Annotated in this window: 43 protein-coding genes and 1 pseudogene; 20 read left to right on the top strand and 24 right to left on the bottom strand. The window is 62.6% G+C overall.

Features of this window, described 5'->3' with window-relative positions; translation table 11 throughout:
• Window positions 1-73: 73 nt before the first annotated feature.
• From AWB75_RS30525 to AWB75_RS30500, 6 genes and pseudogenes are all read right to left on the bottom strand, one after another.
• Window positions 74-517, bottom strand: a pseudogene (locus tag AWB75_RS30525) (TCP-1/cpn60 chaperonin family protein); the annotation flags it as partial.
• Window positions 518-624: 107 nt separating this feature from the next.
• Window positions 625-942, bottom strand: coding sequence for a co-chaperone GroES (locus AWB75_RS30520; protein ID WP_061127749.1), 318 nt, complete (start codon window positions 940-942; stop codon window positions 625-627).
• A gap of 1272 nt (window positions 943-2214) precedes the next feature.
• Window positions 2215-2898: a type 1 glutamine amidotransferase domain-containing protein gene (locus tag AWB75_RS30515; protein ID WP_061127739.1), complete on the bottom strand. Its 684-nt coding sequence runs from the start codon at window positions 2896-2898 to the stop codon at window positions 2215-2217.
• Window positions 2899-3767: 869 nt separating this feature from the next.
• Window positions 3768-4070: a putative quinol monooxygenase gene (locus tag AWB75_RS30510; protein ID WP_061127738.1), complete on the bottom strand. Its 303-nt coding sequence runs from the start codon at window positions 4068-4070 to the stop codon at window positions 3768-3770.
• A 278-nt stretch (window positions 4071-4348) separates the two neighbouring features.
• A complete protein-coding gene (locus AWB75_RS30505; protein WP_327220133.1) occupies window positions 4349-4810 on the bottom strand; it encodes a host attachment protein in 462 nt (153 codons plus the stop codon).
• Window positions 4794-6008, bottom strand: coding sequence for an alkene reductase (locus AWB75_RS30500; protein ID WP_061127737.1), 1215 nt, complete (start codon window positions 6006-6008; stop codon window positions 4794-4796). Before AWB75_RS30500 ends, AWB75_RS30505 begins: the two co-directional genes overlap by 17 nt.
• 343 nt (window positions 6009-6351) lie before the next feature.
• Between AWB75_RS30500 and AWB75_RS30495 the strand changes: the two genes are divergently transcribed.
• Together AWB75_RS30495 and AWB75_RS30490 are read left to right on the top strand one after the other, a co-directional pair.
• Window positions 6352-7587, top strand: a complete 1236-nt coding sequence (locus AWB75_RS30495) for an NAD(P)/FAD-dependent oxidoreductase (RefSeq protein ID WP_087087017.1) — start codon at window positions 6352-6354, stop codon at window positions 7585-7587.
• Window positions 7588-7640: 53 nt separating this feature from the next.
• Window positions 7641-7913, top strand: a complete 273-nt coding sequence (locus AWB75_RS30490; protein WP_087087015.1) for a UBP-type zinc finger domain-containing protein — start codon at window positions 7641-7643, stop codon at window positions 7911-7913.
• A gap of 48 nt (window positions 7914-7961) precedes the next feature.
• On the opposite strand, the gene AWB75_RS30485 is transcribed toward AWB75_RS30490, so the two are convergent.
• From AWB75_RS30485 to AWB75_RS30450, 8 genes are all read right to left on the bottom strand, one after another.
• Complete coding sequence (locus AWB75_RS30485; RefSeq protein ID WP_061127735.1) at window positions 7962-10799, bottom strand: ATP-dependent Clp protease ATP-binding subunit; 2838 nt, start codon at window positions 10797-10799, stop codon at window positions 7962-7964.
• A 140-nt stretch (window positions 10800-10939) separates the two neighbouring features.
• On the bottom strand, window positions 10940-11539 hold the full coding sequence (locus AWB75_RS30480; RefSeq protein ID WP_061127734.1) for an Hsp20/alpha crystallin family protein: 600 nt from the start codon (window positions 11537-11539) through the stop codon (window positions 10940-10942).
• A gap of 81 nt (window positions 11540-11620) precedes the next feature.
• Window positions 11621-12043, bottom strand: coding sequence for a PRC-barrel domain-containing protein (locus AWB75_RS30475; protein WP_087039040.1), 423 nt, complete (start codon window positions 12041-12043; stop codon window positions 11621-11623).
• A gap of 52 nt (window positions 12044-12095) precedes the next feature.
• Window positions 12096-12671 (bottom strand): HdeD family acid-resistance protein, encoded by a 576-nt coding sequence (locus AWB75_RS30470; RefSeq protein WP_061127733.1) that lies wholly within the window; start codon window positions 12669-12671, stop codon window positions 12096-12098.
• Window positions 12672-12852: 181 nt separating this feature from the next.
• Window positions 12853-13689 carry a helix-turn-helix transcriptional regulator gene (locus AWB75_RS30465; RefSeq protein ID WP_061127732.1) on the bottom strand — a complete coding sequence of 279 codons (837 nt, stop codon included), beginning with the start codon at window positions 13687-13689 and terminating at the stop codon, window positions 12853-12855.
• Between the two features lie 157 nt (window positions 13690-13846).
• Window positions 13847-14362 carry a phosphate-starvation-inducible PsiE family protein gene (locus tag AWB75_RS30460; protein ID WP_061127731.1) on the bottom strand — a complete coding sequence of 172 codons (516 nt, stop codon included), beginning with the start codon at window positions 14360-14362 and terminating at the stop codon, window positions 13847-13849.
• 343 nt (window positions 14363-14705) lie between these two features.
• Entirely contained in the window at window positions 14706-16145 is a 1440-nt protein-coding gene (locus AWB75_RS30455) for an aldehyde dehydrogenase family protein (RefSeq protein ID WP_061127730.1), read from the bottom strand.
• Window positions 16142-17080, bottom strand: coding sequence for a LysR family transcriptional regulator (locus AWB75_RS30450; protein WP_061127729.1), 939 nt, complete (start codon window positions 17078-17080; stop codon window positions 16142-16144). The genes AWB75_RS30455 and AWB75_RS30450 overlap by 4 nt, the downstream gene beginning before the upstream one ends.
• 297 nt (window positions 17081-17377) lie before the next feature.
• Between AWB75_RS30450 and AWB75_RS30445 the strand changes: the two genes are divergently transcribed.
• The 10 genes from AWB75_RS30445 (at window position 17378) to AWB75_RS30400 (ending at window position 30257) form a co-directional block, all read left to right on the top strand.
• A complete protein-coding gene (locus AWB75_RS30445) occupies window positions 17378-18880 on the top strand; it encodes a UbiD family decarboxylase (RefSeq protein WP_061127746.1) in 1503 nt (500 codons plus the stop codon).
• Window positions 18873-19490 carry a UbiX family flavin prenyltransferase gene (locus tag AWB75_RS30440; RefSeq protein WP_061127728.1) on the top strand — a complete coding sequence of 206 codons (618 nt, stop codon included), beginning with the start codon at window positions 18873-18875 and terminating at the stop codon, window positions 19488-19490. The genes AWB75_RS30445 and AWB75_RS30440 overlap by 8 nt, the downstream gene beginning before the upstream one ends.
• 4 nt (window positions 19491-19494) lie before the next feature.
• Window positions 19495-22536: a xanthine dehydrogenase family protein molybdopterin-binding subunit gene (locus AWB75_RS30435; RefSeq protein ID WP_061127744.1), complete on the top strand. Its 3042-nt coding sequence runs from the start codon at window positions 19495-19497 to the stop codon at window positions 22534-22536.
• Complete coding sequence (locus tag AWB75_RS30430; RefSeq protein WP_061127727.1) at window positions 22533-23354, top strand: FAD binding domain-containing protein; 822 nt, start codon at window positions 22533-22535, stop codon at window positions 23352-23354. Before AWB75_RS30435 ends, AWB75_RS30430 begins: the two co-directional genes overlap by 4 nt.
• On the top strand, window positions 23351-23887 hold the full coding sequence (locus AWB75_RS30425) for a (2Fe-2S)-binding protein (RefSeq protein WP_061127745.1): 537 nt from the start codon (window positions 23351-23353) through the stop codon (window positions 23885-23887). The genes AWB75_RS30430 and AWB75_RS30425 overlap by 4 nt, the downstream gene beginning before the upstream one ends.
• Window positions 23880-25451 (top strand): AMP-binding protein, encoded by a 1572-nt coding sequence (locus tag AWB75_RS30420; protein WP_061127726.1) that lies wholly within the window; start codon window positions 23880-23882, stop codon window positions 25449-25451. Before AWB75_RS30425 ends, AWB75_RS30420 begins: the two co-directional genes overlap by 8 nt.
• 6 nt (window positions 25452-25457) lie before the next feature.
• Window positions 25458-26264 (top strand): enoyl-CoA hydratase/isomerase family protein, encoded by an 807-nt coding sequence (locus tag AWB75_RS30415; RefSeq protein ID WP_061127725.1) that lies wholly within the window; start codon window positions 25458-25460, stop codon window positions 26262-26264.
• Window positions 26265-26293: 29 nt separating this feature from the next.
• Window positions 26294-28021, top strand: coding sequence for a GMC family oxidoreductase (locus AWB75_RS30410; RefSeq protein ID WP_061127724.1), 1728 nt, complete (start codon window positions 26294-26296; stop codon window positions 28019-28021).
• 95 nt (window positions 28022-28116) lie between these two features.
• Window positions 28117-29493: an MFS transporter gene (locus AWB75_RS30405; RefSeq protein WP_061127743.1), complete on the top strand. Its 1377-nt coding sequence runs from the start codon at window positions 28117-28119 to the stop codon at window positions 29491-29493.
• A 62-nt stretch (window positions 29494-29555) separates the two neighbouring features.
• Entirely contained in the window at window positions 29556-30257 is a 702-nt protein-coding gene (locus AWB75_RS30400) for a sterol desaturase family protein (protein ID WP_061127723.1), read from the top strand.
• Here AWB75_RS30400 and AWB75_RS30395 read toward each other — a convergent pair.
• From AWB75_RS30395 to AWB75_RS30375, 5 genes are all read right to left on the bottom strand, one after another.
• Complete coding sequence (locus AWB75_RS30395; protein ID WP_061127722.1) at window positions 30254-31174, bottom strand: LysR family transcriptional regulator; 921 nt, start codon at window positions 31172-31174, stop codon at window positions 30254-30256. The genes AWB75_RS30400 and AWB75_RS30395 overlap by 4 nt on opposite strands.
• Before the next feature lie 457 nt (window positions 31175-31631).
• A complete protein-coding gene (locus AWB75_RS30390; RefSeq protein ID WP_061127721.1) occupies window positions 31632-32561 on the bottom strand; it encodes a D-2-hydroxyacid dehydrogenase in 930 nt (309 codons plus the stop codon).
• A gap of 18 nt (window positions 32562-32579) precedes the next feature.
• On the bottom strand, window positions 32580-33290 hold the full coding sequence (locus AWB75_RS30385; protein ID WP_061127720.1) for a GntR family transcriptional regulator: 711 nt from the start codon (window positions 33288-33290) through the stop codon (window positions 32580-32582).
• A gap of 33 nt (window positions 33291-33323) precedes the next feature.
• On the bottom strand, window positions 33324-35237 hold the full coding sequence (locus tag AWB75_RS30380) for a TRAP transporter large permease (protein WP_061127719.1): 1914 nt from the start codon (window positions 35235-35237) through the stop codon (window positions 33324-33326).
• A 35-nt stretch (window positions 35238-35272) separates the two neighbouring features.
• Window positions 35273-36301, bottom strand: a complete 1029-nt coding sequence (locus tag AWB75_RS30375) for a TRAP transporter substrate-binding protein (RefSeq protein WP_061127718.1) — start codon at window positions 36299-36301, stop codon at window positions 35273-35275.
• 242 nt (window positions 36302-36543) lie between these two features.
• Between AWB75_RS30375 and AWB75_RS30370 the strand changes: the two genes are divergently transcribed.
• From AWB75_RS30370 to AWB75_RS30335, 8 genes are read left to right on the top strand one after another with little or no spacing between them, the layout of a single operon-like run.
• On the top strand, window positions 36544-38025 hold the full coding sequence (locus AWB75_RS30370; protein ID WP_061127717.1) for an NAD-dependent succinate-semialdehyde dehydrogenase: 1482 nt from the start codon (window positions 36544-36546) through the stop codon (window positions 38023-38025).
• A 12-nt stretch (window positions 38026-38037) separates the two neighbouring features.
• Window positions 38038-38862: an HpcH/HpaI aldolase family protein gene (locus AWB75_RS30365; RefSeq protein WP_061127742.1), complete on the top strand. Its 825-nt coding sequence runs from the start codon at window positions 38038-38040 to the stop codon at window positions 38860-38862.
• A gap of 20 nt (window positions 38863-38882) precedes the next feature.
• On the top strand, window positions 38883-40064 hold the full coding sequence (locus AWB75_RS30360) for an acyl-CoA dehydrogenase family protein (RefSeq protein WP_061127716.1): 1182 nt from the start codon (window positions 38883-38885) through the stop codon (window positions 40062-40064).
• 12 nt (window positions 40065-40076) lie between these two features.
• Window positions 40077-41855, top strand: coding sequence for an FAD-dependent oxidoreductase (locus AWB75_RS30355; protein ID WP_061127715.1), 1779 nt, complete (start codon window positions 40077-40079; stop codon window positions 41853-41855).
• Window positions 41848-43071, top strand: coding sequence for a CaiB/BaiF CoA transferase family protein (locus AWB75_RS30350; RefSeq protein ID WP_061127714.1), 1224 nt, complete (start codon window positions 41848-41850; stop codon window positions 43069-43071). Before AWB75_RS30355 ends, AWB75_RS30350 begins: the two co-directional genes overlap by 8 nt.
• Window positions 43068-44708: a GMC family oxidoreductase gene (locus AWB75_RS30345; protein ID WP_061127713.1), complete on the top strand. Its 1641-nt coding sequence runs from the start codon at window positions 43068-43070 to the stop codon at window positions 44706-44708. The genes AWB75_RS30350 and AWB75_RS30345 overlap by 4 nt, the downstream gene beginning before the upstream one ends.
• On the top strand, window positions 44705-45454 hold the full coding sequence (locus AWB75_RS30340) for an electron transfer flavoprotein subunit beta/FixA family protein (RefSeq protein ID WP_061127712.1): 750 nt from the start codon (window positions 44705-44707) through the stop codon (window positions 45452-45454). The genes AWB75_RS30345 and AWB75_RS30340 overlap by 4 nt, the downstream gene beginning before the upstream one ends.
• A 31-nt stretch (window positions 45455-45485) precedes the next feature.
• Window positions 45486-46424, top strand: a complete 939-nt coding sequence (locus AWB75_RS30335) for an electron transfer flavoprotein subunit alpha/FixB family protein (protein WP_061127741.1) — start codon at window positions 45486-45488, stop codon at window positions 46422-46424.
• Window positions 46425-46636: 212 nt separating this feature from the next.
• On the opposite strand, the gene AWB75_RS30330 is transcribed toward AWB75_RS30335, so the two are convergent.
• From AWB75_RS30330 to AWB75_RS30310, 5 genes are all read right to left on the bottom strand, one after another.
• Window positions 46637-46990 (bottom strand): DUF883 family protein, encoded by a 354-nt coding sequence (locus AWB75_RS30330; RefSeq protein WP_061127711.1) that lies wholly within the window; start codon window positions 46988-46990, stop codon window positions 46637-46639.
• An 85-nt stretch (window positions 46991-47075) separates the two neighbouring features.
• Window positions 47076-47936, bottom strand: a complete 861-nt coding sequence (locus tag AWB75_RS30325) for a YsnF/AvaK domain-containing protein (protein ID WP_061127710.1) — start codon at window positions 47934-47936, stop codon at window positions 47076-47078.
• A 93-nt stretch (window positions 47937-48029) separates the two neighbouring features.
• A complete protein-coding gene (locus tag AWB75_RS30320) occupies window positions 48030-48476 on the bottom strand; it encodes a YsnF/AvaK domain-containing protein (RefSeq protein ID WP_061127709.1) in 447 nt (148 codons plus the stop codon).
• Between the two features lie 59 nt (window positions 48477-48535).
• Window positions 48536-49249 (bottom strand): hypothetical protein, encoded by a 714-nt coding sequence (locus AWB75_RS30315; protein ID WP_061127708.1) that lies wholly within the window; start codon window positions 49247-49249, stop codon window positions 48536-48538.
• Between the two features lie 1045 nt (window positions 49250-50294).
• The coding region (locus AWB75_RS30310; RefSeq protein WP_327220120.1) for an alkaline phosphatase family protein at window positions 50295-50897 on the bottom strand (603 nt) is incomplete at its 5' end.

Genomic DNA, 50897 nt, shown 5'->3' with positions numbered 1-50897 from the left:
CTTGCGGTGGCGCCATTACGCCGCCCATCAGGTGGCGCCTTTACGCCGCCCTCAGAATGGCTCCATAGTGCCGCCCCGTGACAGCAATCTCACGGTTTGTCGAAATCGGCTTCGACAGCGTGCGCAGGTCGTCGAGTAAGGCCGCGACGGCCTTGTCGATGCCGCGCTTGAGATCCATCGGATTCATACCCGTGGCGACATGCTTCATGCCTTCCTGAACGATCGCTTGTGCGAGAACGGTAGCGGTTGTGGTGCCATCGCCGGCCACGTCCGCCGTCTTCGAAGCGACCTGTTTAACGATCTGCGCGCCCATGTTCTCGAACCGGTCCTTAAGCTCGATCTCCTTGGCGACTGACACCCCATCCTTCGTAATGACCGGCGCGCCGAAGCTGCGGTCGATCAGTACATTTCGGCCTTTGGGCCCAAGGGTAACCTTCACGGCATCGGCCTGCATATTGACGCCCTTGACGATGCGGGCACGGGCGGTGTCGTGGAATTCGAGCTCTTTTGCGCTCATGTTATTGCTCCGGAGTTCGTCGTTGACCAGCGGGTCGCGATTGACCGATGCATTGACTGGTCGCACTACCGGCGTCACCAGTCGAGTGTCGGGGACCCGATTTAAGTTCAGGCAGCCTTGCGCGCTGAACCGGCGTCGGTCTCGAGAACGCCCATGACGTCCTCCTCGCGCATGACGAGCAACTCCTCGCCATCGACCTTGACGGTCTGGCCCGCGTATTTGCCGAATAGAACCTGGTCACCGACCTGTAGCTGGAGCGGGCGCAGCGCGCCGTCCTGCAGCAGCCGGCCGCTGCCGACTGCGACGACTTCGCCTCGTTCTGGTTTTTCTGTCGCTGAATCGGGAATTACGATGCCCGAAGCTGTCGTCCGTTGCGTTTCGATTCGCTTGACGATAACCCGGTCGTAGAGGGGACGAATATGCATTTCCATCTCCTGAGCGATTAAAGGATCACCAAAGGGAATCCGGCTGCACGACTGCGACACGCTAAGTGCCACCGTGCAGCCGAGCCAAGCCTGGCGAAAAGCGAAATAAGGGTGGGCGTTTTTCGATTTAAGGGGTGGCGAAAGCTCGATTTGTAACTGCTTGTATCAGAGCGGCAGCAGAATACGATGCACTCGGCCGAACCGATAAACCGTGCGCCCCCCGGTGGTCTCGCCGGCGAGAATATAGGCGCTGCAGGACACGGGGGCCGGCGTCGGCCATCAGCCCCCAATGTGTTGTCCGCTTCGTTGAGCCCGCGCCACAAGCCGGACTGCACAGGTCGAAAAAACCAGCGGAGATAGCATCGGCGCGCAGCGAGTTGCATTAAGCTTTCGCGCCCGCTCTCGTCATAGTCTCGCGGTGCCCTGTTGCTCGCGTCTGCCTCGTAGAAACCGAACGCCTGCCGGCAGGCGAGCGCCTCTGCCGCGCTTGCGCACATGACGTTGCAACTGCGCTGCTCGACACGCTCCACGTCTCACGCGCCGAGTTGCCAGGCTGCGTCAAGCACCAGCAAATCCACCGTCTCGAAGCTGCGCCATTGAAGAGAACGTGGAATCGAAGCAGAGCGCTGCTGATGAAAAACCTCTGCGCCGCAGGGTGAGTATGGCCCGTACTGGGGTCGCCGCAACGAGGGCCACCACTTCGTTCAGGCTCTCACTGCGGAACAGTTCGACCGCGAGTTTAATAGCGAAAAAGCGACAGTGAGCACGAGTGTCATATCGAACAGGGTCGCATAACGGGCACCTCGTCGACGGCGGACTGAAGGGGCACGCTCTGCCATTTGTCGGGAAGATTCCTGTCCATCAAAATCTCCTGGTGCTTGACCCGTGACCGATCGGAGCAGAACTGTCAGATCCTTCCTTCCACAGAGACCGTTTCCAGCACTGCGGCCAGAATCATTGCTTCGACGTTTCGTGGTATAGGTTGAACGCGTCTGGTCGATATACGGCGTCGCCTCAGACAGGGAGATCAGCCAGCTGACACGGACAGCAACAGAAAGCCCCATGACGTGATCAAACGAGCGCCGTTCGCGTTCCCGTCAGGCAGCGACGTTGGTTCGTGAAAAGATTCCCGGCGTGATCGAAGGGAAGTGCGGGGTGCGCGCTGCTGCAAGTTCGGGCACATGTATCACGTCGCTCGATTGGTTTCGGGGTTCGGTTCTGCTGGCCCCGGTCGCCTTTGCCATGACTCATTCCTTCAACTCGAGCGTCGTATCAGGCCATGCTCAGCCTCGAGAGCAGCGCTTTTGCCGCTGCTTCCGACGAGGCGGGATTCTGGCCAGTAATCAGGCTTTCCGCGACGACCACGTAGGATTGCCAATCCGGCCCCTTCGAATACTTGCCTCCATTCTTCTTCAACATGTCCTCGACGAGGAAAGGCACCACTTCCGTAAGTCCGACCGCCGCTTCTTCTGAATTGGCAAAGCCGGTTACGGGTTTATCTCGCACGATCGGAGAGCCATCGGGCGCCTTTGCATGACGGAGCACACCGGGAGCATGGCAAACCGCGGCGACCGGCTTTCCCGCTGCATACATGGTTTCGATCAATGTGATCGACTGCGGATCTTCTGCCAGATCCCATAGCGGTCCGTGTCCGCCCGGATAGAACAAGGCGTCATAGTCCGCGGCGGAGACAGTCGAGAGCTTCGCTGTGTTTGCCAGTGCCGCTTGCACTTCGTCATCCTTCTTGAAGCGCCGGGTCGCTTCGGTTTGCGAATCCGGATCGTCGCTCTTGGGGTCGAGAGGCGGCTGCCCGCCGTTTGGCGAAGCGAGTGTCATCTCGACGCCTGCGTCCTTGAACGCGTAATAAGGCGCGGCAAACTCCTCGAGCCAGAATCCGGTTTTCCGGCCCGTATCGCCGAGCTGGTCGTGTGAAGTGAGTATCACCAGGATTTTCATGACAACCTCGCGAGTCCGTTAATTCACGTTGCAACGAGCCGAAGAGCGGTGTCATCAACATAAGTCGCTCTGGCCGTATAGGCGCCCATCAAGAGCGCCGAGGGTGCCTCCGGTCTGGTGCTGTGTCCTTTCCCGCCCCTCGGCCACGATGTCCGGATCCCACTTCAGTTCGTACTCTACATCTTGTTTAATGTCGTCGTCGGTTCTCATCGCTGTTGCTCGTCGGTTGTGAATGGACTAACGCACGCGCAGGCTACGCCCTGCACCGCACGCATTCGTCCGCGGTAGGGCCACGGTAGGGCGCGCGCGGCAGATTTTCTTCCCTGCACCTGTTCGGTTTTTGCGCAATGCTGCTGTACGTTCACATCGGAAGCCGCGCAGCGGGAGCGCAGAGATCCGACAAATCTTTGCAAGAATGAAGAAGTGAAACCGGCAAGAGCCTACTCTTGATGTCATCGTCATCGCGTCAACGGCCCCGTCAACATCCGAAGGTACGCGCCGGGCGGGATATGCACGGTTGGCTGGCACGTCGAATCGACACCCCGACAATTATGCGAACCATACGGTGTGGACGTCGATCACACCGACGCGCAGTTCGACATTGGAGAGTGCTCACGCTTAAACTTCCGAAGACTAATATGACCGCACCTGAAGGCCGGAGAATCGAAATTCAGTCGTTGCGCGAACTGAGCGTCGGCCGACCGCGCTGTAGCGGACGCTTCCTCACTGGATGCGCTCCCCGGCGCAACAAGGTCGTTGAGAACACATGTGCATGCGGGACAGGCGGCGGGCAAGGTCTATTTCGGCTCGTGAGCTTCGGAGGCAGAGCAACGGACTCCTAATCCATTGTCACCGGTTCGAGTCCGTGGCTACGACGGCAGCTTCGCCGCGAGTACATCGATGTTCATAATTTCTGGCGAGTTAGCAAAGAGATCCGGGGCCCTCGCCATCAGCGCTTCGGCTACTTTGCCCGACAGGTGCGCCTGGCGTCCGGCGTCGTCGGGGAACGCGTCGAAGATGCCGTACACCGATGGCGCGATTTTCAGCCCGAACCACGCGATCGTCGCGGGCTCCTGCTCGACGAGCGGCAATCCGCCCATGAGGAAGCTTTCGACTTCCTGCTCCTTGCCCGGCTTCGCTTCAAGCCGGACGAACAGCGCTGTCTTGACCATGTCTGCCTCTGTGTTGATGCCGCTTACGGGTATCGACGGAAACTGCCTTTCGATCTCTTCACGCATGCGTGGCGCACGCCCTAGCCAGCTTACTCTTTTGAGCGCAAGAAGTTCCGCTAGAGTCTCCTTCGGTCGACTGCGCCAATCCGAAGAAAGTCGCGCCCGCTGCTCAGTGTTCGCGGCTACATGTTCGGTTGACTATTGCGTTTCGTCGGCCCGACCTGTCAAGGCGCGGCGGTTGACACAGTGGATGTGGCCCACGACCGGGCAGGTCGCCTTCAATGCCTTCTCAGGTGTGCTTGAATTTCGCGCGTGTCGAGGGCCGAGAGATCCTCGTTGATCTCCTCGAAAATCATCTGACGTGTCTGCTCGCTCAGACGCTCGCGAAGGAGGCCGAGAAATTTCGGCTCCACGGCAAATCGCAATCGCTGATACTGGTGATGGAGCCGTCCCTGTTCGACGCGGTCGGCGACGGTCTTCGCGAATTTTTCGCGTTCCTTCTCGCTCAGCGCCGTCCCACCAGGGGCGACATTGACGAGGTCCTCGATTTCCCGCAAGTCTAGTTTAAGTCCCGAGGTCTCGAAGATTCGAGCACGGCTGCCGTCGGCGACGACAACCCAGGTAGTGTCAGCCATGGTGCGCCTCTCAGCGTGATCGGTCGCCGGCCCGGCGGCCATCGCAAGTCGTCGCATGACGACGGCGGGCTTGCCGGTCAGCGACAGTCTATCTCCAGCGTCCATCGGTGACGGGCCGTGGGGCTTCCCCGCGCTCCTGCGCGAGCGACGGATAGTCGGTATATCCGCGTTCGCCGCCCCCGTAGAACGTCGACGGATCCGGCGAATTGAGCGGAGCGTGCGACCGCAAGCGCTCCGGCAGGTCGGGATTTGCGATGAACAAACGTCCGAACGCGATCAGGTCCGCGTTGCCGTCCTCGAGCCATCTTTCCGCGCTGCCTCCGTCGAACCCGCCGGCGACCATCAGCACACCACGATAAGTACGACGTATCATCTGGCTCATGCGTTTCGCGCGCTCGATGAAAGCCACATCCTCACCGGTCGCCGCCAGCATGGGATTGACGATGTGCAAATAAGCCAGCCCGTATCGATTGAGCTTTTCGATGACGTAAGAATAGGTCGCTTCGGGGTCGTCGTCATGCATGTCGTTGAAGATGCCAAGAGGAGAGAGCCGCACGCCGACCTTTTCCGGCCCCCACACTTCGCAAACCGTCTCGACCACCTCGAATAGCAGCTTGGCCCGACGCTCCCTCGATCCGCCGTATTCGTCCGTGCGGCGGTTCGTGCCGGACAAAAGGAACTGGTCGAGGAGATATCCGTTGGCGCTATGTACTTCGACGCCGTCCATACCGGCAGCCTTTGCGTTGCGCGCACCCCTGAAGTATTGGCGCACGAGATACGGCATCTCTTCGACCTGTAGCGCGCGAGGCTTGACGCATGGCGCGACGACACCTTCGCCCCGCTCGTTCTCAATGAATGCCTCTGCTTTCGGCTGAACAGCAGAGGGCGCAACTGGCAGCATTTCATCGGGCTGCAACGAGGGGTGTGATATGCGTCCTACGTGCCACAACTGCATGAACATCAACCCGCCCGCCTCGTGCACGGCGTCCGCCACGAGCCGCCAGCCTTCGACCTGCTCGCGACTATGGATGCCAGGTGTCCATGCATAGCCCTGTCCTTGCATGGACACCTGCGTCGCCTCGCTGATGATGAGCGCGGCCGCAGCGCGTTGCGTGTAATAGCAGGCGTTGAGCTGCGACGGTATGTTGCCTGGTCGGTTCGCGCGCGAACGAGTCAGCGGCGCCATTACGACACGATGACGAAGGTTGTACGGCCCCACCTTTACGGGTTCGAATAGCTTGTGTGGGGAAATTTGCTCGTCGTGCTGCCGGGCTTCTCCGGGTGCGATTTCCGTATCAGGCATATTTGCTCCTTGTGTTTTTGACTCGGCCCGAAAACTGCTGCCAAAGACGCATCGAAGCGTCGGCGTCAAATCACATCGACAGGATCGCCGCTCTACCGGCAGTCTAGCCATGACCTTGGACGCCCTTCTTTCCGGTTTCTGCTCAGATGTGTCACGATCCTGCGGTCATGGATGCGCCGGCAGAAAGCCAACAAAATCCGGCAGAATCGCGAAAGACACCCCCCTGCGATGTCTCTAAAGTGTTCGGGATATGGTCTATCGCTGTTATCGAGCGCGTACTGCTAGCTCGTGAAGGGCATGAAACGAACAAAACTCCGGGATGGCCTCAAAGGCGGACAAGTTCATGGTCAGGATCTATGGACGCATGCGCAGCGCTAACGGCTACGCGATACGCGACTTCCTGCATCGCTGCGACATACCATTCGAATGGATCGAACTGGGCAGCGATAAGGAAGCGGAGGATCTCGCGCACGTGCAGCATCTTTCCGACTCCCGCTTGCCGGTCTGCGTCTTCCACGACGGAACCCGGCTCGAATGTCCCACCGTCCGGCAAATCACCGAGAAGCTCGGCTGGTTTGCCAGTCCATCCAGGGAGGCCTACGATCTTGCGATTTACGGCGCGGGACCGGCGGGGCTGAGCGCGGCCGTATACGGAGCGTCGGAAGGGCTGCATACCGTACTGGTGGAACGTTGGGCACTGGGCGGTCAGGCAGGCAGCAGTTCGAAAATCGAGAACTATCTGGGTTTCCCGCACGGCGTGTCCGGCGCCGAGCTGGCAGAACGGGCGCGCGACCAGGCCATCAAGTTCGGCGCGGAAATCTTGATCGCGCGCGCCGGCGTGCGCGCGGAGTTTCCGCCCGGCCAGGGCATCGTGTACCTGGAGGACGGCACACGCATTACGGCGCGCACGTCGATTTGCGCGACCGGTGTGGCGTATCGCACGCTCGGCCTGGAAGGTGAGGCGCGCTTTCTCGGCGCTGGCCTTTACTACGGCGCCGGCACGAGCGAAGCAGCGCTGATCCATGGCGAAGACGTCTATGTGGTGGGCGGCGGCAATTCGGCGGGACAAGCCGCTATGCACTTTTCGCAATCCGCCAATCGCGTCTATATGCTCGTGCGTGACACCTCGCTCAAGAACACGTTGTCCCACTACTTGGTGGATCGCATCACGGCGGCGCCGAACATTGAAGTTCGGACCAGCACCGAAGTTACCGCGCTCGCAGGCAGTGACACGTTGCAAGAAATTACGCTGACCGATGTGCGCACGGGACGGCAAATCCCGGTAAAGACGAATTGGCTATTCGTCTGCATTGGCGGCGTGCCCCAGACCGAATGGGCGCAGGAGGTTGGCGTTGTCCGAGATGAAGCCGGTTATCTAGTGACCGGTCCCGACTTGCAGGAATATCGGTCGAGTCTGAAATGGCCGCTCGAGCGCGCGCCGCTACATTTGGAGACCTGTGTGCCTGGCGTATTCGCCGCGGGCGACGTGCGTCACGGGTCGATCAAGCGTGTCGCGTCGGCAGTCGGCGAAGGGGCGATGGCTGTCGCGCTGGTGCATCGCTATTTGAATAGCGCGTGAGCGTCAGCGCAACCTTGATTCGCACGCCGCGCGCCTGTCCGAGGAGTACGATCATGACCCCTGGTTGCACGCATCTAGGCGAGGCCCGCATCCTCCACACGCCCATTAATTACTGCGAGGACTGCATCAAGCTTCGCCAGCCGTGGGTACATTTGCGGCTTTGTCTTTCGTGCGGACACGTCGGCTGTTGCGATTCGTCGCCCAACCGGCACGCAAGCAAGCATTTTCACGCGACCGGCCATCCGCTGGTGCGCTCAATCGAACCTGGCGAAACTTGGATCTGGTGCTATCGCGACGAGATTGTCGTAGGTGAAGTTGAATCGTGAACGAGACGCCGCCCTTGCGGGCGGCGTCTCGTTCACGCAATGCCGGACTCACGTATGCGCTGGTTCTTGCTTCGCCCCTTCGATCGTCGCCGCTTCTGCGGGTGCTGAGCCCTTCTGCACGAGCACAGAGTGCGAACCCGAGTCGTAGGTCATTGTGACCTTGTCGCCGTCGCGAACATCCCCCCGCAGCAACGCATCCGCGAGTTGCGATTCCACTTCCGCCCGGATCTTGCGCTTGAGCATGCGTGCGCCAAACTCGGGGTCATAGCCGATCTCCGCGAGATGATTCCGCAGCGAATTGTCGAATGTCAACTCAATGTTCTGCCCGGCCGCAGTGCGTTGCACGCGTGCGAGTTGCAGGTCCACGATTCTACGGATCTGCTCCTTGCCGAGCGCATGGAACACGACGACCTCATCGACCCGGTTCAGGAACTCGGGCCTGAAGTGATGCCGCAGTACTTCCATCAAACGGTCGCGCAGCGCGGGGTAGTCGAGCTGCTTCTTGTCGGATCGCACGTTGTCCTGGATCATCTGCGAACCAATATTGCTCGTCGCGATAATGATCGTGTTCGTGAAATCGACGAGACGGCCTTTGCCGTCGGTGAGGCGGCCTTCGTCGAAGAGTTGCAACAGGATGTTGTGCACCTCCGAATGCGCCTTTTCGATCTCGTCGAGCAGCACGACGCTATAGGGGCGGCGTCGCACGCGCTCGGTCAACTGCCCGCCTTCCTCATAGCCGACATAGCCCGGAGGCGCGCCCACCAGCCGCGCTACGGTATGTCGCTCGGAGTACTCGCTCATGTCGATGCGCACGAGCGCGTTCTCGTCGCCGAACACCGTTGCGGCGAGCGCTTTGGCGAGCTCGGTCTTGCCCACGCCAGTCGGTCCGAGGAAAAGGAAGCTCGCGGTCGGTTTGCCGCCTTCGGTAAGACCGGCGCGCGAGAGTCGGACCGCCTTCGCGACGGCGCTGACGGCCTCGTCCTGACCGATCACACGTTCCTTCAGGCGATCTTCGAGACGCAGGAGCTTCTCGCGGTCCTCGGCGGTGAGTTCGGACACCGGCACGCCGGTGAGCGACGCCACGATCTGCGCGATGTCCTCCGCTGTGACCTCTTGCGAACTGGTGCCGCGTTCCTTCTTCCACGCTTCGGTCGCATCGTTTAGCCGCTTCTGTTCGGAGACGAGCTTGTCTTCGAGTTCCTTTGCCTTGTCGAACTGCTTGGCGGCGCTTGCCGCGTCCTGTTCCTGACGTGTGCGGCGGATGGTCGCCTCGATGTCATGCAGCTGCCCCGGCCGGGAATTCGACGAGATGCGCACGCGAGCGGCCGCCTGGTCGAGCAGGTCGATGGCCTTGTCCGGCAGGAAGCGCGCTGCGATATACCGGTCCGACAGTTTCGCAGCGGCAGCGATCGCCTCCTCGGTGATCTTCACCTTGTGATGCGCTTCAAGGCGATCTCGCAGTCCGCGCAGGATTTCGATCGTCTCCGCGACGCTTGGCTCGGGCACGTTCACCGGCTGGAAGCGCCGTTCGAGCGCCGAGTCTTTCTCGATGTACTTCTGGTATTCGTTGAGCGTCGTCGCACCCACGAGATGCAATTCGCCGCGCGCGAGCGCCGGCTTGAAGATGTTGCCGATATCGAGTCCGCCTTCGCCGCCGCCCTGGCCAGCACCGACGATCGTATGCAATTCATCGATGAAGATGATCAGCCGGTCCTGGTTCTCGACGATCTCGTCGAGAACCTGCTTCACGCGCTCTTCGAACTCGCCGCGATACTTTGCCCCCGCCACCACGCTGTTGATATTCAACTCGACGACGCGCTTGCCACGCAGTACCTCTGGTACCTGGTCCTGGGCGATGCGCTGCGCGAGTCCTTCGACGATCGCCGTCTTGCCGACGCCCGGTTCGCCGATCAGCACCGGGTTGTTCTTGCGCCGACGCGCAAGGACTTCGATCGTCGTTTCGATTTCCTTGTCGCGGCCGATCACCGGATCGAGCTTGCCGCGCCGGGCGAGATCGCTGAGATCGCGCGCGTACTTGTCGAGCGTCGGCGTGGTGGAGCGGCCCTCGACGGTGCCTTCCTCGGCGCCCTTGCCGACGACCTTGACCGTCCTCTGCCTAAGCGCATGCGACGATAGCCCGTACTTGCGCAGCAGCTCACCCGCGAAGCCGTCTTCCTCTTCCACGAGCCCGATCAGGATATGCTCCGGTCCGACGTAGCTGTGACCCAGTTCTCGTGACGCGGTCAGCGCGTTTTCAAGCGCACTCTTCGCGCGCGGTGATACGCCGATGCGTTCTTCGTCGGTCTTCTGCCCGCGCTTGCCGCGTGGTGCGTTCTGATCGATGTTCTTCTTGATCTCCTCGGGATCGAGCTTGAATTCGCGCAGAATCTCCTGCACCACGTTGTTGTCGGCGAGAGCGAGCAGCAGGTGCTCGGTATCCACTTCGGACTTGCCGAACTCGACCGCCATTTGCGCGGCCGCCTGCAGGCGGTCCAGGCCGCTTTCGCTCAAGAACGTCTGCAGGTCGACGGCTTCGCGCGCACGGCGATGCCGGCGCGGCCGTCCGCCTGCGTGTCCGCCCGCTGACTCACCCATTTGCCCGCTATCGGCGTCTGTACCTTGATCGGCGCCGCCGGATTGTGCGGGCGAGCCTCCGATGCGTGACCGGCTACCGCGGCCGCTTTCCATCTGCGGCCACATATCGTCAAACAAACTGTCGAACAGCCCGCCGTGAAAGAGGGACTCGAGCGGCGACAGACGGCGCTGATTGCGCGCCATGAACTCCATGTAATGCTCATCGCACAGCATCAGCTGACGACGCTGACCGTTTTCCGTGATCGTGATCTGCGAAGTTGCCGGTTTGCCGCAAACGCTGCAAGTAGGCATGATGTTCTCCGTAGGGTAGGCAGGGGATGGTCCTTCTGGTTTCGCGCGCACAGCGCCCCATCTTTGACGGCTTCGGGCGGCGTATCGCCGAACGCCATGGAAGCTGCCGAGCTGTCCGATGCAGCCGTGTGCGCACCGCGCTATTTGATCTCGAGGCGCCGCTTCGCCGCGGGTTCATTTGCCGCTTTGGGCAACCGCACGGTGAGGACGCCATTCTCGAAGTTCGCCTCGGCGCGTTCGAGATCGACGCCGGAGGGCAGCGGTATGGCGCGCTGAAACTGTCCGAACGCCCGCTCCACCCGGTAGCAGCCTTTCTCGTCGCTCTTCGATTCGATGCGCTTCTCGCCGGTCAGCACCAGCATGTCCTCAATGACTTCCAGCTCCACGTCCTCGCGCGATAGTCCTGGCAATTCGGCCACGATGCGAAGCGCGTCGCCGTCGTCGATAACGTCGAGGCGCGGCTGAAAGCGGCTGGGACTGAAGTCGCCGAACCAGTTGCCAAGCGGTCCCATCCCGCCGAACGGATCGCGTATGAGGTCGGTAAGAAGATGCAGCGGATCGGGCAGCGGCCAACGCGCCGCATCGATCGATACTGGCCATGCGGACGCGGCCGCATCCGAGGTCGACGGCGCGGCGGTTTGCTGTGAGGGCGGGGCGTTCAGCTTCGCGCCCGCGCCCTTATCCTCGGGGCTCTTGCGCAGGAAGCGAAAGGGGTTCCACTTATCGAGGTCCAATAGCATCGCTATGCTCCTTGTTCCGATGAGCCGTCGGAGAGCGGCCCGAATCTTCAATGACTGCCGCCTTGGCGCTCGCGGCCAATGTCAACTCTTGGCATATTCGAACTCCGGCAGTTTCTTGAGCGCATCCTTGTTGGCGCCGACCAGTATTGCCTTCGGCGCGATCTGCTTGAACTGCTGAATGGGAATGGCGACACGGTGCGCCGCGACCCCGAGAAAGCCGCCGACGTCGATAATTGCGGCCGAAAGCGAGCCATCGGGCGCGACAATCAGGTCGTCGACGCGGCCGATCTTTTCGTTCTTGTCGTTGTAGACATCGGTGTGAATCATCTTGGATGCGCGCCAGCCTCTTGCGACTACTTGCTCTTCGGTGACGGTCACCCCGAGCGTCGCCTTGCCGGCGATGGGCGCATCCTGCGCGGTCGCGCCGCTGGCGGCAAAGCCACATGCGGACAGCGCGAGGATGAATGACGACAGCCTTGCGGCCGATGCGAGGTTAGTCTTCATGGCGTTCTCCAAATGCGCAACGGACTACGTGGACGCCGGGCGCGGGATGCGCTCATGAGTGCAGCGGCGTGTTTTGCTGTTCGCGAAGGACGGCGCTGCGCCAATTCCGTGCGCCGAGGCCAAGGACGAACAGAAGCGCACCGGTGATGATCGCGTAGGTGCCGATCATCCAGACGAGGGCAAGCGCTCCAGCACCCGGGAAGGCCAGCACGAAGACGCCAAACAGAACCGACAGGCTACCGATGAACAGCAGCAGCCACTGCGTGCGGCCGCGCCTTCTCAGCCGAACCCAGGCGACGAGGTCGAGCGCTCCGGTGACGATGGCGTTCGCGCCCATCACGGTGATCAGCACGAGCGCCGTGACGCCGGGCGCCGCGAGGGCGATCAGGCCCGAAACGATCATGCATAGCCCAAGCAGCAAGGGGAGCCACCAGTCGGTGCGGATCGAACGATGTCGTATCGCTGCGCTGACTGCGGCGACGCCTCCGATGAGTGCATACGCCGCGAACATCGCGACCAAAAGCAGCAGCGTGAGACCAGGCCAGCAGAGCGCGAGGAGGCCGAACAGGATTCCCGCGGCGCCACGCAGCGCGAGCATCCACCATGCGCGACCGAGCAGTTCGTCCATCGTTTGGGCTCCTCAGGCGGATCGCCGATATCCGGTTGACACGGCAGCGCGTGCAATTTCTATTTGATCAAGCCTACGTCCGCGCGGCGCGCGCTTCTTTCGAGTTCCTGCCCAAAGGTGTCGGATTTCTGCGTTCGTTGGTTGCATCACCGATTCAGTCGGAAAGGCCTCACGCCGGTTCCTAGGGACGGTAATGCGCGATGCGGAAAGCGCGGGGCGTACACCCCACATATCGATGGAATACTGCGGTGAAATGCTGCTGCGTTTGGAAGCCGACGCATGCTGCGATATTGATCAGCGAGAGGCTCCCTTCCGAAAGCATCGACTGAGCTAATCTCAACCTTTCGGTTGTCAGGTAGAAGTGCGGCGGATGCCCTGTCGCGTTCTTAAAAGCCCGCGCGAAATGCGACGGGCTCATGTGCAGGAGCGCGGCGAGGTCATCGATCTGGATATTGTCCGCGATGTGCTCGTGTATGAAATGTTCCACGACGCTTAGCTTTGACTGTGTGAGGCTCGTACTCGCGTCGCGCGTATCAGCCGTGAGTCCATACCGGTGCATGAGATGAAGTGCAAATACGTCGGCGAACGCGGCGATGCATCTAATGTCCGGGCTACTGCTGGCATGCAACGCGATAAGCGTGTCGCCCGCTTCGCGCAGGAAAGGATCCCACGCCTTGAACCAGCAAGGGATCTCGCAAGCCGTGGTGCCGAACGCGTTTCGAGCGGTTTCTCTCAGCCGGGCCCAATGGAGCGCGACGACGAGGCCGCACGGATCGTCGTCATTGACGAGCTTGACACGAGCCCAGGCCGGCACGATCGCAATAAACGGCGCGCTGACGCTTAGATGCTGATAGGGGCGCGCGCTGCTGCGAACAGTGTTCGCGTGCGCGGTGGTCCGGTCCGCCGGGATGATACACAGGATCCACTGCGCCGAATTCGGGGCGCAGTCCGCGCGCGACGCACCGATTCCGTGGCAGCTAAGGCGGTGCAACTGCGGGGAGCGCTGTAGTTGCTCCATTGCGCGCGTCCTCTGGCGGGAGGCCTCGAAGCGCCAAAGGTTGAATAGTAGTCCAGTTTACGTCGATGCCAGCTTGTTTCGGTATATGCATGCCTTCCGTACTCCGGCAGGCAAAACTTGCTGGTATTCGATGATGCGGGAGAGAGAAATAGGTAAATCAATCGCGCGTTTCGCGATCCCACACGGCGCGCTCTGCTATCGCCGCATCGACGGGATCGTCGCGTTGCCGCATTAGCCAGTAGACGCTGCCGAGCGCGATCAGCGCGGCCGCGAGTGCGGCAATGCGAGCCGGGTCCGTGGCTGGATCAAGGATGATGAACTTGCGTGCTATCGCGAGCATCGCCACGAGGATCACTGTCTTGACCTGCACGATGTGGTCGCGTCTCAACATGACGCGGGTGATCGAATGCTTGAATTCCATCGCGATCAACAGCGTCATCACCATCCCGAAAACCGCTTGAAAGATCGCATGATCCAGCGGATTGAGCGCCCCCGACAGCGATAGCGCCACGACCGCCCGAATCAACTGCCACAGCGATACGACGATGATCACCGAGATCACGACGCTCAGGATATGGGCGATGATCTGCTCGAAGCGCTCGTAGAAGCTCAGCACGCGCCATTGCAGCCGAAATTCGTTGAGCTTCACGCGAAATTGCGTTGGTTTGCTCATGGATCGGTTCGCAGGAAGACTCGGGCAGGGGGGCACGCCGATCATGGCGGGATGCGCGGTTACGGCGGCAACGAAAGCCGTAGCCGGCTCCGTGATGTTGAGCCATGTGTGCGGACTTTTCTTTCGTCTTCGTGCTGATTCTTTTCTCTAATCTGCTTGCTGAGCACAGACTCGACGCGGTCTCCAGCGCCGCGCGCCGCATGAGCCCCATTCTCGCCAGCGGCGCCCGACTCGCAGGCCCCGCGCATGATGAAACCCTTGCTCGGCGAAAAAAGGTCGCATCGATATCCGCGCGAACAGGACTTCGAGATCCACGCTGTCCATTGACTCGCCGCCCTGCCATTCACCGCAACGGCGCGATACCTTCCGCAACGCCGGCCGGCATGCAGATGTGCTTGATTTCCGTGAAGTCGGCGAGGGCATCGTAGCCGTGCAGGCGGCCGAGACCGCTTTGCCGGTAGCCACCGGTTTCCGCTTCGGCAAAGAGCTTGTTGTGATCGTTGATCCACACCGTGCCATTGCGCAGCGCGCGCGCGATGCGAAACGCGCGGGCGCCGTCGTTGGTCCACACGCTCGCGGAGAGGCCAAATACGGTGTCGTTGGCTCTGTCGATTGCCTGCGCTTCAGTGTCAAACGTCTCAAGCGTGACGAACGGTCCGAAGATTTCCTCCTGGCAGAAGAATGCTTTCGAGTCGCCGTGTTCGATGAGCGTTGGCGAGAGGAACGCGTGTCCTGAGCGCGTGCCGCGCAGCAGTACGCGATCGGCTTCGTCGCAGGCGCGGGCAATGGTCTGATGGACCGCGTCGCGCGTGGCCGCGTCGATCAGCGGACCGATGTCCGTTGCCTCGTTGATGCCTTCGCCCACTTTCAGCGCTTCGAGCGCACGCGTCAGATGCTCACGCATCTCCGCCGCTCGCCGGCTATGCACGAGCACCCGGCGCGCAGCCGTGCATTGCTGACCTGAGATGATCGTCGCGGCTCGCGCGATACGCGGCGCGATCGCGGCGACGTCCGCATCCTCGAAGACGACACAGCACGACTTGCCTCCGAGTTCCAGCGAGAGCTTCTTCATGCTTTGGGCGGCGGCGGCCATGATCTTCTTGCCCGTCGCGGTTGATCCGGTGAAACTCACCACATCGACGTCATGCGACTCGACCAGCCGTTCGCCCGCCGCATAGCCGATTTCGTTGACGAGGTTCACTGCGCCCTTCGGCAGCGCGGTCTGCTCGAAGCAGCGCAGCATGGCCGCGATCACTAGCGGGGCCTGTGCGGCGGATTTGACGATTGCCGTGCAGCCAGCGGCGAGGGCGGGCGCGAGCGAGCGCACGAGCAACACTGCGGGCGCATTCCAGGGCACAAAGATGGCCGCGACGCCAGCGGCCTCACGCAGCATTGTCGAGATCGTTCCCGGCTCTGGTTCCAGCACGTGCCCCGCGATGTGCCGAGCGAGTCCCGCGTAATATCGGACTTCGGAAATCGCGGCTGCGATCTCGCCGCGCGATTGCGCGATTGCCTTGCCGTTTTCGCGCGTAAGCAGGGTCGAAAGCGGCTCGCGTTGCGCATCGAGTGCGCCGGCCCATGCGAGCAGCACGTCCTGACGCAGGCGCGCGTCCTGTGCCCACGTCGTGCGGTCGAACACGTGCCGTGCCGCGGCGATGGCCGCATCAGCTTCCGCCGCCCCGCCGTCGGCGAACTGGCCGATGCTTTCGCCGGTAGCCGGATCGATGCTGTCGACCGAAGGCATGCCGACCCATGCGCCGGCTATCCAGTGTGGTGCTTTCATGCAGTTTCCTTGGAGAGAAGAGGGGCGTTTGTGCCGGATGCGTTCGACACGCGATGCAGTTCGTCGGCGATGATCTCGATCAGCGCCTCGGCCGCAGCGGACAGCGGCCTGCGCGGATGGCTCACGCGCACGATATGCCGCACGATGCGTGGCGCGAGAATCGGATAGGCCCGCAGTGTCCCACGCTGCACGGCCCGCCCAACGGCGATGCGCGGCAGGATCGTCGCAAAGCGGGTGCTCTCGACGAGCTTCACGATCGTGCTGAGCACGTCGATTTCGAAACGCGGCGCAAGCAGCACGTCTTCGTGCTGTGCGGCGGTATCGAGCACGCCGCGCAGGCCGTGGCGCTTGGTCGGCAACACGAGTTCGAGTTCCGGCAACTGCGCAAGCTCGATCGTGTGCGGTAGGTCAGGGCCGTGCTCGACGCTCGTCGCCAGCACCATTTCTTCATCGAGCAGCGTCTGCGAATCGAGCGACAGGCGCGCGCGGGGCTTGTTGATGAGGGCCGCATCGAGTTGGCCACCCGCGACCCAGTCAATGAAGGTCGCGCTGAAGCCGTCCGCCACCGTCACTTCGACATGCGGATAACGCGCATGAAAGCGCGAGAGCGAATCGGCAAGCACGCTCTCCGTCACCGATGCGATGAGCCCAATGCTCACATGCCCCGTCACCACTTCGTCGCGCTGCTGAAGCTGCTGCCGCGCGTGCGCAAGGTCGCGCATGATCGGCAGAAAGAGGCGGTACATCAGGCGTCCAGCGGCGGTTGGGGCCATGCCGTGAGCGCCGCGCTCGAACAATTGCTGATGTAACTCTTCCTCCAGCTTCGCGATCTGCATGCTGAGTGCGGGTTGCACGATGTTTAGCCGGTGGGCCGCGCGCGTGACCGATCCGTCCTCGAAGAGCGCGATGAAGTACTGGATTTGCTTGAGGTCCATTTCTCGTTCAGTTCTGTATCAATAAGACTTATGACGTTCGACAACGTTATCAGTCGGTGGCTGCGGCCTAGCTTACTGGCGGGTCCTGCAATGCCCTGCTGTGCGTCGAGGCGCCACCGGTGTATTGATATCGACTTGAAAGACCGGTGTCATTGGGGCTAACGCTGATATCAATGTTAATGATTCAAAACATCAAAAAACAGTATTAGAACTTATATCGCAACCTCGCTACGCTTCATTTCATCCCGTGCCGCGGCGCTCCGGCCGCAAAAACGCAAGGGACAGATGGAGACGCAGATGAATATTCGCGACGCCGCGACGCGCGGCACCTTTTCGACCGTTGCTCTTCCGTGGGCCTCGAATCGTTCAGAGACGTCAGCGCTCACGCTGCGCGACTGGCTCGCGCATCTCGCGAAGACCGGCCGCCTCGCGACCATCGAACGGCCGGTTGCGCTCGAACACGAACTCGCCGCGATTGCCAAACGGCTCGACGGTACGCAGGCCGCTTTTTTCACGCAGCCCGGCGGCAAGGGCGTGCCGGTCATCTCCGGCTTCATGTCGAAGCGCGGCTGGATCGCGGAGGCGCTGGGCGTCGAGGAAGCGGGCCTGCTCGCGCGCTTTTCGGCGGCGGTCGCGCAGCCGATCCCATCGAGGGTGGTCGATCGAGCGGACGCGCCCTGTCAGGAGATCGTTCATACGAATGGCATCGACCTGCACGCATTGCTGCCGATTCCCACCCACAGCGAACACGACAACGGCCCGTACATCACCGCCGGTCTCGTGATCGCGCGCAATCCGCGCACCGGCGTGCAGAACGTCTCGATCAACCGCATTCAGGTGCACGGCCCCGATCGCATGGCGATCCTGCTGCTGCCGCGTCATCTCTACGCATTCCAGCGCGACGCGGAAGCCGAGGGCGATGCGCTGGACGTTGCCATCGTGATTGGCGTCGATCCCCTGACGATGCTCGCGTCGCAAGCGATCACGCCGATCGATCACGACGAACTCGAAATCGCGGGCGCGCTGCACGGTGCGCCGCTGCCTGTCGCGCGATGCGTGACGAACGGCGTGCACGTGCCGGCGTTTGCGGAGATCGTCATCGAAGGGCGCATTCTGCCGAACGTGCGCGAGCCGGAAGGTCCGTTCGGCGAATTTCCGAAGTACTACAGCGCGAAGGAAGCACGCGAAGTCATCGAAGTGACGGCCCTCACGCATCGGCGCGATCCGATCTTTCATACGATCGTGCCCGCCGAAATGGAGCATCTGCTGCTCGGCGCGATTCCGCGCGAAGCCACGTTGCTCGCGCATCTTCAGCGCAGCCATCCCGCCGTGAAGGACGTGCATCTGTCTGTGGGCGGCGTGTGCCGCTATCACCTGTGGGTGCAATTCGACAAGAAGCGCGAAGGCGAAGCGAAGAACGTCATCCTGTGCGCGTTCGGCGCGCACTATGACATCAAGCAGGTCGTCGTCGTCGATACCGATGTGGACCTGCACGATCCCGCCGAGATCGAATGGGCGATCGCGACGCGCTTTCAGGCTGATCGCGATCTCGTCGTGATCGAGGGGGCACAGGGTTCGCCGCTCGATCCCTCGACGACGGTGGGCCAACCGGCGGATGCGCCGCCGCATCTGCAAGGTGTGAGCGCGAAGATGGGTCTCGACGCGACGCGACCCGTGGTCTATCCGGAACATGTGTTCACGCGCGTTCGCATTCCCGGGCAGGAGACGGTCGACCTCGACGCGCTTGTCGCCGGCGACAACGCCGCTTTCGAAGCCTACCTGGGCGGCGACCATGACTGAGCGAAACAAGTCGCGCATCGTCGTCGGCATTTCGGGCGCGAGCGGCGCGGTGATCGGCGTGCGCCTGCTCGCCGCGCTGCGTCGGCTCGGCACGCACGAGACGCATCTCATCGTGTCGGCGTCGGGCGGGGTGACGGCAGCACAGGAACTCGGCCTCGCGCGTGGTGATCTCGAAGCCGTTGCCGATGTCGTGCACAACGTGCGCGATATCGGCGCGGCCGTGGCGAGCGGATCTTTCTTGACCGAAGGCATGGTGATCGCGCCATGTTCGATGAAAACGCTTGCGGGCGTCGCGAACGGCTTCGCGGACAACCTGCTTACGCGTGTCGCCGATGTGATGCTCAAGGAGCGCCGCCGCCTCGTGCTGGTCGCGCGCGAAACGCCGCTCAATCTCGCGCATCTGCGCAACATGACACTCGCCACCGAGATGGGGGCGATCGTCATGCCGCCGGTGCCCGCGTTCTACGCGCATCCGAAGACGATCGAAGACGTGGTCGATCACACGGTCGGCCGCATTCTCGATTTGTTCGGCATCGAGCACGGCGAGATCGCGCGCCGCTGGAGCGGTCTTGCCGATGAATTCGGCGGCCGCGCCGCAGGTGAGGAGTAACGTCATGAATCAGCGCGAAACCGCATTCGCCCACGTGGACGCGCGCGTCGCCGACAAGGAGACGCGCGAAGCGACCGCGCCGCAGCGTCACATCGGACGCCCGATGCAGCGCCTCGAAGACCCGGCGATCCTGACGGGCCGTGGCCGCTATGGCGACGACATCGCTGTAAAGCCAGGCACGCTGCACGCCGCGATTCTGCGTTCGCCGCACGCGCACGCGGACATCCTGTCGATCGATACGGAGGCCGCATCGAAACTCGCGGGCGTGCGCGCCGTGCTCACGCGCGACGATTTGCGTCCGTGGTCGCGACCGTTCGTCGTCGGCGTGAAATCGCCGATGGAACAGTGGGCGCTCGCGATGGACCGCGTGCGCTACGTCGGCGAGCCGGTCGCGGTCGTGATGGCCGAATCGCGTGCGCTCGCGGAAGACGCGCTCGATCTGATCAAGGTCGACTACGGCATGCTCGATCCCGTGACGTCGATTGAACAAGCCGCGAAGGACGACGCCCCGGTGCTGCACGAACGCGTCGGCAGCAACGTCGTCAGCGACCGGCATTTCCGCTACGGCGAGCCGGAAGCGGCCTTCGAGCGCGCGCCGCATCGCGTGAAGCTGGTCGCGCATTATCCGCGCAACACCTGCGCGCCGATCGAGTGCGGCGTGGTCGTCGCCGAGTATCTTTCGGGCGATGAAGGCTACGACGTCACGTCGAATTTCATGGGGCCGTTCTCGCTGCACGCCGTCATGGCGATGGCGTTGAACGTGCCTGCCAATCGGCTGCGTCATAAGGCCCCGCGCGACTCCGGCGGCAGCTTCGGCGTGAAGCAGGCCGTGTTTCCATATGTCGTGCTGATGTGCCTCGCGTCGCGCAAGGCGGGCGCGCCGGTGAAGTGGGTCGAGGATCGGCTCGAACACTTGAGCGCGGCGACATCGGCGACGGCGCGTGTTTCAACGATCGAAGCGGCCGTCGAAGCGGATGGCCGCATCGTCGCGCTGTCATACGATCAGTTGGAAGACGTTGGCGGCTACGTGCGCGCGCCCGAGCCCGCGACGTTCTACCGGATGCACGGCTGCCTGACGGGCGCGTACGCGATCCCGAATCTGCTCGTGCGCAACCGGGTCGTGCTGACGAACAAGACGCCGACCGGCCTCGTGCGCGGCTTCGGCGGACCGCAGGTGTACTTCGCGCTGGAGCGGCTGATCCAGCGCATCGCGATCGAACTGAAGCTCGATGTGCTCGACGTGTATCGCCGCAACTTCGTTCCCGCCGATGCGTTCCCGTATCGCGCGGCGGCGGGCGCGCTGCTCGATTCAGGCAATTATCAGGAAGCGCTGCGCCGTTCACTCGACGAAGGCGGATACCGGGAACTCGTCGCGCGCCGCGATGCCGCGCGCAAGGAAGGGCGGCTGTATGGCATCGGCTTCGCGGCGATCGTCGAGCCGTCGGTATCGAACATGGGCTACATCACGACCGTGATGCCCGCCGACGCACGCAGGAAAGCCGGGCCGAAGAACGGCGCGATCGCGAGCGCGACCGTCAGCGTCGATCTGCTTGGCGGCGTCGTCGTCACGATCGCATCGACGCCCGCGGGGCAGGGCCACATGACAGTGTGCGCGCAAGTCGTCGCCGACGTGCTCGGGCTCGATCCGAAGGACATCGTCGTCAACGTCGAATTCGATACGCACAAGGACGCCTGGTCTGTCGCGGCGGGCAATTATTCGAGCCGCTTCGCGGGCGCGGTGGCGGGCACGGTGCATCTCGCCGCGACGCGCGTGCGCGACAAACTCGCGCGCGTGCTCGCAAAGCAGTTCGGCTGCGAACCGGACGAGGTGCGCTTCGAAGGTGCGCGCATCTTTCCGGGGCACGCCGAAGACCGCGCGCTGCCGTTCGCGCGCGCCGCGAGCAATGCGCCGCACTGGGCGCCCGCGCTGTTGCCGGAGGGCGAAGAGCCGGGCCTGCGCGAAACCGTGTTCTGGTCGCCGCCGCACATGGATGCGCCTGACGAACAGGACCGCGTCAATACATCGGCGGCGTATGGCTTCGCGTTCGACATGTGCGGCGTCGAAGTGGATCGCGCGACGGGACGCGTGCGTATCGACCGGTATGTGACCGCGCACGACGCCGGCACCATCCTCAATCCCGCACTCGCCGATGGCCAGATTCGCGGCGCGTTCGCGCAAGGCGTCGGCGCGGCGCTGATGGAAGAGTTCCGCTACGGCGCGGACGGCAGCTTCCAGTCCGGCACGCTCGCCGACTATCTGATGCCGACGACCTGCGAAGTGCCCGATCCGCTGATCGTGCATCTGGAGACGCCTTCGCCTTTCACGCCGCTTGGCGCGAAAGGTCTCGGCGAAGGCAACAACATGAGCACACCGCCATGCATCGCGAATGCGGTGGCGGATGCGCTCGGCGTCGAAGACATTCGCTTGCCGCTCACGCCGCCAAAAGTGATGGCGATGGTCGGCATTGACGATCCCGAACCGTCGCGGCCGGAATATCGTGAAGCGCCGGCCACGAAGCCCGTGACGCCGGGCGGCGGACGCGCGCTGACGGCGCAAGGAACGGTGGATCTGCCCGCGACGCCCGAAGCTGTGTTCGCCGTGCTGCTCGATCCGAAGACGCTCGCGAACGTCATTCCCGGCTGTCACGCGCTCGAAGAAACCGCGCCGAACCAATATCGCGCGGACGTGACCGTCGGCGTCGGCATGATCAAGGCGCGATTCGAGGCGCGTATCGGCTTGTCGGAGATCGATGCGCCGCTCCGCCTGCGACTCGCTGGCGCGGGGATCTCGCCGCTCGGCAGCGCGCGCGGCAGCGGTCTCGTCGAACTGACGCCGCAAGGCAGCGGCACGCGGCTCACGTACGACTACGAAGCGCAGGTGTCAGGCAAGGTCGCGGCGGTCGGCGGCCGCATGCTCGAAGGCGCGGCGAAGGTCGTGCTGAAGCAGTTGTTCGAATCGCTCGGACGGCAGGCGGCGGGCAAGCCGGTGCAAGCGCACGGATCGTGGATCGCAAGACTCCTCGCACGTTTCAGGAGACACGCATGAAGCCTGCACCGTTCGATTACCTGCGCGCGATGGCCGCGCAAGACGCGCTCGACGCGCTCGCGCAATACGGCGAAGACGCCCGCGTGCTGGCGGGCGGCCAGTCGCTGATGGCCGTGCTCAATATGCGGCTCGCGCAGCCGAAGGTGCTCGTCGATATCTCGCGCACCGCCGAACTCGATGCCGTGCGCGTGGACAAGGAGGCGGGGCATCTCGTCGTCAACGCCGCGGCGACGCAAGGCAGCGTCGAATGGCGCAGCACGCTCACCGACGAAGCGCCGCTGCTCGCGATGGCCTTCCCGCATATCTCGCACTTTCAGATTCGCAATCGCGGAACCGTGTGCGGATCGATCGCGCATGCGGACCCGAGCGCCGAGTTGCCGCTCGTGCTTTCGGCGCTCGGCGGCGACGTGATGCTGCGCTCGCGAAAGAGGCGCCGCACGCTCGCCGCGCAGGACTTCTTTCAGGGAATGCTGATGACCGCGCGCGAGCCCGACGAACTCGTCGAAGCGGTGCGCTTCCCGCTGCGCAAGGCAGGCGAGCGCTACGCGTTCGCGGAATTTTCGGCGCGACACGGTGATTTCGCGATCGTCGCGTGCGCGGCCGTGGTCACCGACGATTCGATCCGTATTGCAGTGGGCGGCGTCGCGGACCGGCCGGTGACGGAGCAATGGCCGCGTCTCTCGGGCGACGACTTGCGCGGCGCACTGAACGATTTGAGTTGGAAACTGAACGCGCAGGACGACGCGCACATCAGCGCGAAATATCGCCGGAATTTGGTCCGGCAACTCGGATGGCGCGTGATCGAGGAGGCGAAGTGAGCAAGACATCGACGAACATTCTGCGGCAAGGCGAAGCGCGGCGCATCGCGCTGACGCTTAACGGCCGCGAACGAAGCGGCTATTGCGAGCCGCGAGAACTGCTGTCGGACTTCATCCGGCACGAACTCGGCGCGACCGGCACGCACGTCGGCTGCGAACATGGCGTGTGCGGCGCATGTACCGTGCATGTCGATGGTGTCGCGGCGCGCTCGTGCCTGATGCTCGCGGTGCAGGCCGATGGGCGCCATATCGATACCGTCGAAGGCCTGGCGCCCGATCAGACGCTCGGCGACTTGCAGCAGGCGTTCCAGCGGCATCACGCACTGCAGTGCGGCTTCTGCACCGCGGGCATTCTGATGTCGTGTGCCGACTACCTGCAACGCGTGCCCGACCCGAGTGAAGAGCAAGTGCGCGAGATGCTCTCGGGTCATATCTGCCGCTGTACGGGCTACACGCCCATCGTGGCCGCGGTGCTCGACGTGGCGGCGCGCCGCCGGGCCGAGGCAAGCACGAAGGAGGTCGAACATGCTTGATCTCGGACGCACGTTCCTGCAAAGCGTCGAGCGCAGTCCGGACGCGCTCGCGCTCGTCGATGGCGATACGCAATTCACCTACGCGCAGTGGCACCGCGTCATCCTCAATGTCGCCGATGGCTTGCGCAAACTCGGTCTCTCACGTGGCGACCGGCTGCTCGTCGTGCTGCAGAACCGCTGGGAAATGGCGACGCTGCATTGGGCCTGCCAGTTCGCGGGCATCGTCATCGTGCCGCTCAACTGGCGCGCCAAACCCGACGAACTCGACTACTGTGTGACTGACGCGGGCGTGAAGGCGATCGTCTACGAACCGGTGTGCGCGGATGCCGTCTTGCAAAGCAGCGCGGCGCAGAACGTGCCGCGCATCGGACTTGATGGCGCCCAAGGCCGCACGATCTCCTACGACGCGCTGCTCGTCGAACGCGCGCATGCAGGCGAAACCACCGACGCGAATGCAGACGATCTCTCGCTGATTCTCTACACATCGGGCACGACCGGCAAGGCGAAGGGTGTGCCGCGCCGTCACCGGCATGAACGCGCGGGCGCGCTAGCGCACGTCGCGCAGAACCTGTACCGGCGCGGCGAACGCACACTCGGCGTGATGCCGCTCTATCACACGATGGGCGTGCGCTCGCTGCTCTCGATGGCGCTCGTCGATGGTCTCTTCGTCTGTGTGCGGCGCTGGAACGCGCGGCTCGCGCTCGAGTCCATCGCGAAGCACGGCCTCACGTGCCTGTATCTCGTGCCGACGCTCTATCACGACCTGCTCGCCGACAGCGCATTCGCGAGCACGGACACGTCGTCGGTCAGAAAGCTCGGCTTCGCGGGCGCACCGATGAACGACGGCCTGCTCAAGCGCCTCTCGGCCGCGTTCGAGCCGGAGCTCTTCGTCAATCACTACGGCTCATCCGAGGTCTACACGTTCAGCATCGATCAGGACGCGACGAAGAAACCCGGCAGCGCGGGCCGCGCGGGCATCAATACGCGGTTGCGCGTCGTGAAGCTCGATGCGCTCTCGCCCGATCAGAGGGCCGAAGTCGGCGAGGAAGGCCAGATCATCGTGGACCTGCTCGGCGACGAAGCTTTCGAAGGCTATTGGAATCGCCCCGATGCCAACGCGAAGTCGCTCCGCGAAGGGTGGTACTTCACCGGCGACACCGGCTACTTCGACGAAGACGGCGACCTTTACGTTTCCGGACGAGTCGACGACATGATCATCAGCGGCGGCGAGAACATCTCGCCGGTCGACATCGAATCGGTACTTTCGCTGCATCCGTCGGTCGATGAAGTGGCCGTCGCGGGCGTGAAGGACGAGCGCTGGGGCCAGCGCGTGGTCGCGTTCATCAAGCGCCGCGCCTACGTCGATTCAGCCGCGCTCGACACATGGTGCCGCGAGTCGGACCTGGTCAACTTCAAGCGTCCGCGCGACTACGTGTTCGTCGATGACATCCCGAAATCGCCGGTCGGCAAGATCCTGCGCCGCAAGCTTTCCGCAGGCGAATATCAATGCGATGGCGGTCTGTCCGCATCCGCTGCACACCACACCGAAATCACCAAGGAGTAGACCACCATGACCGATTTGATCCATCACGGCCAAGCACTGCTAAAGGACCTCGACGGCTTCTCGATCGAGATAGACGCCGGGCGCGAGCGCGCCGACATCATCCTGCATCGCCCGCCGTTCAACGTGATCTCGATGCACGCGCGCGACCAGTTGCGCGCCGCGTTCGAGGCGCTCGACGAAGACGATCGGGTGCGCGTAATCGTCGTGCGCGCGAAGGGCGAGCACTTTTCGAGCGGCGGCGACATCAAGGGCTTTCTCGAAGCTTCGCCCGAGCATGTCTCGAAGCTCGCCTGGAATATCGCGGCGCCCGCGCGCTGCTCGAAGCCGGTGATCGCGGCCAATCGCGGTTTCTGCTTCGGCGTGGGCTTCGAGCTGTCACTTGCGTGCGACTTCCGCATAGCGACCGAGACCACGTTCTATGCACTGCCCGAACAGAAGCTCGGGCAGATTCCGGGCTCGGGCGGATCGGCGCGGTTGCAGCAGATGGTCGGCGTCGGCAGGACCAAGGACATCGTGATGCGCTCGCGCCGCATACCGGGCAAGCAGGCGTACGAGTGGGGCATCGTGGTCGATTGCGTGCCGGATGCGGAACTGGAAACCGCCACCGATGCACTCGTCAACGAGTTGCGCTCGTTTTCGCCGCTCGCGCAACGCACGGCGAAGAAGCTGCTCAACGATTCCGAAGATGCGCCGCTCTCGATCGCGATCGAACTCGAAGGGCATTGCTATAGCCGTCTGCGAACCTCGGACGATTTCCGTGAAGGCGTCGAAGCGTTCCATGGCAAGCGCAATCCGGTGTTCCGCGGTTCCTGAGAAGCCAGCAAGAGACGAGGAGACAGGCAATGGAACGTTTCGACTACGTGATCATCGGTGGCGGATCGGCGGGATGCGTACTCGCGCATCGACTGTCGGCGGTGCCGTCGCTGCGCGTCGCGTTGGTCGAGGCGGGCGCGGATACGGCGCCGGGCGCGGTGCCCGCGCATATCCTCGACAGCTATCCAATGCCCGTCTTTTGCGGCGATACCTACATCTGGCCGGATCTGAAAGCGAAGGCGACAAAGACATCGGCGCCGCGCGTGTATGAGCAGGGCCGTGTGATGGGCGGCGGGTCGAGTATCAACGTGCAGTCGGCGAATCGCGGCCTGCCGCGTGACTACGACGAGTGGGCCGCGAACGGCGCGCCGGGCTGGGCATGGGACGACGTGCTGCCATATTTTCGCAAGCTCGAGCGTGATGTGAATTTCCCCTCTGGGGAGTTGCATGGCAGCGATGGTCCAGTGCCGATCCGCCGCATCATGCCGGAAGACTGGCCCCCATTCTGTCACGCGTTCGCCGATGGTCTGCGCGCGAACGGCTTCGCCACGTTGCAGGACCAAAATGCGGAGTTCGGCGATGGCTTGTTTCCAGGGGCGTTCTCCAACATCGACGACAAGCGCGTGTCTACCGCTGTCGCGTACCTCGACGAAGCGACGCGCAGGCGGCCCAATCTCACTGTGTATCCGAACCTGCGTGTCGAGCGAATCGTGATGGAAGGGACCGCCGCTCAGGGCGTGGTCGCGGTGGCGTCCAACGGCGAGCGGGTGCATCTGGACGCCGATGAGGTCGTGGTCTGTGCGGGCGCGCTCCAGTCGCCCGCGTTGCTGATGCGCGCTGGCATCGGCCCGAAGCATGAGCTCCGCGAGCTCGGCATTGGATGCCTCGTCGACCTGCCCGGCGTCGGGCGCAATCTGCAGGATCATCCGTCGCTCACCTTCTGCCATTTTCTCGAACCGCGCTTTCGTATGCCGCTTTCCCGGCGTCGCGCAAGCATGACAGCGGCTCGTTTCACGTCGGGCGTTGATGGCGGCGAATCGTCGGATATGTATCTGTCGAGCGCGACGCGTGCCGCATGGCATTCGCTCGGCAACCGGCTTGGTCTCTTCTTTCTCTGGTGCAACCGGCCGTATTCGCGCGGCCGCGTGCAACTCGTTTCATCCGATGCAGCGGTCGCACCGCGTGTCGAACTCAATTTGCTCGACGATCAACGCGACCTCGACCGGCTTGCGGTTGGCGTACGGGTGCTCGCGAAGATCGTCGCGGCATCGGGCCTCGGACACGATCAGCGCGATTTCTTTCCCGCGGCTTTTTCGCCGCGCGTGAAGGCGCTAAGCCGTGTTGGCGAGGGCAACGCGCTGCTGACTTCGATGCTCGGCACGCTGCTCGATACGCCCGCGCCGATCCGCCGTCTGCTGATAGAACGCTTTTTCACGCGCGGGCTCAGGATCTCCGAGCTACTCGCCGATGAACGCGCGCTCGCGGATTTCATCCGCGCGAACGTCTTCGGCGTATGGCATGCGAGCGGAACGTGCCGCATGGGCGACGCGCACGAGCGAAGCGCCGTGACCGACACCGAGGGCCGAGTGCACGGAACGCGCGGCCTGCGAGTGGTCGATGCATCGCTGATGCCGCGATTGCCTTCGGCGAATACCAATATTCCGACCATCATGATTGCCGAGAAGATCGCCGACGCAATGGTCACCAGACGCGCACGCAGCGCATCGACAACGACGCCGCTCGCCGCCGCGCGCTGACAAGTTTCTTTAACGGCAATAAGAGCACGCCACAACAACGTGCCTTCAACACGGGATCGATCGAGAGATGGCCCGGTGAATTCAAGGAGATGGAAATGTCCGTAGCAGCGCAAAATGGCGCCGCCGCACCCGCTGTCGATCAGCGACAAGTGATGGGGGCAGTGGTAGCTTCGTGTCTCGGCTGGGCACTGGATCTGTTCGATCTGTTCGTGCTGTTGTATGTCGCGCCAGTGGTGGGGCGTCTTTTCTTCCCCTCCGAGCACGCGATGCTTTCTCTCGCCGCCGTCTATGCATCGTTCGCCGTGACACTGCTGATGCGCCCGCTCGGCTCCGCGCTCTTCGGTTCTTACGCCGATCGCCGTGGCCGTAAAGGCGCGATGATCATGGCGGTGGTCGGTGTCGGCCTGTCGACGGCCGCGTTCGGCCTGCTGCCGACCGTCGCTCAAGTCGGCCTGCTCGCGCCGATTCTCTTCCTCTTGCTGCGCCTTATCCAGGGCGTGTTTGTCGGCGGCGTGGTTGCTTCCACGCACACCATCGGAACGGAATCCGTCGCGCCGAAGTATCGCGGCGCGGTGTCGGGACTGATCGGGGGCGGCGGGGCGGGGCTCGGCGCGCTGCTCGCGTCAGTAACGTTCCTCGCGATGTCGGCGCTTTTCCCCGGCGATGCATTTGACGTATGGGGCTGGCGCTGCATGTTCTTCACCGGAATCATCAGCTCGGTGCTTGGTCTCTTCGTGTTCAACAGCCTCGAAGAGTCGCCGCTGTGGAAGAAGCTCGCCGCCGAAAAGGCTGCGAAGGCCGCCGCGCAGGTCAAGAGCGCGCCCGTCGAAGTCGTGCGCTCGCCGCTAAAGACGCTGTTCTCGCGCGACTATCGCAAGATCCTTTTCGTCAACCTGCTCCTGACGATCGGAGGCGGCAGCGGCTACTACCTGACATCGGGCTACCTGCCGACGTTCCTGAAGGTAGTTAGCCACGCCCCCAACGGTGCGGCCGCGGCGATCCTGATGGTCTGCAGCATCGCGGTTGTGATCGCATCGATCGCGGCAGGGCACCTCAGTACGTTCATCGGCCGCAAGAGTGCGTTTGTGTGGATCGGGCTGATCCGGCTCGTCGCGTTGCCCGCGCTCTTTTTGCTGCTGCCTACCGCAGACAGCATCATGATGGTCGGCGTCTATGCAGTCCTTCTCAGCGCGCTCGGCAGCGCCGGCTATGCGCCGATCCTGATCTTCCTGAACGAACGCTTCCCGACCTCGATCCGCGCGACCGGCACGGGCCTCTCCTGGAATATCGGCTTCGCGATCGGCGGAGTGATGCCGACGGCCGTGTCGCTGGTGGCGAAGGACGCGAGCCAGTTGCCGATGACGCTAGCCATCTTCGTCGGCGCGATCAGCGTGATTTTCCTCGTGGGCGCATTCGTCGTGCCCGAGACGCTCGGCAAGCTCGAAGCCGGTTCCGCGCGCGGTCAATCCTGAGTCATTGGTCATAACGGCGGACGCCAATGGGCGCACGCCTTTCACAACAGCCGGAGACATCGATGAAATATGAAGAAGACGTTCGTGCGCGTTCCTACAAGTTCCGTGACGAGTATGTCAATGCCACGCCATGGTGGTATCGCGGCGAAATGCACCTCGGTTTCACATTGCTTTTCACTGGCGGCGTGATCGTGTATTGCCTGATGCAGCTTCATGCGCCGACGCTCGCCGAATGGCTGGCGGTCATTCCGCTCTTTCTGTTCGGCAACTGGGCGGAATGGGCGGCGCACCGCTACGTGCTGCATCGTCCGACGAAGTATTTCAGCATGATCTACAAGCGCCATTGCGCGGTCCATCACCGGTTCTTCACGCATGTGACGCTTGAATACAAGGGCCACCGTCACTGGCGCGCGCTGCTGTTTCCGCCTTTCGCGCCGGTTGCGTTCGTGCTGGCGGCCGTGCCGTTCGCGCTCGTGATTGGGTTCGTTTTCTCCCGCAACGCAGGCTACATCGCGCTCTTCACGATGGCGGCGTATTTTCTGATGTACGAGGGCCTGCATACGCTCTCACACTTCACCGACAGCCCGTTCCTCGACCGGGTTCCGCTCGTCAACACAGTGCGGCGCCTGCACGCCACACACCACGATCCCGAAGTGATGGCGACACAGAACTTCAACCTCACGTTCCCGATCTGCGACACGCTCTTCGGCACGCGCAGCGACGTTCCGAGTAGTGCGCGCGAACCGTTGGAACGCGGCCGCTAAGCCCCTTGTTTCCCCAAAACACCCGTCGTCACGCGCTTTATCTCGTCAGTGATAATCGTGATGAGCGCCTGCGCGGCGGGTCCGATCGGCCGCTTCGGATGCGTGACCTGGATGATGTGCCGCACGATCGGCGGAGACGTGATCGTGTGAGCGCGCAGCGCGCCTTCATCCACCTTGCGCTGCACGACCACGCGTGGCAGGATCGTCGCGATGTTTCCCTGCTCGACGAACTGCACAATCGAGCTGAGCAGATCGACCTCGAACTTCGGCTTGATGACGATATCCGCGGCCATTAGCGCGGCGTCGAGCGCTCCGCGCAGGCCGTTGCGCCGCGTTGGCAGTACGAGTTCTACCCCGGACGTATTCGCGAGATCGATCTCCCGCGGCAACTCGACGCCATGTACGGCACTCGTCACGAGCACCATTTCCTCGACCAGCAACGGCTCGACATCCAGCGCGAGGCGACCGCGCGGCTTGTTGATGATCGCGGCATCGAGCCGGCCTGCCTCGACTGCATCGATGAGCTGTGCGCTGAAGCCGTCGGCCACCGATACCTCGACTTGCGGAAAGAGCGCGTCAAACCTCGCGAGCGACTCCGGCAAGACGCTTTCTGCTTCCGACGCCACCATTCCGAGCAAAACGCGACCTGTGACGATCACGTCGCGCCGGCTCAACTGCTCGCGCGCATGCTCAATGTCGCGCATGATCGGCGTGTACAGGCGATACATAAGGCGCGCCGCATCGGTCGGCGCCATGCCGTGCGGGCCGCGTTCGAAAAGCGTCTGTCGCAGTTCGGCTTCGAGCTTCGAGATCTGCATGCTGAGAGCGGGCTGCACGATATTGAGCCGCTTGGCCGCGCGCGTGACCGAGCCATCCTCGAAGAGCGCGATGAAATACTGGATTTGCTTGAGGTCCATGAGGCCCGATCGAGGTGGCAAAGCCGGAGACTACGAGTGTAGCCACAAGTCGCAGCGTGCGTGGGTTCAAAATCGGCGGCGGCTGGCGCGCCGATCCGCCTGTCGAGCCGAGGCCGCGCTGAGCGGCGCTTGATTGTGAGGTCACGCAGATGCCAACGCTAACGACCCGGTCGGCGCGCGGATTTCCCCCGCGACGCCGTCACAGAAACCGCGCGGATTCTTTGGCTTATGCGCGGTATTCAGGCGATTCTGCGGCTGTTTCTGATTCTGTCGATTGCGATGTACCTGGCCGGAGGCGCGGTCAATGCAAGCACGCGAACGCGTTCATCGATGAGCGAAACGTTTTATTTCTGTGCGGTGACTGCTCATCGCCGGCTCTCTGCCGCGGCTGCTTACTGCGATGCTGCTCTCAGTGAGCCTGAAAGGGCCCGCAACACTGCCTCGTCGAGTTTGGCTCTCAGCGCCGCGCGTAATGCTGTTCGATGCCTTGCGCGAGCTGTGTAACTAGCCGCTGCATCGCCACCTGAGTCCGCCATGCGACATGGGGAGTCACGATCAGATCGGTGCGCGCGCTGGTCAACAGCGGATGATCGGCCGCCGGCGGTTCCTGCTCGAGGACGTCGAGCGCGGCATTCGCTATCAGCTTGCGGTCGAGCGCCTCCATCAGCGCCCGCTCGTCGACGATACCGCCGCGTGCGGCGTTCACGAGTGACGCGCTGCGCTTCATTCGCTCGAATTCGGCGAGACCGAACAGATGCCGCGTTTCATCGGTAAGCGGGCAATGCAGGCTGATCACATCCGCTTCGCGCAGCACCTCGTCGAACGCAGCGTAGCCCTCGCGCACCACCGTGGCGTGCCTGCGCTCGGCGAAGATCACACGCATGCCGAACGGGCTGGCCAATTCGGCGAGTCGCTTTCCACCGTGACCGGCGCCGACGATGCCGAGCGTCGATCCGTGGAGATCCTTGATCGGATGCAGTTCAGCGTAGAAAGTGGGTGACCCGCTCCAGCCCCCATCATAGACGTCGCGCCAGTAAGGAACCAGGTTTCGGCGCAGCGCGAGCATCAGTGCGAACGCGTGCTCGGGCACGGAGATCGTCGAATATCCCGGACACGCGACCACTTCGATGCCTCGTTGGCGGCATGTTTCCATATCCAGATGATTGACGCCCGCGGCCGGCACGCCGATCAGTTCCAGTTGTGGCAACTGCGCGAGCACGTCGCCCGTCAGCGGCACCTTGTTGGTCACGACGATCTGCGCGTCACGGCAGCGCTCCACCACCTGTCCCGGCGTCGTGGACGGATATTCGACCCACCGATGCGCAAAGGGAAGATCGGGTAGATCAGTGGACAGCGTCGCGCGGTCCAGAAACACGATGGTTTTCAAAAAGCTGCTCCAAGTTCATTAACGTTCGGACGGGCTGGTGGACACGGTGTCGAGCATGCGCTTCTTGCCCGTCTGCACATGATTCTCGAAAGCCTGCGCAGCCGCGTCGGCCTGACCCGCACGCAGCGCTTCGAAGAGCTCGCGGTGTTCTTTCGAGGAACGCTGCATTTGCGCGAACGAATACACGCCCTTGTGAATGTAAAGCGTCAGTTCGTCTTCGACAGCCTGGTTGATCGTGATCAGCCGCGGATTCTTGGTCGTGGCCATCAATTGACGATGAAACTCGGTGTTCAGGGTTTGATACAGATGGCTGCTGCGCTCGGCAACGGCGGAATCCATCTGGTCAATAAGAAGGCTGAGCAAGTGCTCCTCGTCGGTGGTCAGACGCAGCGCGGCGAGACGTCCGGCCGTGCGCGCGAGCCCTGCTCGAATCTCATAGAGATCCATGGCCTCTTCGAGCGATAGCCGCCGAACTTCGGCGCCCCGATTGGGGACGATTCGCACGAGTCCCGCCTGTTCGAGCGAGCGCAGAGCCTCGCGCGCCGAATTGCGGCCGACGCCAATCTGGTTGGCGAGTGCTTGCTCATTCACACGTTCACCGGGGCGCAAGTCCCCCCGCTGAATCATGCCGCGCACCTGTTCGCGAATGTCGTCGAGCTTCGACGCGATCACCTCAGGCGCGCGCGCGTTCACCTTGCCGTTCGCTTCATTGTTAAACGCGTTTTTCATGTCCGTTGCCCTTTCTGTGCCATTCAATGCCTTTTATTTTGCTTGCAGAAAACCTGTCGATACCCACGGTACCAGCACGATCACGATGAGGGCCACCGCCAAGGCGCCCAGATAAGGCCAGACGCGGCGCATCGCGGTGGACGGATCGACCTTGCTCACCGCGCACGCCGCGTAGAAGCCGAGGCCAAGCGGTGGCGCGAACAGGCCGAGTCCCATCGCGAATACCACGACCATTGCATAGTGCACGTCGGAGATACCCATCGCACGCGCGATCGGGAACAGCAGCGGACCGAACAGTACGATTGCCGGAATGCCTTCCAGAAAGCTGCCGAGCACCACGAACGTAATGGCGGAGATCGCCAGGAAGCCGAGCGAGCCCCCGGGCGCTGCCATCATCAAGGACGCGAGTTGCGCGGAGAATCCTGACTGCGTGAGCGCCCATCCCATCGCCGTTGCGCAACCGATGATAATCAGTATCGCGCCGGACAGCGAGGCCGACTCCACCAGAATAGGATAGAGCCGGCTCCAGTCGAAGCGGCGGTACAGTAACAAGCCCGCCGCGCAGGTGTATGCGACACCGATCGTCGCCACTTCCGTCGCGGTCGCGATCCCTTCGACCACCGCGGCCCGGATCACGAACGGCAGCGCGAGCGCAGGTAGCGAGATCAAAAATGCGCGGCCGACCTCGGCCCGGGAGGCCCGTTGCACGCCTTGCAGGATCTCCCCGCGGCTTTTAAACCAGACGACTGCCGCCAGCGCTACCGCGCCGACCACGGCCGGCATGAAGCCACCTGTGAACAGCGCCGCAATCGAAACGCCGGTGACCGACCCAATCGTGATCAGCACCAGACTGGGCGGAATAGTTTCCGACATGGCCGCCGACGAACTGAGCATTGCGACGAGGTCGCCTTCGTTCGCGCCGCGCTTTTTCATTTCCGGGAACAGGCCCGGCGCGAGCGCGGCCATATCCGCCACCTTCGAACCGGAGATGCCGGACACCAGATACATGGCGCCGATCAGCACGTAGGCGAGGCCGCCGCGCTTATGCCCGATCAGCGAGGCGAGGAAGCGGATCATCGCTTCAGCGAGCCCCATCGCTTCCATTAGCGCGCCGAGCAGGATGAACAGCGGCACAGCGAGCAGGATCAGGCTGGACATTCCCTGATTCATGGTGCTCACGACGATCGACAACGGTGCGCCGGTGACCGTTGCGAGATAAGCGAACGTGCACACGCCAAAGGCGACCATGATCGGCACGCCGAGACAGATGATCGTGACCACGCCCACGGCGAAGAAAAGAATCAGGCTGACTGCGGTCAGTGGCGCGAGTGCTTGCCGTGCAACGTAAAGCGCAACAGCGACCCCGCCCACCAGCGCGACAGCCTTCACGCAATCGCGCAGCGACGAGCGTTCGAGCAACCGGGTAATGGCGAGCACGAGCATCAGCCCGGCGGCCACGGGAATCGCGGCGGCCGAAACGGTGTTCGGCAGATCCAGCGCCGGCGTACTGATGATCCACTCGTCCATCGCCCACTCGGTCGCTGGCCGTACCATCAGCAGTACGAACGTCATCACGATGAAATTTCCGAGCGTTTCCGCAAACGCGCGGCTTTGCGGCGACATTCTGGCGACGAACATCGTCAGGCGCATATGTTCGCCGCGCCGCAACGCCACCACCGCGCCGAGCATCGATAGCCAGATGAACAGGATCGACGCGAGTTCGTCACCCCAGATCAACGGATCCCGCAGCACGTAGCGGCAGGTAACGTTCGTGAGCAACAGCACGACCTCGGCCACCAGCAGCAACGCGGCGGGCACTTCGGTGATCCACTTGATGGCCGTTTCCAGTGCGCTGCCGACGCGCACGACCTTCGATGTCGCATGTCGGTCTTTCGGCGCGCCGATGTCGTGGGCGAACACCTGCTCGGGATGAACTCGGGAAGTCATGACTCGCTCTCCGGAAACTCTTCGATGGTCCGCGCTCATGCGAACTTCTGCGTGTACTTTTCGAGTAACGCCCAGGCTTCATCGCCGTATTTCTTGCGCCACTGATCGTAAAAGCCGGCTTTTTGCAGCGAGGCACGGAACGGCTGGAGATCGGGCTTGTTGAACGCCATGCCGTGCGATTGCAACTTGTCGATCAGCGATGTGCTCAGTGCGGCGACGTCCGCGCGTTCAGCCACTGCGGCCGCATTCAGGTGTTTCGCCACAATGGTCTGCACGTCCGGCGGCAGCTTGCCCCAGGACCGCGCGTTGGCGAGAAACCAGAAGCCATCCCAGATATGGCCGGTCAACGAGCAGAACTTCTGGACTTCATAGAAGCGTCCGGTTTCGATCAGCGCGAGGGGGTTTTCTTCTGCATCAACGACCTTGGTTTGCAGCGCCGAATACGCCTCGCTGAAGTTGATGCTGGTGGGCGAGGCGTCGAGCGCCTTGAACATCGAGGTCCAAAGGGGGCTGACCGGCACGCGAATCTTTAGGCCTTTGAGGTCGGCCGGGCTTTGCACCGGCTTGACCGAGCTCGTGAGATGCCGAAAGCCGTTGTCCCACGGTTTCTCCATCGCGACGAGCCCGACTTTCGAGATCGCCGCGCGGATGTGGCTGCCGAGCTCGCCGTCCATGGCTGCCCAGACCTGGTTGTAATCCTTGAACGCGAAGCCGATGCCGTTGATCGCCGAGACCGGCACGAGTGTCGACAGCACCACGCCACCTTGGGTCAGGAAGTCGATGGCGCCCGATCGAACCTGCGACAGCATGTCGGTATCCGTGCCCATCTGACCGTTCGGGAAAATCTGCAAATCGACACGGCCGCCGGATTCCTTCTTGATGGCGTCCGCGGCTTCTTTCGCGCGAACGTTGAGCGGATGGGACAGCGCGAGGTTGTTCGCGTACTTCAGCTTGAACTGCGCTGTCTGCGCCCGGGCGAGCGACGGCAAGACGCCGGTTCCCGTCGCCGCCACCGTGGCGGCTCCGAGCGTTTGAAGAAAGGTACGACGGGAATACAAACTCATTTTCGTCTCGCTCCATAAAAAGAAGATGCCGGATGGCGCATTCGGCGGCGCCCGTGCCGTTTTTTCGGTCCTCGGCTAGGTAAAGTGCACACTGCAGCTCTGGTTTTGCTAACACACACTTTAAAAGTGTTGACACTTCGATGTCAAGATGTTGTTATAAGAAAAAGAGTGCATGCAACTGAACGCCCCGGGAAAGCACCTACATACCGGGAACATCGGCGATACCTATCAGGAAGAGACAAATGGAACTAGAGGCGCACTACCGCGAGCACGGCTTGCTGCTCGGAGGCCGCTGGCAAGCCGCGGCGTCTGACAACGGCCAGCTTTCGATCAATCCGGCGACGGAACAGCGGCTGGGCTATATGCCGCTGGCCACGCAGGCTCAGGTCACCGAGGCCGTCGACGCCGCGACCGAGGCCGCGGCTGCAATGCGCAAGCTCACGCCGTGGGAGCGCTCAGCGCTGCTGCGCCGAGCCGCAACGCTCATCCGCGAACGCGCGCCGCAGCTCGCACGACTCGTGGCGCTGGAAACCGGCAAGCCGATCGCACAGGCCATTGGGGAAGTCCACGCGTCCGCTGAGTCGATCGACTGGTTCGCCGATGAAGCGCGCCGTGTGTTCGGCATGTCTTACGAAAGTCGCGTCAAGGGCGGACGGTATCTGGTGCATTACGAGCCGCTCGGGGTGGTCGCCGCCTTTACGCCGTGGAATTTCCCGCTGCTACTGCTGGCCCGCAAGATGGGCCCGGCGCTGGCCGCCGGCAACGCGATCGTGATCAGGCCGTCGAACGAAGCGGCCGGCGCGACGATGGCACTGGTGCGCTGTTTCGTCGATGCCGGTTTTCCCGAGGGCGCGGTCAATCTGGTGATCGGCAAAGCCGACACTATTACGCCGACGATCATGGCCGACCCGCGCGTGGCAAAGATCAGCTTCACCGGCTCGGTGCCTATCGGCCGTCAGATCGTCGAAATGTCCGCGCAGACCCTCAAGAAGGTCACGATGGAACTCGGCGGCCATGCGCCCGTGATCGTGCATCGCGACGCTGACATCGGCGCTTTTGCGCACCTCGCGTCGCTGGGCAAGTTCCGCAATGCGGGCCAGGTTTGCGCATCCCCGACTCGTTTCTACATCCATGAATCGATCTTCGACAAGACCGTGAAGGCGCTGGTCGAGCGCTCCAGAGCGCTTCGGGTCGGCGATCCGTTGCAGCAGAACACCGATCTGGGTCCGCTGACCACGTCGAAGCGCCGCGACGCGATCGAACGTCTTGTCGATGAAGCCGTGAGTGAAGGCGCCAGCGTGCTATGCGGTGGCCGGCGCCCCGCGGAATTCGGTCGCGGCTGGTTCTACGAGCCGACACTCGTCGCCAATCCCGCTTCGCACATCGGCCTGATGAACGACGAACCGTTCGGCCCCGTCGGGACGCTCACCCCGTTCACGACGATGGACGAAGTCATCACCGAGGCGAACCGGCTGCCGTTCGCGCTCGCGGCGTATGTCTTCACGCGCTCGATGCGCAACACGCTGGAAACCACGGAGCGTCTGCAGGCCGGCGTGGTCGGCGTAAATACGTTCGTGGCGTCGACGGCGGAGACGCCATTCGGCGGCAGCAAGGACAGCGGGTTCGGACGCGAAGGCGGACCGAACGCGATCCGCGACTACATGGACACCAAATTCATCAACCTGGAACTGGCGAACGACGAGCCGCTCGACGCCACCGCCTGAATGGGATCGATCATGCGAAGCATCAAGAATCACGCGAAAGCGCAACTCGCCGCGGGCGAACTGGCACTCGGCATGGGGCTGCGCCAGGCCCGCACCGTCGACATCGCGCAGATCGCGCAGACGGCGGGTTTCGACTGGCTGTTCATCGATATGGAACACAATTCGATGGACATCGACACGGCCGCGCAGATCTGCGCCGCCGCTCTGGTGGGCGGTGTGACGCCGATCATCCGCGTGCCGGGACACGAGCCGTTCCACGCCACTCGACTGCTCGATACCGGCGCGATGGGCATCGTGGTGCCGCACGTGAGCACGCCCGAACAGGCCGCGCGAATCGCCGACATGTGCCGCTTCCCGCCTGCTGGCGGACGGTCGATCCCGGGCATGTTGCCGCAGGTCGGCTTTCAGGCTCTTCCGATCGCCGATGTGGTTCGCGCGATCAACGAAGAGGTGCTGGTCGTGGCGATGATCGAAACCCGCGAAGGGCTCGAGAACGCCGACGCGATCGCCGCCGTGCCGGGCATTGACGTGCTGCTCGTCGGCGCGACCGATCTTGCGGCGGATCTCGGTATCACAGGACAACTCGGCCATGTGCGTGTGGCGGCCGCCATCGACGCCGTGTGCGCCGCATGTCACCGGCACGGCAAGGTGCCGGGCGTGGGCGGCGTGTACGACGAGGCACTGATGACCGCCTACGTGCAAAAAGGCGCGCGTTTCATTCTCAGCGGCTCGGACCTTGCGTTCCTGATGACGGGGGCGAAGTCGCGTTCGCAGATGTTGCGTGCAATCCCGCTCGGCGAAGCCGAACAAGACATGGCTCAACGCAAGGCATCCTGATCGGTCAAGAAGGAGACATAGTGAATCCCGAATACGCAAGCAATCTGGTCAACCGGCGCGACCTGAAACCCTATCTGAATGCCGATCAATTCGAATTCCGAGATTCGGTGAATCGGGTGCTGACGCGCCATGCATCGCCGGAATACGTGCGCCAGTGCGACGAAGAGAAGCGCTTCCCGCAGGAACTGGTGAAGGCGGCCGCCGAACAGGGCTGGTTTGGCATCACGCTGCCCGAAGAATACGGCGGCATCGGTGGCTATCTCGACATGGCCGCATATCTGGAGATCGTCGCGTATCACACCATCGCGCTCGCGCGCTTCTGGAACGCCAACGTGAACATGGTGGGCGGCGCGCTGGCGCGCTTCGCTCCGGACGATATCAAGGCCCTGGTGTTGCCGAAGCTGGCCGAAGGGCGTGCCTTTCTTGCCTTCGCACTGAGCGAAAACGGCTCCGGCTCGGATGCCGCCTCGCTGACGACGCGCGGCGTGGCCGAGGGAAACGACTTCATTCTCGACGGCACGAAGATGTGGATTTCCGGCGCGCTGCAGGCCGACTACATTCTGACCGCGGTGCGCACCAATCCGGAAGCGAAGAAGCACGACGGGATCAGCCTCTTCCTCGTACCGAAGGAATCCAGAGGTTTGACCATTAATCCGATCGATTTGCTCGGCGGCCACGCTATCCGGACCTGCGAAGTGGTGTACGACGGAGTGCGTGTCCCGAAAGAGATGATCGTGGGCGGCCTGCACGTGGGTTGGAAGAAGCTCACCACGGTGCTGTCGAAGGAGCGCATCGCATTGTCGGCGATGTGCGTGGGCGGCGCGCAGGCGGCGATCGATCTTGCGCGCTGGTATGCGAACGACCGCAAACAGTTCGGGCAGTCGATCATCGATTTCCAGGCCGTGTCGCATCTGCTCGCCGATATGCAGACGCGCGTGGATGCCGCTCGCCTGATGGCGTTTCGGGCGGCGAAGCTGCTCGACGAAGGCGACAACTGCGACGTGGAATCGTCGCAGGCGAAGTACTTCGCGTCAGACACGTACGTGCAGGTCGCGACAGACGGCATCCAGATCATGGGCGCCAATGGCTACTCCGCCGAATACGCGATGCAGCGTCATTACCGCGAAGCCAAGATGTTCCAGATCTTCGGTGGCACCAATCAAATTCAGCGCAACATCGTGGCACGCGCGCTCAAATCGTAAGCGGAGACAGACGTGACGGCAGTTCGGACGTTGGAGAAATTCGGCTTTGGCGTCGACCACGCGCAAGCCGACGTAGTGGTGGTCGGCGGTGGCGGCGCGGCGTCGCGTGCTGCCGTGTCCGCGGCACAGGCGGGTGCGAAGGTCCTCATGCTGGCCAAGGCGCCGGTCGGACAGGGTGGCAGCACGGTGCACGGCGCTAGCGAAATCATGAGCATGGGGGCATCCGGCTACGGCAGTCCCGACGATAGCGCAACGGTGCACTACGAAGACACGATGCGTCCGGCAGGCGGCTTCATCGACCGCGACCTCGTGCGCGTTCTGGCGGAGGACGCACCGAAGCGCATCGCTGACCTGATCGAACTCGGTGTGCCGTTCGACCGCGTCGACGATGGCTACAAGCTCATCCGCAGCGACTTCGGCAGCTATGCGCGCGCGCTCGGCGTGAAGGGCAAAACCGGCAAGGCCTTCGTGAGCGCGCTCGCGGACGAAGCCAGAAAGCTCGGTGTCGAGATCCGTCAGCCGGCGGCGTTGATCGATCTCCTGCGCGATTCGACAGGGCGCGTGAGCGGCGTGGTTGCGATGGACCTCGATTCGCGGCGGCTGCTGGTGGTCTCGGCGCGGGCCGTCGTGCTTGGCACGGGCGGCGCGCACGGTCTGTTCTCGCAGCAGGTGTCGACAGCGGAGATGACCGGTGACGGCCAGGCGATCTGCTTCCGCCACGGCGCGGAACTCGTGAACATGGAGTTCCACCAGTTCGGGCCGGCGATGGTGCACCCTTACGTGCAACTTTTCAGCAAGTCGTGCTTCATCCTGCATCCGAAGATGCTCAATCGCGACGGTCACGAATTTCTCCCGGACTATCTGCCGACGGGCGTGACGCCCGAGGCTGCGATGGACGAGAAAGTGTTCCCGTTCACGATATCGAACGAGTCGCGCTACATCGATATCGCGATCGCAACGGAAATCGCGCAGGGCAGAGGAACGGAACGCGGTGCGGTGCATTTCTCTTTCGCCGACATCGCCGAGGAACGGTTGGCCGCCACCATTCCGAACACCATGCGCTGGATGCGCGCCAAGGGACTCGATCCGAAGCGTGATCTGCTCGAGGTCGGCATTGCGTTTCAATGCCTGAATGGCGGTGTCCGAATGACCAGCACCGACGCGATGTCGACCATCGAGGGGCTCTTCGTGATTGGCGAACTCGCGGGCGGCGTGCGCGGTCCGGATCGTCCGGGCGGAAACTCCCTTGCGGAAGGTCAGGTTTTCGGCCATCGCGCGGGCGCGGGTGCGGCCGCATTCGCACGCGGCAGCACGGCGCCGGGCACGTCCGATGTAACGCCGCTTGCTGGGCGCCTCGAAACGGCGCTCAAACCGAATGCGTGGTTCGACGCTCAACGTATCGCCTCCGATCTGCGTGCAGCGATGCAGACGCATTGCCTCGTCGAGAAGACGGAAAGCGGCCTGAACATCGCGTTGGCCGCCGCTCGCGAGGCGCGCGCGGAGTTCTCCGCAGGGGGCGGCGCCACGCCGTCGGAAGTGATGGACGCGCTCACGATCGACAATATGGCGACGACTGCCGACGTCATCGTGCAGGCGTGTATCGAGCGGCGCGAATCGCGCAGCAGCCACTATCGCACCGACTGTCCCGAGCGCGACGACGCGCATTTCAGTCACGCATTGACCATCACGCGCGGTGAGGCCGACCCGTTCCGTCTCGCCTTCGACGTGCTCGAATACCCCGGTGCGGAACTCACGGACGCATCGCATTCGCAGGCGGCAAATCATGGATAAGAAGCAAGTCGGCCCGTTGTCGGGCTATCGCATTCTGGATCTCACCGTCATGACCGCGGGTCCGGTCGGTACGGTGCTGCTCGCCGATCTCGGCGCGGACGTGATCAAGGTCGAGGAACCGAAGGCCGGAGACCTCTCGCGCAATCTCGGTAATCAATTCGTCGAAGGAGAAAGCGTCCAATTCCTCTCGCAGAACCGTAACAAGCGCAGCATCCGCCTGGACCTGAAGTCGCCGAAAGGACGCGATGCATTCCTGCGCATGGCGGAGCTGGCGGATGTCGTCGTCGAAAACTTCCGGCCGGGCACGGTGGATCGGCTCGGCATCGGCTACGAGGCCGTGAAAGCGCGCAATCCGATGATCGTCTATGCAAGCGTGTCGGCGTTCGGACAAAGCGGTCCTTACGCCGCGTGGCCCGCGAACGATCCGATCGTGCAGGCCGTGGCGGGTCTCATGGACATGACGGGCGAAGCCGGCGGCAATCCGGTTCGGCTGGGGGCGCCGTTGCCGGACTTCGGCGCGGCTGCGCTGCTCGCGTTCGGCATCTCTGCGGCGCTGTTGCATCGCGAACGACACGGCGAAGGTCAGCGCATCGATACGTCGCTGCTGTCGGCTGCGCTTTTCAGCACCATCCCCCGCGACGGCGAGACGCTAAGAAGCGGCAAAGCGCCGGAGCGCCTCGGCAGCGGCCATCCGACGATGGTGCCGTATCGCAACTACCAGGGGTCCGATGGCCGCTATTTCTTCGCGGCGTGCTTCACCGAAAAATTCTGGCAGAACCTTTGCCGGGCGTTGGGCCGCGACGAACTGCTGAGCGATGAACGATTCATCGGCAACACCGCGCGGACTGCGAATCGGCATGCACTCGACGTGATCCTCGAGCAGCACTTTCTACTGCATACCGCGGAATACTGGGTAGCGCATCTGAGCGCCGCGGACGTGCCATGCGCGCTCGTGCAGGACTACCACACCGCACTGACGCAGGACCCGCAGATCGCGCATAACCATGCGGTCATCGAGATTGAGCATCCGGTCGCGGGTAGGGTAACGAACATCGCGAGTCCGGTGAATTTTCACGGCAGCCCGGTCGCTTACCGCCGCGCGCCGCCTACGCTCGGACAACACACGGCTGAAGTACTTGCCGAGTTCGGTTTCGCCGACGAGGAGATCGCAACACTGGAAGGTCGTGAGCTGGCAGTTGCCGGAGCGAAGTCATGAAATCGTACAAAACGGACTACGTTATCGTCGGCGCGGGGACGGCGGGTTGCGTGCTCGCAAACCGCCTGACCGAAGATCCGAACGTCAAAGTGATTCTGGTCGAAGCCGGCGAGAGCGATCGTCACCCGTTCATCCACGTACCGGCCGGCTTCGTGCGATTGCTCGATCATCCAACCGTGACATGGCGCTATCGCACGCGGGCCGACGCCGAGACCAGCGGCCGTGCAATCCTGTTTCCGCGCGGACGCGGACTCGGCGGGTCCAGCGCGATCAACGGCCTGCTTTATGTCCGCCCGTTTGCTGAGGATATCGATAGCTGGGAGCAGTCGGGCGCCAAGGGCTGGAGCTTCGGCAACTGTCTGCCGTTCTACTGCCGCTCCGAAACGTGGACCGAGGGCAACAGTCCGCAACGCGGCACGCACGGTCCGATCCAGGTCAGCCGGGTGAAGAATCCGCCGGAGATTTGTGGTGCGGTCGTGCAAGCCGCCCAGAAGGCCGGTCTCGATTTTGTAGATGATCCGAACAGCGACACGCGCGGTCCGTCGATCTGGTACTACCAGCAAACGCGCGACGGACGTCGCCGGTCCAGCGCAGCGCGCGGCTATCTGCGGCCCGCAATGGCGCGGCCGAATCTCACGGTGGTGACCGGCGTCCAGGTGTCCGGGCTCGAAATGAACGGCACGCACGTGAGCGGCATCAATGCGACGACGAGCGCAGGCGTTCCGATGCAGTTTCGCGCGACGCGCGAAGTGATTTTGAGCGCCGGCGTGATCGGCACGCCCAGGCTGCTCGAAATGAGTGGCATCGGCGATAAGGACGTGCTCGACAATGCGGGCATTCGAACACGCATCGCATTGCCGGGCGTCGGCAACAATATGCAGGATCACTATGTAGTCCGGCTCGGCTATCGGGTACGGGGTGCAGGTACCGCGAACGAGCGCTCGCACGGACTCGCGCTCGCGCGCGAGATGATGCGGTACGTCGTGTCGGGCACCGGCGTACTGACGTATAGCGCGGCGATCGTCGGCGGCTTTGCACAGACATCGCTCGCAACCCGGCCCGACGTGCAGTTCGTCATCGCGCCAGGCAGCTTCGTCGAGGGACGGATCGGGGTGCTGGAGTCGGAGCCCGGTGTCTCCTGCGGCGTCTGGCAGATGCGCCCCGAAAGCCGTGGGCACGTGCACATCACCAGCAGCGAGATCACGGCAGCGCCGACGATCGCACCGTCATACCTCAGCAGCGAACTGGACCGCAACACGATGGTGGAAGGACTCAAGATCGGCCGCCGGATCTTCGCGCAGCCCGAGATCGCCCGCTATATCGTCGACGAAACCGTACCAGGCCGTCACGCGGACACCGATGAGGCGTTACTGCAATACGTGCGTGACAATGGCTCGACTGTGTATCACGCGGTTGGCACGTGCCGGATGGGAGAGGACGAAATGAGCGTCGTCGACTCCGAACTGCGGGTGCGCGGAACGACCGGCCTGCGCATCGTCGACGGCTCGGTGATGCCGTCGATAACCTCGACCAACACCAATGCGACGGTGCTGATGCTGGCCGAGCGCGCGGCCGACATTATCCGTTCGCCGATGACGGCGCGCGCGGCTTCGACACATGACAAGGAGACGGTATGAAAGTGCTTGTGAGTGTAAAGCGAGTGGTCGACTACAACGTGAAGGTCCGGATCAAGTCGGACGGCACGGGTGTCGACGTTGTGAACGTGAAGATGTCGATGAATCCGTTCGATGAAATCGCGGTTGAGGAAGCGGTGCGGTTGAAGGAAGCCGGCGTGGTGAGCGAGGTGGTGGCGGTTTCTTGCGGTGTAGCTCAGGCGCAAGAGACGCTGCGTACGGCGTTGGCGATAGGCGCGGATCGAGCTGTGTTGATCGAGTCATCCGAAGACCTGCAGCCTCTGGCCGTCGCCAAACTGCTGAAGGCCCTGGTCGACAGGGAACAGCCTTCGCTGGTGTTGCTGGGCAAGCAGGCCATCGACGACGACTCGAACCAGACCGGGCAGATGCTCGCCGCTTTGGCTAACCTTCCGCAAGCGACGTTCGCTTCGAAGGTGGTTGTGGCTGGCGGGAAGGCAACAGTGTCGCGCGAAGTGGACGGCGGAGCTGAAACGCTGTCGCTGACGCTTCCCGCCGTGGTCACAACAGATCTGCGCCTGAACGAGCCGCGCTACGTGACGTTGCCGAACATCATGAAGGCGAAAAAAAAGCCGCTCGAAACGATCAAGCCCGAAGACCTCGGCGTCGATGTCACGCCGCGTCTAAAGACGCTGAAAGTCGCCGAGCCGCCCAGGCGCTGCGCCGGCGTGACCGTGCCGGACGTAAAGACGCTGGTCGAGAAGCTAAAGACCGAAGCGAAGGTAATTTAAGTAGAAGGCGGAGACAGGGAAGATGACGAATCTGGTTAGCCTGGTATTGGCAGAACACGATAACGCCTCGATCAAGGCAGCGACGCTGAACACGATTGCAGCGGCGCACAAGATCGGCGGCGATATTCACGTGCTGGTCGCAGGTCACAATGCGCAGGCTGCGGCCGATGCGGCAGCGAAGATCGCTGGCGTCAGCAAAGTCCTGCTGGCCGACGCGCCGCAACTCGCAGCAGGCGTCGCGGAAAACGTCGAGGCGACGGTGCTGAACATCGCGAAGGACTATTCGCACATCCTCGCGCCGGCGACCGCTTACGGCAAGAACATCACGCCGCGTATCGCAGCGAAGCTCGACGTCGCACAGATCAGCGACATCACGGCAGTCGATTCGCCCGATACGTTCGAGCGCCCGATCTACGCGGGCAACGCAATTGCAACGGTGCAATCTCAAGACCCGATCAAGGTCATCACGGTACGCACGACCGGCTTCGATGCAGTCGCAGCCGAAGGCGGCAGCGCAGCGGTCGAGAAGATCGAAGCCGCAGCGGACGCGGGCCTCTCGCAGTTCGTCGGCCGTGAAGTGACGAAGCTGGATCGTCCGGAACTCACGTCGGCGAAGATCATCGTCTCGGGTGGCCGCGGTCTGGGCAACGGAGAGAACTACACGAAGGTGCTCGAACCGCTGGCCGACAAGCTGAACGCGGCGCTGGGCGCATCGCGTGCAGCCGTCGACGCGGGCTTCGTGCCCAACGACTATCAGGTCGGGCAAACCGGCAAGATCGTCGCGCCGCAACTGTATGTGGCCGTCGGTATCTCGGGTGCGATCCAGCACCTCGCCGGCATGAAGGACTCGAAAGTGATCGTCGCGATCAACAAAGATCCGGAAGCGCCCATTTTCAGTGTCGCCGACTACGGTCTCGTCGGTGATCTTTTTACGGCCGCGCCAGAATTGACCGGAGCGATCGACGGCTAGAATCGTCGCGAGAGATCGCCGCCGATTGAGCTTGCTCGACGACGCCACGCTTTGGCGCTGGCTTGCGTTAGCACTGTCTGTTTTTGGGGCGCGTGCCGACCGTTGGCTCATCACCGTCGAGCGATTAACCAAGCGCGAGGGAAAAGCGCCGCTCTGCAGCCACGGCGAGCGATACGTCGCTCGCCATGGCCTTTGCATCAGTTCGCCTCTGACTACCGCGAAACCAGCATGCCAATGATCACGCCTCCGAGTGCAGCGATGGCGATGGCTTTCCAAGGGTTGTCATGCACGAAGTCGTCGGTCGTCTCCGTCGCAAGCCTGTAGTTCTTAGCGACAGTATCCTGCATGTCGGAGAGCTTGTTTTTCATACTTGCGCGCGCGTCGTCGCCTGATGACTGGTTGTTTCCAGACTGTGAAGCTTCGCGTTGATTGCCGTCCCCAGCAGTCGCGGGCGGTTGAGTATCTCCTCCTGACGCGCCGTGGTTGGCGCTGGTCGGAAATTCATAGGGAGTGTCGGCCTTCTCCGTGATCAGGGAGTCGACCGGTTCGTGCACGGTGTTCGCCATGGCTTCCTCCAAACGCAAGCGCTGATGTAGACGATAAAAATGGGGGACGGCGCGGCCGTTTCGTGCTCATCCCCACTTACCGGTTTCAAAGCGGCGGCTTCTTAACCGGGTTGACGGCGGGGTCCGCACCCTCCGTTCTTTCGACGTCTACCTCGGTGCCTCGGACCGTATCTTTGACGGTCTCGGTCCGGGTTGACGCTTCCTTGCCCACCACCACCTCTTCAACGACACGCGCCGTTTTGGCGACCACGGGCTGCTCTTGAGTCTCGCGGATCTCAACGGAGCCTTCCTTGAGATCGGCTGCGGTCGCCGGTCGGTCCACGGCCCTGCGCTCAATGGTCGCGCGTTCTTCACGCAGATTGACTGACTCGCTGACCGGCGTTTCCGTCACGCGGGAATACACGCGAACGCCGCCCGTGTGCACTTCGCGCTTGCCGACCTCCAGCGTTTCCTGGACGACCGGAAAAGCTTTACGTTCTGCTGCGATTTCGTCTGCGGTGTAGGCGGGTGAGTTGCTGTCATAGCCTGTATATCCGCTACTGCGCCACTGGGCGACGCGCGAGTCGATGTCGACCGCGCCTGCTGCGTACAGCGCGTCCCGGACCCGTTCCACGGATGCTTCGTCGTTGACTTCTACGGAAAGTAATGCGCCTCCTCGACGAACTGCTTCGTGATAGTGGCCGATTTCCTCAGGCTCGTCTTCGCTGCCGAACAGTCTTTTGAAGAAGTGTTCGATGCCGCTGATGGGTCCATCGTGACGTCCGTCCTCCGCGACCTCACTCGTGACAGAGCGGGCCGTGGGCTCACCGCTCGTCGCCGAGATGTCCCCGGTAGTCGAGCGATGAATTTCCATATCCGTGCGGGCGACGCCTTCCGACTCAAGTCGCGTTTGAGCGCGCTGCGCGTCTTCGAACGAGTCGAATACGCCGATTATCGTCTGTACCATTTCAAGTTCTCCGAACAAGTTAAAGGACCAATATGTCTTGCAGTCTTGCAGTCTTAGTATTGCAATAAATGTTCCGCTTTTCCTCTGGTCAATTCAGTCGACGGTGGGATCTTTTGTCCATGGACCGTTCGGGCCGTCGCGACGCTCAACGACGAGTTCTTCTGAGCTGGTCAGCACGCGAGACGTCACGTCGTCTCGCGCTTCAGTCGTCTTGACGCGCACCTCTTCTTTCAAGGTGAGCTGCATCCGGACCACTGGGACATACTCGTAGACGGGGATGACGAGGGTATCGCCTTCCTGCCGTGGCTCTTCTTTTTCTTCGACCGGCCGGTTGATGGGTATGCGCTGAATCTCGACCTTCTGACTACGAAGTTGCAGCGAGACAGGATGCTCTTCTTCATGGACGACCTTGCGCACCCGAACGGCACCCGTTTCCACCGTCTCGATTCCGACCGCAATGTTTTCCCGCACTGCCGCGACGCGCACTTCGCTGGATGAATCAGGCGTTGGCATCGCGCCGCTATTCTCGACCTCTCGCATGGGTTCCTCTTAAGGTGCTCGACGGCCGGACAGCGCCGGCAGTCGAAATTCGGGTTCACTCAAAGACGACTGGCTCCGGGCACTGCGCGGCTGCGGACCGGTGTGCCGTCACCAGTCGCCGTACCACCGCTTTCCTCAAATGGCGGCTGATGGCGAAAACCGGCGCCCCCTGAGACGATGGCAATGATGGCTCCTACGATGAGAGCAGCAAACGAATACCAGCTCGCCCGCGCGACGCCGCGCGCGGCGGCATCCGCCGTTTCACGCGCCGTCTGTTCGGCCTGCGGACTGGAGGCGGCCGATGCTGCGGAGGCGACGGCCGCCTGGAGTTGCTGCTTGGCGGTATCAACCATCGACGGGCTCGTGCCCGACTGGTTGGCTGCGGTCGCGCCGACCTGCGCGGTCGTTGCCGCAACACTACCTGCCGTACTCACCGCGCCGGTAATCAATGAGGTCATGCCGTACACGACAAGCAGCGTCATGACCGCCCAGGACAATAGGCCGTGGAGCCATCCGAGCACTGGGGCGCAGCGGCCTGCGTAGTACGAGCCGACAAACACCGCCAGTACCGTGGTGACGATGACCCAGACCCCGGACCCGAACCCGAACCCGTGCAACGGATCCGGCTTGGACATCGGCGACAACAGCGACGCGCCAATGGCCGTACCAAGAACACTCATGGTCAAGTAGACGATCATGGAAAGAATGACGCCAGCGATAATGGAGCCCCATGACAGCCGGGGCAGACCATCTCGAGTGGTTAGCAGTTTCACGGGATTTTCTCCAGCAGTGAAGCAGTGATAGGGGAGCGCCTGCGACGCTTTTCAAGCGCAATGAATGTGCCTATCTCCGCGACCTGAATCGGCATGCCCGTCGTCGGTTGAATGGATGAACGTCGGAGGAGCGCTGTATATACGTCAAGGGACTGGCCTTTTCGAATCGCTCGCTTTACGGGCGGCGCGTGCATTGGCGCTCCGTCGCGTCAGGCCCGCGGCTTGCGCAGGCTTTCTTGCTGGCCGGCCGCCCCGTGGCATTGGAGAATCATCATGAGCAAAGCGCAAGACGCCAAAAAGACTGAAAAGAAGGTCGCGACTAAAACGCCAAAGGAAAAGAAAGAAGCGAAGAAACTGAAGAAGGAAGCGTCCAAGCGGCAGTAGCAATCGCAACTAGATGAGCCATCTACTGCGAGGTGAGCCGCAGGACGCAATTACGCCAACGTCAACGCACGTTGAGTGCGGCGACGGCTACCATGCTATACGCGGCATGTCGATCAAGACGGCCACGGTAAATCGCTCGGCAAGCGGTGGCTGGTACACGGGCTTGGCCACAGCTGGTCGGGGGCATCCTGGCGGAACGCATACCGACCTCCGTGGACTAGACGCTACGGCAGAAATCGTTCGATTTGTCAGTCAGTTCCCGCTGGAGCACGCTGACCGGTATCGCAACGACGAGGGCAACGCGCGCGGTTGATCCTCGAAGCAAGGCCTTCGCAACTAGGAGCGCCACGGGAGTTCTTGTGCATGCAGCTCCTTGTACGAAACAGGTGTTGCACTTCAGATTGAGGCCGCCCACTGTATTCGGATGTATTTACATGCCTGATCTCGATGCCCTGACAAGAGAAGGTGGCGTAAGTTTTGTAAACTGCCCGTTCATGGCTTTCCCTTCTGGCCCATAGCGGAATCGTAAATCTCGCAGGGCGAAATCACGATTTCCTGGCCCGAGCACCCGTAGTCACCTCAATAGAAAAAGACCGCCACTTAGAGCGCGGCTGTCTGGGTTTTCATTGCTCGCGAGGGGCGTCAGCGGGCAGGGGGATGATCAAAACGGCCACCATCCCATACCGCCGTTGTCTCCGTCTTCATCGCGGGACCGCCGGTTGCCGTGCTCATGGTCGTCAGCGTCGCGATGGAAGTCAAAAAGGTCGAACAGATCGCCGATCGCTGGTGCGTTCACTGGCACGTATGGATTGTCGCGCTGCTGGACGGGGTAAGGCAGATTATCGCGGCTGCGTCCGGTAATCGCCGGCAGGCCCCAGTTGCGCTCAATGAATTTTACTAACGACGCGTGATCGGCATAACTGTGGGAAATGCGCCCTCCGGTCGAATACTTCGACACAGCGATCATCGGGATACGCGAGCCGTCGCCGAAGAAATCGACCGGCTGAATGTAGCCTGAATCGTAGTAGCCGCCGCCCTCGTCCGTGGTGATGAAGATCGCCGTCGTGGCCCACAACTTCGGATCGCTCTTTACCGCATCGACCAGCTTCCTGACGAATGCCTCATACAGTCCAAATTTTGACGATGTCGGATGGCCGTCGAGCAGTCCGCCCGGCTTCACGAACGACACGGCGGGCAAATTGCCAGAGCTGATGTCCGCATACAAGTCCGGCAGGTCCGCAAGGTGCGTCTCGCGAACTTGCTG

Source organism: Caballeronia catudaia (genome assembly GCF_001544755.2).
GTDB classification, from domain to species: Bacteria; Pseudomonadota; Gammaproteobacteria; order Burkholderiales; family Burkholderiaceae; genus Caballeronia; species Caballeronia catudaia.
This window is presented reverse-complemented; position numbering and strand designations above follow the sequence as displayed.

Coding starts and splice junctions, on each gene's coding strand:
- AWB75_RS30520 (WP_061127749.1), bottom strand. CDS start 942: ATGCATATTCGTCCCCTCTACGACCGGGTTATCGTCAAGCGAATCGAA.
- AWB75_RS30515 (WP_061127739.1), bottom strand. CDS start 2,898: ATGAAAATCCTGGTGATACTCACTTCACACGACCAGCTCGGCGATACG.
- AWB75_RS30510 (WP_061127738.1), bottom strand. CDS start 4,070: ATGGTCAAGACAGCGCTGTTCGTCCGGCTTGAAGCGAAGCCGGGCAAG.
- AWB75_RS30505 (WP_327220133.1), bottom strand. CDS start 4,810: ATGGACGCTGGAGATAGACTGTCGCTGACCGGCAAGCCCGCCGTCGTC.
- AWB75_RS30500 (WP_061127737.1), bottom strand. CDS start 6,008: ATGCCTGATACGGAAATCGCACCCGGAGAAGCCCGGCAGCACGACGAG.
- AWB75_RS30495 (WP_087087017.1), top strand. CDS start 6,352: ATGGTCAGGATCTATGGACGCATGCGCAGCGCTAACGGCTACGCGATA.
- AWB75_RS30490 (WP_087087015.1), top strand. CDS start 7,641: ATGACCCCTGGTTGCACGCATCTAGGCGAGGCCCGCATCCTCCACACG.
- AWB75_RS30485 (WP_061127735.1), bottom strand. CDS start 10,799: ATGCCTACTTGCAGCGTTTGCGGCAAACCGGCAACTTCGCAGATCACG.
- AWB75_RS30480 (WP_061127734.1), bottom strand. CDS start 11,539: ATGCTATTGGACCTCGATAAGTGGAACCCCTTTCGCTTCCTGCGCAAG.
- AWB75_RS30475 (WP_087039040.1), bottom strand. CDS start 12,043: ATGAAGACTAACCTCGCATCGGCCGCAAGGCTGTCGTCATTCATCCTC.
- AWB75_RS30470 (WP_061127733.1), bottom strand. CDS start 12,671: ATGGACGAACTGCTCGGTCGCGCATGGTGGATGCTCGCGCTGCGTGGC.
- AWB75_RS30465 (WP_061127732.1), bottom strand. CDS start 13,689: ATGGAGCAACTACAGCGCTCCCCGCAGTTGCACCGCCTTAGCTGCCAC.
- AWB75_RS30460 (WP_061127731.1), bottom strand. CDS start 14,362: ATGAGCAAACCAACGCAATTTCGCGTGAAGCTCAACGAATTTCGGCTG.
- AWB75_RS30455 (WP_061127730.1), bottom strand. CDS start 16,145: ATGAAAGCACCACACTGGATAGCCGGCGCATGGGTCGGCATGCCTTCG.
- AWB75_RS30450 (WP_061127729.1), bottom strand. CDS start 17,080: ATGGACCTCAAGCAAATCCAGTACTTCATCGCGCTCTTCGAGGACGGA.
- AWB75_RS30445 (WP_061127746.1), top strand. CDS start 17,378: ATGAATATTCGCGACGCCGCGACGCGCGGCACCTTTTCGACCGTTGCT.
- AWB75_RS30440 (WP_061127728.1), top strand. CDS start 18,873: ATGACTGAGCGAAACAAGTCGCGCATCGTCGTCGGCATTTCGGGCGCG.
- AWB75_RS30435 (WP_061127744.1), top strand. CDS start 19,495: ATGAATCAGCGCGAAACCGCATTCGCCCACGTGGACGCGCGCGTCGCC.
- AWB75_RS30430 (WP_061127727.1), top strand. CDS start 22,533: ATGAAGCCTGCACCGTTCGATTACCTGCGCGCGATGGCCGCGCAAGAC.
- AWB75_RS30420 (WP_061127726.1), top strand. CDS start 23,880: ATGCTTGATCTCGGACGCACGTTCCTGCAAAGCGTCGAGCGCAGTCCG.
- AWB75_RS30415 (WP_061127725.1), top strand. CDS start 25,458: ATGACCGATTTGATCCATCACGGCCAAGCACTGCTAAAGGACCTCGAC.
- AWB75_RS30410 (WP_061127724.1), top strand. CDS start 26,294: ATGGAACGTTTCGACTACGTGATCATCGGTGGCGGATCGGCGGGATGC.
- AWB75_RS30405 (WP_061127743.1), top strand. CDS start 28,117: ATGTCCGTAGCAGCGCAAAATGGCGCCGCCGCACCCGCTGTCGATCAG.
- AWB75_RS30400 (WP_061127723.1), top strand. CDS start 29,556: ATGAAATATGAAGAAGACGTTCGTGCGCGTTCCTACAAGTTCCGTGAC.
- AWB75_RS30395 (WP_061127722.1), bottom strand. CDS start 31,174: ATGGACCTCAAGCAAATCCAGTATTTCATCGCGCTCTTCGAGGATGGC.
- AWB75_RS30385 (WP_061127720.1), bottom strand. CDS start 33,290: ATGAAAAACGCGTTTAACAATGAAGCGAACGGCAAGGTGAACGCGCGC.
- AWB75_RS30380 (WP_061127719.1), bottom strand. CDS start 35,237: ATGACTTCCCGAGTTCATCCCGAGCAGGTGTTCGCCCACGACATCGGC.
- AWB75_RS30375 (WP_061127718.1), bottom strand. CDS start 36,301: ATGAGTTTGTATTCCCGTCGTACCTTTCTTCAAACGCTCGGAGCCGCC.
- AWB75_RS30370 (WP_061127717.1), top strand. CDS start 36,544: ATGGAACTAGAGGCGCACTACCGCGAGCACGGCTTGCTGCTCGGAGGC.
- AWB75_RS30365 (WP_061127742.1), top strand. CDS start 38,038: ATGCGAAGCATCAAGAATCACGCGAAAGCGCAACTCGCCGCGGGCGAA.
- AWB75_RS30350 (WP_061127714.1), top strand. CDS start 41,848: ATGGATAAGAAGCAAGTCGGCCCGTTGTCGGGCTATCGCATTCTGGAT.
- AWB75_RS30345 (WP_061127713.1), top strand. CDS start 43,068: ATGAAATCGTACAAAACGGACTACGTTATCGTCGGCGCGGGGACGGCG.
- AWB75_RS30340 (WP_061127712.1), top strand. CDS start 44,705: ATGAAAGTGCTTGTGAGTGTAAAGCGAGTGGTCGACTACAACGTGAAG.
- AWB75_RS30330 (WP_061127711.1), bottom strand. CDS start 46,990: ATGGCGAACACCGTGCACGAACCGGTCGACTCCCTGATCACGGAGAAG.
- AWB75_RS30325 (WP_061127710.1), bottom strand. CDS start 47,936: ATGGTACAGACGATAATCGGCGTATTCGACTCGTTCGAAGACGCGCAG.
- AWB75_RS30320 (WP_061127709.1), bottom strand. CDS start 48,476: ATGCGAGAGGTCGAGAATAGCGGCGCGATGCCAACGCCTGATTCATCC.